The sequence below is a fragment of the Sulfitobacter undariae genome, assembly GCF_014196805.1.
Taxonomy (GTDB): Bacteria; Pseudomonadota; Alphaproteobacteria; order Rhodobacterales; family Rhodobacteraceae; genus Sulfitobacter; species Sulfitobacter undariae.
The window spans coordinates 57,303-114,973 of the sequence record NZ_JACIEI010000008.1 but is presented as its reverse complement, the minus strand read 5'-3'; the positions used below and the strand labels follow the sequence as shown (position 1 = coordinate 114,973).

Below are 57,671 nucleotides of genomic sequence, written 5' to 3'. Positions count from 1 at the left end.
GCGAACCTGCTGGAACGCTGATCGAATACGCCACCGATGGCCCCGGCTTTGGGGTGGATGAACCGCTTGAGCACTTGGGAGAAACTCTGTTTGTCCCCCCGCAAGATAGGGTGCGCGCCCAAGACCTGAAATTGATCTTACCGCAATTCTCCCTACCGGGCGAAGAAAGGTTCCCTATGCGTGATCTCCCCTTCATCCACCGCTTTTACCATCCTAAAAATCCTGATGGCAGCACACTTGTTTTACTCCATGGAACTGGTGGCAACGAGGCCGATCTGATGCCATTGGCACACCGCATTAACCCGCATGCCACCCTTCTAGGGGTGCGAGGCCGATCAACCGAGGAAGGAATTAACCGATGGTTTCGCCGCATTGACACTGTGACTTATGATCAGGCAGATATCCGTTCTGAAGCTGAGGCATTTGTCGCATTTATGGGGATGGTCGTCACGGGTTATGGTCTTGATAAAGATATGATCAGCTTTCTCGGATATTCCAACGGCGCCAACCTGCTGGGGGCGATCATGCAATTGCATCCTCATGTGGTGAGGCGCGCAATCCTGTTACGTTCTGTTCAAGCGTTAGAGACCGCGCCTAAAGCTGATCTTGCGGGCACAAGTCTGTTAATGCTGAACGGTGAAATCGATCCTTTCGGGCGTATGGCGCCTGCGTTGGAAAAGGCTCTCCGAAACGGTGGGGCGAAGTTGGACAGTCGAACATTGCCGTCAGGACATGAGTTGACGCCTAACGACGCAAGCGAAGCGGCCAATTGGCTTTCAAGTCAAACATAAGTTCGAGCGGCGTCGCAGGGCGCTGTGCCTCATTGGGGTTGCCAACTGAGAAATCAATCAATTTATCATGCGCCATATTGGTCCTGATTTTTTCCATACTATCTGTTCTGTTTTCGAGATTTGGACAAAAAATCCCCAAATGGTTGGATCGGCGGAAGACCCCGCCGATCCGTTTTGTTAATCCAATGGCTTTAACCCAGCTTCAATCTGCGCACGTCGATCCTCTAGGAATGGCGGCAAGGCTAGGCTTTCGCCCAAGCTCTCCATCGGTTCATCGACAGCAAACCCCGGTCCGTCTGTGGCAATCTCGAACAGGTTGCCGCCCGGCTCACGGAAGTAGAGACTGCGGAAGTAATACCGCTCAACTTCGGCCGAGTTGGGAATGCGGAACCCGTCCAAACGTTGGAACCACGACCTGATAGAGACCAAATCCGGCGTGCGGAAGGCAACATGATGCACCGCACCTGCGCCCTGTCGGGCAACGGGTAAATCTGGCTGGATTGCAACGTGTAATTCTGCCGCTGCACCGCCTGTCCCCATTTCGAAAACATGCACATGCCCTACATCGTCAGGGCTAGCATAATCGCGCACTTGTCGCATGTTCAGCACGTCCGTCAACACCGTTTGCGTCGGTGCAAGTGTTGGCACCGAGATTGTGATCGGCCCTAGCCCTTTGATCTGATGTGCGGCAGGCACTGTGCTGCGTTCCCAAGGATGCATGATACCCCCGTCATCGGCCGTCAGCCGAAACCGCTGCCCTTCTGGGTCTTCAAAGTCGAGCGTCGCACGACCGTCTAGCGCGGCTATATCACCGTGTGTCAGGCCCTCATCCGCCAGACGGCCTGCCCAAAATTCCATGCTGTCTTCAGCAACACGCAGTCCAGTGCGACTGATCGAATGCGTGCCGCGGCGCTCTGGGGGTGTTGGCCAATCAAAGAATGTTAGATCAGTGCCGGGTGTTGCCAATCCATCTGCATAGAACAGATGATAGGCCGAGGTGTCATCCTGATTGACGGTTTTTTTGACCAGCCGCAGGCCTAACGTCTCCGTATAGAACCGCTTGTTCGTTGGCGCATCCGCTGTGATCGCAGTGAGGTGATGAATTCCTGTAAGGTCCATAATGGCCTCCTTTCTTTGCCTTACATATTGGCGGCTTTGCCGCTTCTTGCTAGCGGAACACAAACGAATGCCGTGTTCTGTCATTGCGAACAGCAAGACGCGTGTTAAGCTTGAGTCATGCGATACACATTAGACGAAATCGAAACTTTTCTTGCCGTTATGGAGCTTGGCACCATCACGTCGGCAGCGGCGCGGATGAATTTGTCTAAATCCGTCATCAGCAAGCGCATTTCCGATCTAGAGGCCACACTCGGCGCAGCGCTGTTTCGTCGTAATGCAGGCCGTATTACACCGACCGAGGCGGCTTTGCGGCTTGACGCGAGGTTGCGCCCTGCCCTCGCAGGGCTCACTTCCGCAGCAGAAAGTGCGGCTTGGGGCAGCACAGGCGAAGATACCCTGCGCGGAACACTGTCGATAGCAGCACCGATGAGCTTTGGAACGCTCTATTTATCACCAATCATCGCTGAATTTGCGGCTCAACACCCCGATCTTGATCTGCGTATTGATTATGATGACCGCGCCAGAGATTTGCAGCGTGAAGGTTTTGACATCGCCATTCGCATCGGCCATCTGCGCGACACGGCCCTGATGCAGCGCAAGCTCTGCGAAGACGAAGCAATCCCATGTGCCAGCCCCGCCTATCTAGCCAAATACGGACGCCCCTCCGATATCGCAGACCTGAGAAACCATCAGGTCATTGGCTATCATCACATGTCGAATGCACAGCTCTGGGAGTTTGAAAAACACGTTCCGCCAACATTGCACAGCCGTATAACGCTGAACAACGGCGAGGCCATGCGCGACATGGCTATCAATGGTGCAGGCCTCGCAATCTTGCCCGGCTTCATCGCCGCGCCTGCGATTGCCGCAGGCAATTTGGAACGCATTTTGCCCAAGTACAAAACCCGCAACCTACCAATCGTTGCGCTTTGGCCGCCCGCCAATCCGATGCCGCTAAAGATACGTCGCTTCGTTGACCACCTGTTGGTTAAGCTTGATAGCGGACAACCATGGAGCACCGAATAGAGACGTCACAGATGTGCATAAACTTTAAGAAAAGCGAACATTTACCGGCAGATCAAGCGACAACCTAATATTCACCTCATTTGCGATTTCCATCTAAATGCTATGTACAGCACATTTAAAAGACACGCGCCTCAGTGCCTTCAAGGCTTAAACAGATACCCATATAGCGCTTCTCGTGCAATTTTTTGAGCCAACTCATCAGCCCGTTTAGGCCCGTCTGGCCGATACCAGATACCAACCCAATTCACCGCCCCAAGTATCACAAGGCTGGCAAGCTTAGGATCAATATCAGGGCGGAATGACTGGTCCTTCATGCCTTCGATCAGCAAGTCACGTACGGCATAGTCCAACTTGTCCCGAATGGCCTGCACAACACGTTTATCGCCATACATGACCATCGGGCGTGTGTAGCTCCACAGGTATTGCATGTCACTTTGCGTCATCGTCATGATATAGGCTTCCAATACAGCACTCAAACGCTGCGCAGCGGTACCTGACGTATCTTTCGCTGCCTCAACAGCAGCGACAAGTCGGTCCATGCCGACCTCATAGCACTGTAGAAGCAAGTCGTTTTTGCTTGAAACGTAATTGTACAAGGCAGCCTTGGTCACACCAAGGTCCGTTGCGATTGCTTCTAGCGGAACATTTTCAAAACCATCTTGGCCGAACCGTTTGGCTGCGCAACGCACAATTTCACGACGCTTCATATCGCGTAATTGTTCTTTTGTTGGAAACCCAGTGAGTTCTTTCATCTTTTGAGTATCCCCAGTTGGTTACCGCAGGTCAATAGAGTGAGCACAAGTTAGTTGACACATTAAAATATTTATGAATAAACTTTGGGTACTTTAGTGACCCTCGGTTAGAAGCATATCCACAAGTTATTCAATCATGGGTCGCTAAGCGTGAGACGGGATGCAGGGGAGGGCTACCGATGATCAAAAAACTACTGATTGCAAATCGTGGTGAGATCGCGATTCGAGTGGCACGCACAGCCGCAGCTATGGGCATTCAAACCGTTGCAGTCCACACAGCGGATGACGCGACATCCCTTCACACCAAACATGCCGATGAGTTGCGCAAACTGCCGGGTGCTGGCGTGTCGGGTTATCTAGATGGCCAGGCGATGATCGCAATTGCGCAGGAAACCGGCTGTGATGCTGTCCACCCTGGCTATGGGTTTCTAAGTGAGCGCGCAGATTTTGCGCAGGCCTGTTCAGATGCGGGGATCACCTTTGTAGGGCCGACCGCCGAAACCCTGCGCATGCAGGGCGACAAAGTGTCAGCCCGCGCACTGGCAGAGACAGCAGGCGTTCCCGTCCTTCGCGGGTCAAAACCACTTACCTCAGTTGCTGATGTGTTGGCCTTTTTCGACGCACAGCAAGGCGCAGCGCTGATGATAAAGGCCGTCAATGGCGGCGGCGGGCGCGGTATGCGCATCGTGCGCAGTGCCGAGGATGCAGAAACAGCATTTGCGCAGGCGACTGCCGAAGCCCAATCCGCCTTTGGTGACGGCGCATTATATGCAGAGCGGTTTCTGGAATCCGTGCGGCATATCGAAGTGCAGATCATCGGCGATGGCACCCATGTGACCCACCTGTGGGAGCGTGACTGCTCTGTCCAGCGCCGCCACCAAAAAGTGATTGAACTGGCCCCTGCCCCCCATCTGAACGAAGACACCCGCACAGCATTGCTGGAGGCGTCCATCGCAATTGGACGGGCCTGCCAATATCGTGGCCTCGGAACTGTTGAATTTTTGGTTGAGGCCAATGGCGCCTTCCACTTTATCGAAACCAACCCACGCATTCAGGTTGAACATACAATCACCGAGGAAATCACCGGCCTTGATCTGGTCGAAATCCAACTGGCAATCGCTTCAGGCGCATCCCTTGCTGATGTGGGCCTGAGCGGCCCGCCGCCAGCGCCTATTGGATACAGCGTACAAACACGGATCAACACTGAACGGCTGGACCAAGACGGAACCTTCACGCCGACGGGTGGGCGATTGGGCAGTTATAACGCGCCAACTGGCCCCGGCGTGCGGATCGACGGTTACGCTTATCCAGGGTACAGCACCAACCCCAACTTTGATCCCATGCTGGCCAAATTGGTCATCCATGAAAAATCTGGCGATTTGGCCCGCTTGTTTGCCAAGGCAGAAAGAGCGCTTTCGGAATTCCAGATTGACGGCGTAGAAACGAACATCGGATTTTTGCGTAGCCTTTTAAAGTTCCCAGCCATTGCGGATTGGAGTGTCGACGTACGCACACTTGATACGCAAATGCATGATCTGGTGCTCACTCAGAACAGCGATGACCGCTTCTTTTCGAACGCTAAAGAAACCGCAGAAGGCGAAGTTGCGCTACCGCAAGGGACCGAAGCACTTCGTGCGCCGATGCAGGCGATGATTCAGAAAATCTATGTCTCGGTCGGAGATACGATTGCCAAGGGGCAGGAAATTGCGCTGATCGAAGCGATGAAAATGCAGCACACCCTTGTCGCCGAGGCAGGGGGTGTTGTTGTTGATCTGTTTGTGCTTGCGGGTGAAACTGTTGCGCCGGGTGCGCCTGTTCTAGCTTTCACGCCTGATGACACATTGGGTGAAGTCGAAACCCAAGATGTGACGCCAGCCCCAGACCACATTCGCCCCGATCTGGGCGCGCTTCAAAACCGCATCTCCCGAACGCTGGATGAATCTCGCCCCAAGGCGGTAACGCGTCGCCGTAGCCGTGATCAGCGTACAACGCGTGAAATCATTGACGCCCTATGCGTTGATGGAGATTTCCATGAATACGGCCAACTTGTTTTGGCAGGGCAGCGGCGTAAATTGGGTCTGGATGCCCTGATCGACATATCGCCCGCAGACGGGATCGTAACAGGCGTAGGGTCAATCAATGCCGGCCAATTCCCAGAAAAAACCTCTCAGGTCGCGCTCATGGCTTATGATTCCACGGTCATGGCAGGCACGCAGGGATACTTCGGCCATTTGAAAACCGACAGGATGCTGGAAGTCGCCCGTGATCAGGGGTTGGCGACTGTATTCTTCACGGAAGGCGGCGGTGGACGCCCCAACGATGATGATTTTGCGCTGACAGTGCAATCTGGCCTAAAAGTCACGACCTTTGCCGAGTATGCTCGGCTACAGGGTTGGGGCCCGAAAATCACGGTGAACTCTGGATATTGCTTTGCGGGTAACGCAGCCCTCTTTGGGGCGGGCGACATACGCATCGCCACGCGCAACAGCTGGATTGGCCTTGCTGGCCCAGCGATGATCGAAGCGGGTGGCATCGGCAGTTTCCACCCCAAAGAAATCGGCCCTGCCCCGATGCACGCGAAAAACGGCCTGTTGGATTATCTTGCAGAAGATGATGATGAAGCCATCAGCGCGACACGCAAAGTCTTGTCTTATTTCCAAGGAAATTCCCAAGACTGGCAAGCATCAGATCAACGACTGTTGCGTCACGTCATTCCAGAAAATCGCAAGAAAACCTATCTTGTTCGCCCTGTGATTGAAGGTCTGGCAGATATCGACAGTTTTATGGAACTCGGCGCGCAACATGCGCAGGGGATGATCACAGGGTTCATGCGTATTGAGGGCCGCCCTATGGGTGTGATCGCCAACAACCCCCAGCACCTTGGTGGGGCATTGGATGCCCAAGCATCAGCCAAAGGCGCAAGGTTCCTGACCCTGTGTAGCAGGTTCAAACTTCCAGTGCTTTCGCTGTGTGACACGCCTGGGTTCATGGTTGGTCCAGCAAGCGAGGAAGAAGGCTCGGTACGTGCAGCCTGCGACCTGATCGCAGCAGGGGCCACCCTGACAGCGCCGATGTTTTTTGTCTGTTTGCGAAAAGCATATGGCATCGGTGCACAAGCCATGGCCGCTGGCAGCCTAGGCGAACCCACCTTTGCCATAGCTTGGCCAACGGGCGAGTTCGGGCCAATGGGATTGGAAGGCGCTGTTCAGCTCGGGTACCGCAAAGAGCTTGAGGCCGAAACGGACCCAGACGCCAGAGAAGCGCTTTATAACCGTTTGGTTGACGAGCTTTATGTGCGCGGCGGTGCAATGAACGTTGCATCGACCCACGAGATTGATGCCGTGATTGATCCGGCAGAAACGCGGGGCTGGATTGCCAAGGGAATGCGAATGAACACCCACGGCTAAAAGAACCATCGACTGATGTTTGGGAGGATAAGGTCATGACACAAACGCAAGAGCTAGACGATCACGTAAGCGAATTGCGCCGCTTGCAAGCCGCCAGTTGGCCCGCAGGTGTGCCGCGCGAGATTACCTATCGCAAAGGCAAAGTCCCGCTGAGCCAATACATACGTGCCGAAGCAAAAGAACGGCCCGATGATGCAATGGTTCACTTTTACGGAAACACGCTAAGCTGGGCCGAGGTTGACGCCTTATCCGACAAATTTGCAGGCCTGCTCCAAAAGAGCGGGGTCAGTGCGGGGGACCGCGTGGGTGTCATGATGGGCAATTGCCCGCAATTCACGATCTGCTTTTGGGGCATCATGAAACTGGGTGCTATTTTGGTCCCCGTGAACCCGATGTTCAAAGCCATCGAACTCACCTATCAGCTCAACGACAGCGGTGCGGAAACACTGGTGTTTCAAGATGATTTGGCGGGGCTTGTTGCGCAAGTCTTGTCTGACAGCCCTGTCAAAACTCTCTTTGCGACAGGGGCTGCCGAAATGATTGGCAACACCAATGCAATCCCCCTCCCCGCTGGCATGGGCAGTGCGCCGAATGCGCCCAATATTGCACGGCTTCTTACCGAGATTGATAGCGCCGATGCCTTTCAAGGGCCTGATTGCATCGATCTGGATGCGGTGGCCGCCCTAAACTACACTGGCGGAACAACCGGAATGCCAAAGGGCTGCGTGCATACGCATGGCGACATGCTCTATACTGTTGCTGCCTATTGCGGGGCGGCGATGGGAGATATCGGGCCTGACGATGTTATTGTAAACTTCTTCCCTATGTTCTGGATCGCGGGCGAAGATTTGGGCCTGCTTGCCCCTGTATACACGGGGGCCTCCATTTGCATGCTGCACCGCTGGGACGCTATCGGCTGGATGGCCGCCGTCGCAGAGTACCGCGCCTCTGCGGTCACGCTATTGGTTGATAACGCAGTGGAAGTCATGCGCCACGAAGCGGTTGCCGAATATGACCTCTCCTCGCTTAACGGCACCTCGGTTTGCTCTTTTGTCAAAAAGCTGGGTTCAGGATTTAGGCAGGAATGGCGCGCCCTGACAGGCAGCACCATGGTCGAAGCGTCCTATGGCATGACAGAAACAAACACCTGTGACACCTTCACGTTGGGTATGCAGGGCGATGATTATGACTTGCAGCAGCAACCCGTGTTTGCAGGGCTTCCCGTGACGGGAACGGATATCATCATCCGTGATTTTGAAACGGGTGCTTTGAAGCCGCTGGGGAAATCTGGCGAAATTTGCGTGCGCTCGCCTTCGGTGCTCAAATCATACTGGAACAAACCAGATGAAACGGCCCACGCTATTCGCGCAGGCTGGCTGCATACGGGTGACATAGGGATGGTGAACGAACAAGGCTATGTTCACTATCTGGGGCGGCGCAAAGAAATGCTCAAGGTCAATGGCATGCCCGTATTTCCAGCTGAAATCGAAATGCTACTGGGCCGCCACCCTTCTGTTGTAGGTTCAGGGGTTATCGGCAGACAAGACGCCGCCAAAGGCGAAGTACCCGTGGCCTTTGTCCAACTGGCGCTGGATCAAGACCCACCTCTTGATGCAGAGACCTTGCGTGCATGGTGCCGCGATCAAATGGCCTCGTTTAAAGTACCCGAAATCAGGCTGGTGGACAGCCTTCCGATGACAGCGACCGGAAAGGTCAAGAAGGACGAATTGACTGCACTGCTTTAGCCACCCGCGTGGAGCGGCGCAGGTCAACTGGCCTGAACACACAGGGGAATTCCCCTAATCACACTATCGTATCTGGGAGGATCACATGAAGTTACTTAAGCTGACAACACTGGCCGCTATCACGGCGTTTACACTGGCACCCGCAGCACAGGCCGAGACTCTGCGTCACGCTATTGGCGCAGCAGGTGATGGCGGGCTGATGGATGGGACCAACGCATGGGCCGACTACATCAAAGAAAAAACAGACGGCGAGACAGATGTTAAAGTTTACGCTGGATCACTCCTGAACTTCACCGAAACCTTCACCGGCCTGCGCGATGGCATCGCAGATAGCGGATTTGTTGTTCCGGCCTATCACCGCGCCGAATTACCCTATGCGAACTTGCTGAGCGATATGGGCACAGCAGGTGTTGATCCTGTCGCTATGGCAGGCGCCGCAAATGAATTTATGCTCACCTGTGCCTCCTGCCTTGCTGAATTCAACGATGCTGGGCAAATCTTCCTCGGCAATACGGTCACCGGCCCTTACTATATGTACAGCCAGACACCAATCAAATCGCTGGCTGACTTTCAGGGCAAAAAAATCCGCGGCTTCGGACCTTTTGGCCGCTGGCTTGATGCGATGGGCGCCACCGCTGTCAGCCTTGGATCAACCGATATCTATGAAAGCATGAGCCAAGGCCATATTGATGGCAACGTCCACACGCTCGAAACACTAGACCTTTTGTCTACTGGTGAAGTTGCAGATTACGCGCTGAACCAGCCCGTTGCCGTTTTCATTGGTAATTCGATGTTCAACGTCAGCCAGATGACTTGGGGCACGCTCAGCGATAAAGCCAAACGCGCAATGATCGATGGCGCGGCCTTTGGTCATGCCATCGCGACAGTCGATAGCGTAAGACAAGCCAAGGACATCATCGCAGATTCCGCGCCGCATGGTGTTGAGATGCTGGAACCGGATGCCGATGTGAAAGAAAAGTCAGAAGCATTCCGTTCAAGCGATATGGAAAACGTCGTCACTTTGAACCGCGACACTTATAATATTTCCGACGCTCCCGAGCAGGCAGAACGTTTTCAGGCATTGGTCGCAAAATGGGAAGAACTGGTGAAAACCGTTGATGTAAGTGACCCGAAAGCCGTCGGAGAACTATATCTGCGTGAGGTTTTCTCCAAAATTGACCCTGCCTCTCTAGGTTAAGCTATTGCTGGTCCGCCTCTTTGATTACGGGCGGGCCACCGTTCATTCCAGCCCCATGAAGGTCAGTTAAATGTCTGCTCTAATTCGCCTGAATATACTGCTGAGCCGTCTTGCAGGCGGAGTTGCAGCCTTTGCCGTCATCGCAATGATGCTGATTGTTTCGATCGACGCATTCACCGGAAAGGCATTTGATATCCGCGTTCCGCTGGTTTCTGTCATTGTTGCCAATTACTTTATGGTCGCAATCGCTTTCCTGCCGCTTGCTTTAGCCGAAGCAGAAGACCGACATATTTCTGTGGATTTGATTTACGGGCGTCTGCCTGCATGGGGGCAAAGGATCACAGGCATTGTCATTCATCTATTATCCGCTGTCACCAGCGCAGGGCTGGCTTGGACGATGTGGGACGAAGCCATGCGACGGTTTAGCAGTGGATCCGTGACCGTGGAAAACGGCGTCTCTATGCCCATATGGCAAGGATACTTTTTGCTTCCGCTTGGTTTTGCCATGCTTTCATTCATCTACCTTCTGCGTGTCTTTTTAGGGCTTGCAGGGTCTGAGCAAGCGCAGGTGCAACTCATTTCTGATCCTATTGAAACCGCGTCGGAGGCGACACAATGACACCTGAAATCATTGGGCTTATCGGGCTTGGCATTCTGGTTGTGATGCTGCTGTTGCGCATGCCTGTGGGGCTCTCCCTTATTTTGGTCAGTTTCACAGGTATTTACGTTCTTTTAGGACCACGCCCTGCTTGGGGAATTTTGACCAGTGTGCCCTACCAATTTGCTGCCAAGTGGACACTCTCGTCAGTGCCCATGTTTCTCCTCATGGGGTATATTTGCTATCATGGTGGCATGACACGCGCCCTTTTCTCGGCAGCGCGGTCGTGGTTAGGCGCATTACCCGGAGGTCTGGCGATTGCATCGGTTTTCGGGGCGGGTGGTTTTGCTGCCGTGACGGGATCATCAGTGGCATGTGCCGCGGCAATGGGGCGGATCGCAGTCCCTGAAATGACACGAGCGGGATATGATCCGGGTCTGGCAACAGGCTCCATCGCCGCGGCAGGCACTCTTGGCGCACTCATCCCGCCCTCCATTTTGTTGATCCTTTTTGGGATATTCGCACAAGTCCCAATTGGTGATTTGTTCTTGGGCGGCGTTGGCGCAGGCGTGCTAACCGCCCTTGTTTATTCGCTGATGATTTACATTCGCGTGCGCATTAACCCGTCGCTGGCCCCAAGGCGCGAAGACCCCGCCAGTTGGGCAGAGCGTCTTTCGCACTTGCGCGGCATCTGGCCTGTTATCACACTCTTTATCGTTGTGATCGGCGGCATGTTTTCAAATCTGTTTACCGCAACAGAGGCAGGCGCAGTTGGTGCATTGGCGGCTTGCATCATTGCATGGATCAACGGCGGTCTGACATTGGCCAAGCTGCGGCAATCGGTAAACGAAACAATTGTGACAACTGCCGCACTTTTCTTAATTGCGATCGGTGCAAATTTACTCACACGGTTTTTGGCATTATCGGGTTCGGGCGAGTTAATCACCCAAACCATCCTTGCATTTGGGGCCTCAGAACTAGCGCTTATTTGTGGTATCGCCTTTGTGTACATCATCCTTGGCATGTTTCTTGATCCGATTGGCGCAATGCTTCTTACATTGCCCGTCCTTCTGCCCGTGGTGGGAGAGGCAGGGATTTCATTGGTCTGGTTTGGTGTCTTCGTGGCAAAATTCCTTGAAATTGGTATGATCACGCCACCTGTCGGGCTCAACGTCTTTGTCATAAAAGGTGTCGTGGACCGATCTATTTCCTTGGGCGTGATCTTCCGTGGGGTCATATGGTTTTTGGTGGCGGATGCTGTTGTTGTGACGCTTATGGTTGCTTTCCCACAAATTATCCTGTGGTTGCCAGGTTTGAACTAGGCTCGTGGCCCATGATATAGAGGGCAGAAAGGCAAACCACTGTGCCACGATTGGCCCCGCTGCCATGCCCGCCATGTCTATGAATACCATGTCCTCCACACGGTGGTATATATTGCTTAGGTGAAGCTTCTGGTTCTAGTTCCTCGGAACTTAAGGACCTATTTTCAATAGCTATTCATCACGGCTTGCGTTCACGCTATGGACAGGGGCGCAGTGCAGCTTTCTTTGCGGCATGCCAGAACCCAATCAATCTTGTAGAAAACGGCCAGACACGTCACGGTTTATTTGTTACCACACTATCCTGAGGGAGAATCTAAAATGATTACAATTCTGAAAACAGCAGCGACAGCGCTCGCCGTTACAGCAGCCATGACAACAGCGGTATCCGCAGAAACGCGGATCACTTACAAGTCGGCCAAAGCCGGCTCTTCTTATTACCAGATGGGCGTCGAGTTGGCCGAAGCCATGAAAACTGGCACCAATGGCGATGTCATTGTCACAATCGAGGAAAGCCAAGGTTCTGTGCAGAACGTCATGGAAGCCAAAGCACGTGGAGGCGATTACGTCTTTACCACACCTCCCGCATTGGTCGGTCTTGCACAGCAAGGCAAAGCCATGTTCGAGAACAAGGGCGATCCAGCATTCGACGAAATACGTGCGCTGTTCCCGATCCCGTCCCTGACCATGCATTTTGTTATGTCCGCCGACAGCGGCGTCACGGAACTGGCCCAACTTGAGGGTAAAACCATCCTGCTTGGCAAAGGATCATTCGGCGCCACAGAAGGTGAGAAGTATCTGAAATTGTTTGGCCTGACCGACAAAGTAAAGGTTGCTGATGCAGAAATTTCTAATGCGGTTGCGGCCCTAAAGAACGGCCAAATTGATGGTTTTGTCACAGCAGGTTCGTGGCCCGCGCCGAACGTGATCGAAGCGGCAGCCTCTACGTCGGTCAAAATTCTATCCCTAAGCGATGAACAAATTGCGCAAACCAAACGCACCAAGTTAACAATTCCTGCTGGCACTTATTCCGATCAGGATACTGACATCGTCACAACTTCACTTCCCGTTGTCGCGTATACAACCACCGCAATGGATGATGAAACGGCCTATCAGCTGACCAAGACATTCTGGGACAGCAAAGCAAAGCTGGGTGGTAACTCACCGTGGTGGAATGGTGTTGATCAGGCGTTGCTGCGCACAATCAAAGGTCAAATTCATCCCGGCGCTGTGCGCTATTACACCGAGGCTGGTATTGCTCTGAGCGACGACCAGAAATAATAGATACACGCTACGGCAGGCCGGATCATGTTACCGGCCTGCTTCCCTATCTTTGCACAGAGTACTTTAATGAACACATCCTTCTCGGCCCGTCTAACCTCTGCGTTCTGGCTGCTTCTGGCCACTGGTTTGGTGAGCTATCATATTGTGCTGATCTTTTCCGGGCTTGTACCCAATCTGGTCAGCCGCCCTGTGCATATGGCCTTCATCCTCCCCTTTGTTCTGGTGTTGGGGGCGACCAGCCGTGCAGGTCTGATCAGCGGTACAGTGCTGGCCCTGCTAGGCGTTGGAGCATCGCTTTGGATTGCGCTCAATCACGATATGCTGGGTGATCAATACGGGTTTCTTGAGGGAAATTTTCAAAAAGCGATTGCGTTCACTTTGCTGGGCGTCACACTAGAAACTGCCCGCCGCGCCATCGGCTGGCCCTTGCCGCTGGTTGCGGGAGCAGCGTTACTCTACGGGCTTTATGGTCAATATATTCCAGGCCAGTTCGGGCATTCTGGCACACCTCTCAACAGTTTTTTGGGTACACTCACCATTGCTGAAGGCGGCATTTGGGGCTCGCTCACGGGGGTGTCGGTCGGTGTGGTGGCAATCTTTGTGATCTTCGGAGCAGTCCTGAACGCGGGAGAAGCCGGACAGGGATTTATGAATGTCGCGGCGGCTGCTGCCGGTCGGCTCAAAGGCGGGGCCGCCAAAGTATCGGTTATATCTTCCGCACTTTTCGGCTCGATCTCAGGCTCGGCGTCAGCCAATGTCGCCTCTACGGGTGCGATCACCCTTCCCGCGATGACAAAGCTTGGATATCCCAAGCGCCTTTCAGCCGCGGTCGAGGCCGTAGCCTCCTCAGGCGGACAAATCATGCCGCCGCTGATGGGCGCAGGCGCCTTTGTAATGGTTGAGCTAACAGGCGTGCCCTACACATCGATCATGGCGGCCGCGATCCTGCCTGCGTTTCTCTATTTCCTTGCGGTTTGGGTTGGCATTAATGCTTATGCCCGCCGCTTTGACTTGAACGGGGTAGATGCTGCAGATCAACCCGCACGTCGCGATGTGATTATAACTTCGCTGTTCTTCCTTGTACCCTTCTGCGTCCTGCTTTGGGCTATGTTTGGCGCAAAGTTTACGCCTGAATACTCCGCCACATTAGCCATTTTAGCTGGCGCGCTATTGTTATTCATCAATGCTGATCTAAAAAGCGACCGTGCCCAAATCATCGACCGTTTCACCAGCGCTGTGTTGAACGCTGCCAAACAGGTGTCAATGATTGCAGCGATCATTCTATGTGCGTCCATCATCATCGGCGTGTTGTCGATCACGGGGTTAGGGGTCAAGATCACATCGCTGATCCTTGAGGGCTCTAACGGATTGCTTTGGCCCTCTCTGCTTCTGACTGCATTGGCCTGTCTGATCCTTGGTATGGAAGTACCAACGACCGCCGCCTATGTCATCTGTGTCTCGGTTGCAGGTCCTGCACTCATGCAACTGGGGCTGGAACCGTTACAGGCCCATCTGTTTGTGTTCTGGTTTGCCTTGTTATCCACAATCACGCCTCCGGTCTGTGGTGCGGTGTTTATTGCAGCGGGGATGGTCGGGGAAAACTGGCTCAAAGTCGCGATGACCGCCATGGCGCTGGGTGTTGGCTTGTATATCATTCCACTGGGTATGATCGCGAACCCCGATATCCTTCGATTGGCTGAGGCACCTGTTGCTGCATTCATTGCCATGCTGCGGCTTGCATTTGGGCTGACGCTTGTCTCGTACGGGCTAATTGGCGCGCGTACGATCATCCCCACGGTGTTAATGGTTGGCGCGGGACTGGCCGTCGTGTTTTCGGGTCTCATCGTCTGATATTGAAGTGCTCTGATAAAATGGGGCAGCCTGTGCAAGCGTCCACAGGCCCGTCATATTTCAACCACCCTTGATGTGATTCCGGCCACGTTGTCTTGTTTTTTAGCGCAACCGGGTCAAGATCATGCTTGTCAGACTCAAAGATTGGCGGCGCGTGGCAACATGTGATGACCGATGCCCCAAGGTATTCCTCTCGCCGTCGTTCTCGCTGCAACAGTGATATTCTGGTTATAAGCCCTGAGCCTAAGCATCTGGTGTGATTTGGGCAGGCAGTTTCAAAGTGGCCGTAAATCCACGTGAGCTGCCACGCATCGGTGATGTGATTTCTAGAACACAGCCGGTCTGATCACAGAGGGATTGAACAATCGACAACCCAAGACCAAATCCGTCATCTGAATTCGACTTGCGCACAAACCGCTTTGTTATCTCTGTAACTTCCTCGTCGGTCAGTGCCGCGCAGTCGTTGGATATTGAAACCTCACCAGCGGAGGACGCATTTATCATGATCCCGTCTGGACCATCGCAATACTTCAGCGCGTTTTCGAAAAGATTGCTCAGTATGATGCCAAAAGCGTCCGGGTCTATATTACTCTCGTAAATGCCAGTGGGGTCACGGACTTCAACCCTATGCGCTCTTGGCAGTCGTTTTCGCAACTCACCCAGCAGCAACTTGGTCACCTCATTTATATCTGACACTTCGGAACTTATGCCCAAACCAGATTGTGCGCGTGACAATTGCAGAAGCCGTTCCACCAACCGTGACAAACGCTTGAGGCCCTGTTCAATTGCCTCTGCGTTGCCTACGGCTTTGGGCACTTCCAACCTCGCTTTAAGGCGTTGGACATGTGCGAGGCAAATCGCAATTGGTGTCCTTAGCTCATGCGCGGCGACGGTTGCGAACTCTCGTTCAGCCACGATCGCTGTATTGAGCCGCACCATCAATTCATCCAACGTATCAAGGGCGGGCTCAATCTCGTGAAATGAATGGCTACGATCAATGGCTGTCAGATTATGCTCGCTTTTACCCGCAATATTCTCACTCAGGGTTTCGATAGACGCAACAGCAAGGCGTAACGACCTGACGGTTGTGATCCACATGATGACAACCAACGTAAGAAAGCCAAGCATGACACCTAACACGATTTCACCGATGGCCTCATCCCGCTCATGTAGAGGTTCACCCACGACGATCGCAGCGCCTGACGGATCATTCAACATCCTGAACCGATAGCCGTTTGCAAAGGTAAAGCCTTGCTCCATGCCAGATGGGAACAGCCCTTCAACAGCCAGTGGTGACCGCTCTAATACCCTTCCGTTTGCATCCAGTAGCCAAAACACTGTCCGATCTCTGGCGGCAAGTATTTCGTCTTCAAATGCTAATAGTTCAGATATGATGGGCAGTTGTTGCTGGCCATCGGTCGCCAACGTTTCCTGCATCATGCCAAGCAGCAAATATGCCCGATCGGTCAAACTATCGTCCAACACTTCATCATATTCATTTCTTACAGTCAAAAAGGCGAAGGTCCCGCCCAGAATGATGGCCACGATACTTGGCACAAGCATAGATTTCAAAAGTGTGCGAAGAAGGCTCTTGGGGTGCTGGCTCATGCTTCCAGCCGATACCCAAGGCCGCGATGCGTGATGATCAGTTCCTTGCCCAGCTTACCACGCAACCTACTCACATGGGCTTCGATTGCATTGCTCTCGATCTCATCCCCAAAAGCGTAGAGGGAAAGTTCCAGGGTTTCTTTTGGCACGATTTTGGATCGTCTTGTTATGAGGCACTCAAACACGCCCCATTCTTTTGCAGTTAATCTGATACTTTCGCCGCCCCGCGACACCGAGTGTGCATTCAAATCAACACTGATGTCGCCAATGGAAACGATCTGACTAGACCGCTCTGACGTCCGGCGACAAACTGTGTTGATCCGTGCAGTCAACTCATCCAGATCAAAAGGCTTGATAACATAATCATCAGCGCCTTCGTTCAATCCCTTTATCCGATCAGATATCTTGTCCCGCGCGGTAAGAATAATGATTGGGGTGTGCTGATTACGTGACCTGACCGATTTCAGCAGCGCCAACCCATCCCCATCCGGCAGCTGAAGATCAAGCAGGATGACATTGTATTCAATATCGCGCGCCGCACTGTCTCCGTCAGACAGTGTTGAAAACCAATCAACGACATTTTGATCAGCTTTCAAATGATCAATGACCGGCGCTGCCAAATCTGCTTCGTCCTCAATCAACAATATACGCATGATCTAATCCCTGAATTCGGCTTACTTGCGGCTCGCGATATAAGACACTGGCACAGTTATCAGATAAAGATAATTTAAAGCACCTCGAAGTACTCAAGCATAAGGCTGCCTAGATAGATACCATTTGCCAAAAGCAAGCACATCGTTGCGAGAGACCCCAAATCCTTGGCATCTCGTGCGAATTCTGCCCAGTTTGGCGCAAGGTGGTCGACGATACATTCAATCGCCGTGTTGAGTGCTTCGACAGCGACAAGCGCGAAGAACAAAACCAACAACCCGCTGAATTCCATCACGCTGGCGTCAATGGCAAATAGCAATGCCAAACAAATCACCAATGCCAGCAAGATATGCCGGAATGCTGTTTCCTGCCAAAGCCGCCTTACGCCCCCGATAGAGTATCCAGCCGCCGCAAAAACATGCCTGATGCCAGTAATGCGGGCAGGCTTCGGCCGTACGGTATTGTGTTCAGACATCATTGCAAACTCACTTGCTTTTGCCCTTTGCAAGAGGCAAAGAAATCGAGGTTTTCATTATATTCGTCCGTCTTAATATCCAGCATTCCCAAGAGTGAATGGAACAAGTTATCCTGACTTAATGCGGATGATGTTTTGCCAGACAGGCAGTCACTCATGATATTGAACTGATTTTCGAACTTGTCCGACATCCACAAAATCATGGGGACCTTTGTCTGTTCTTCAGGGGCCATAAAATAAGGCGTTCCATGAAGGTAGACACCCCCTTCGCCCAAGGACTCCCCATGATCTGACATGTAAAGAAGCGATGCGCTCAGATCGTCCTGACTTTGTAAAAAGCGGATCGTCTCGGCCAGAACTTTATCTGTGTATGCGATTGTATTATCGTAGGTATTCACAATCTCTTGCCGCGTACATTTTTTGAATTCAGATGTTCGGCAGGCAGGTTTGAATTTTTCAAGCTCTGGCGGGTATCGCAGATAATAGGCCGGTCCATGTGTGCCTATCTGGTGAAAGACTAGAACAGTATCTTTTGTGATCCCTTCGGCATAAGTTCTAAGATTTTCGAGAAATACGCCATCATCACATTCGCCAGCTCTGCAAAATTCCGAGTCTGGACCCACTGAAAAGGACCGTGTCGGAATGCGCGCCGCAAGCCCCTTGTCACCGGTATTGTTGTCCCACCACTCTACATTCACATCCGCGTTAGAGAGCACATCCAGAACATTCTGGTTCGCCAGCCCTTTCTCAAAAGTATAATCCGCCCTGCCAAATTTTGAGAACATGCAGGGCAACGACACCGCCGTCGCGGTGCCGCAGGATGATACGTTGTCAAAGTTAAGAATTGGAAGCTTGGACAGCTCAGGGTTTGTATCGACGGCGTAGCCGTTCAGGCTAAAGTTCTGCGCCCGTGCGGTTTCCCCGACAACCAGAATGGTCAGTGACGGTTTATCACGCTTATCATATGATGGCCCCTTCACTGCGTCTTGGCCGATTGGCTGCGCCACCACATTCAACGTTTTGCCAACCATACTTGCATATCGAACAGTCCCGACAAGGGGCGCGCCCGGTTGATAGCTGCCCATAAAGTCTCTTTTCGCTCTCACAACCGCCGAATAATCTTTGTAATTTGTGAACAGTAGACCAACGGTCAAAAGCACAGACAAAGCCGCGACGGCAACAGGCGCACCGAACATCACCAGCTTGCGCTGTTTTTTTATCTTGATACCCAACGCAACAACCAAAGATGGCACGATGCCGTAAATCAAAACATGTGAAAGGAAATCCAAGGTAATCAAGTGCTTGGATTCATTGACGGTTGTGACCATGACATTCTGGATCATATTCCGGTCAATAAATACACCAAGGTTATCCATGTAGTAGGATGAAACACTGCTCAGGATCAGGATGAAAATTGCAAACGGCTTTACCACCCAAGGCAGGGCAAAGGCGCTAAAAACGGCCAGCGTCAGAAAATACACTGCCCCGCCAATACCAACCAAGGCCAATGTTTGACCTCTGAAGACATCAGCTCCGGTTGACCAAAACGTCCGATTGTCCACCAACAGGACAAACAGTGTCGTTACAGCCATCAACACTACAGGTGACAAGACGATTTGGCGCCGCGTTAAGCGACGCCGTGTTGTAGAAATAAGTTGGGAAATCATTTTATAGCGCACTCATGTTACATGTGCGCCGAATAATCACCGTAAGCTTACGTGAACCTTACGGATTTAGAACCTCTACCAATTTTAACTGTCGTCCCAAAAATCAGTGTGCATGTCGTGCAGCTGCTGCGCTGCTGTGTCATCGATCCAATCTTGACGCTCATCTGGCGACCATTGCGCAAAGCTCGCGTGTTGCGCTGCCATTGCCTCTGCGCGTTTAAACGCTTGTTGATACTTCAACTGCTCGATCGGCGCGTTTGGCACAATGGCATAAACAAAGGTTCCGCCCATAACCGCAGCCAAGCTCTCCATCTGCTTCAACGAAATCGAGCCTTCTTTTTCGCTCCGCTCAGCCTGATAAACGGCATTGCGACTTACGCCTTTACGGCGCGCAACTTGTTCCGCCGACATCCCCAGCGCCAGCCGCATTGTTGCGATCCAGCCCTTTTCAGGCGGCGAGCAGTCAGCAAACTGCTCTGCGCTGCGATCAAGGATACGGGCAAGCCGTCTACGTTGAATGAAGTCCGGCATAGTCACCTTCAAGTCGTTTTTCTGACGAATTCTTCATAGAAGATAGCCGAAACACTGACCAAAATACAATAAATTTAAAACAAGATCACAAATTTGCATATTTATAGCTAACATTTTTGCTAATTAGTGCTATATATTGATGGAAGGAGACTACATGTTTGATCTATTTTTGACACCAAATGCACTCCCGTTTTTGATTGCTCTTTCAGTGGTCGCCGGGCTTTTTATTATTGAGATTATTAGCTTATTCCTAGGCGCGACCGTTCTCGGATTGGGCGGCGAGACGCCAGACATTGATGCCGATATGGATTTCGACCTGTCATCTGACATAGACATTGAGGGGCTAGATGCCGATCCAGTGGGAGACCTCTCGGCCGCGCCTTCAGGCATTTTGACGTGGATAGGGGCACGTGATGTACCCTTCTTGATTTGGTTTGTTTCGTTCTTAACAATGTTCGGCCTATTCGGCTTAGTCATTCAGTCGATCACAAACTCCATCTTTGGGACGCCACTATTTACAACCCTGGCTATCCTGATTGCCTTCGTGCCTGCCCTGGGCGTGACCCGCGTCATCGCCAATTGGGTCGCTCTGATTATGCCAAAGACAGAAACCAGCGCAATGCGCACGCGGTTTCTAGGTGGGCATCGCGGCACAATCACCCAAGGCACAGCATCACGCGGAAAACCCGCAGAAGCCAAAATAAAAGATCGTTATGGAAATTTTCACTATTTGCGCGTCGAACCCTTGGATGACGATGGTCTATTTCCGCAAGGCAGCAGCGTTACGCTAATCCGCAAACGAGGCGACAAGTTTTTCGTTATCTAATCGACATTTCACCAAATAAACACTCTCACACACGGCTCTATGGAGAACCTCATGGACTTAACAAGTATCATTACAATTTCCGCTATCATCGTTGGCCTCCTGATTTTTATCGGCCTGATTATGGCGCGGCTTTATAAACGTGCCACCCGCGAGACGAGCCTCGTCAAAACCGGATCGGGCGGTAAAAAGGTAATTATGGACGGCGGCACAATCGTTGTGCCCTTCCTACACGAAATCGCCAAGGTCAACATGAAGACGCTGCGACTTGAAGTGGCGCGTGTGAACGAACAATCGCTCATCACCAAGGACCGTATGCGCGTAGATGTCGGGGTTGAATTTTACGTTTCGGTAAACGCCACGGATGATGGCATTTCACGCGCAGCACAAACGCTGGGTGACCGTACATTCCATGTTGATCAACTGCGCGAGATGATTGAAGGCAAGCTGATCGACGGTTTGCGTGCCGTCGCCGCGCAAATGACCATGGATGAGCTGCATGAAAATCGCGCGAGTTTTGTTCAGGAAGTGCAGAACGCCATTTCCGAAGATCTGCTGAAGAACGGTCTAGAGCTTGAGGCCGTGTCACTGACCGCCTTGGACCAAACGCCATTTGAATCGCTGGACGAGAATAACGCGTTTAACGCAGTCGGCATGCAAAAGCTGGCAGCGGTGATCGCAACCTCGCGCAAACAGCGCGCCGAAATTACTGCAGAGGCGGATGTGGCCGTAGCCCGCTCCGAGATGGAAGCCGAGCGGCTGAAGTATCAGATCGACCGTGAGCAAAAAGAAGCATCCATCACGCAAATTCAAGAAATCCAAACTTTGCAAGCGCGTCAGGAAGCCGAGATTGCGCGCAATCAGGAGGCCTCGGATCAAGCAAAAGATCAGGCACGGATTGAACGCGAACGCGCTGTGCGGGCATCTGAAATTGATCGCGAACGTACCATCCGCGAGGCGGAGATTGGTAAAGAACGCGAGCTTGAAGTCGCCGATCAAGAACGCCAGATCATCGTCGCCAAAAAATCCGAAGAGGAAAGCCAAGCGCGTGCATCTGCCGACAACGCCCGTGCAGAGGCCGTGAAAGCTTCGGAAGCCATTGAAACTGCGCGTGCGGTCGCCAACGCTGAACGTCAGAAACGCATTACTCTCATCGAGGCCGAGAAAGACGCCGAGCGTCAGGCGACAGGTATTCGCCTTTCTGCCGCTGCGGAAAGAGACGCCGCAAGTGACCGGGCATCCGCCAAGCTTGAAGAAGCACAAGCAGACGCGAATGCCATGATCATACGCGCCGACGCTAAGAAAGCTGACCTATTGGCAACCGCTGAAGGCCAGACCGCGATTGCAAACTCGGAAAATGAATTGAGTGCTGAAATCATCGCAATGAAGGTTCGTTTGGCAACTCTAGAAGCCATGCCCGCGATCATCGCCGAGATGGTCAGACCTGCGGAAAAGATCGACTCGATCAAAATCCATCAAGTGACAGGCATGGGCCGCGGTAGTGGCGGCGGTGATGAAACCGCAGGAAATGGCGGCACCCCAGTCAATCAAGCGTTGGATTCCATTCTTGGGATGGCGCTTCAGATGCCTGCCATGCAAGCGCTCGGGAAAGAGCTTGGGATCAGTCTTGAGAACGGGCTGGCTGGAGTGGCCAATGATATTCTGGATATGCCCAAAGCAGATGAGGACATACCCGCCCCATCAGAAGAGAGTGACCCCGTCACCTGACAACATTAGGCGCCCGATCTTTCGCGGGCGCCTTTACCTGTCCACATGCGCCACAGACCAAACGCAGATATGCTCTCTAGTTGACGATGTTTTCCAGATAGCAGTCAGCGGTCACCGAGCTGGCGTGGTACAGCTTTCAGCGGGCTGAAATATGTCCACTACCCGCTGCAAGCAGCTCTTATGAAAAACAATCATTATACTGCTGCCGCAACTCACGCTTGAGCAGCTTGCCGCTGGCATTTTTCGGCAGTTGATCCGTGATGTCGATATGCTTGGGCGCTTTAAAGTGGCTCAGATGTTCCTGACAATAGGCATGGATGTCATCCACTGTAGCCGTTGTACCCGCCTTGAGCACCACAATTGCTGTCACCGCTTCGATCCATTTTGGATGCGGCACGCCGAACACGGCCACCTCTGCCACATCGGGATGACGGAAAATCGCCTCTTCCACTTCGCGGCTGGCCACGTTCTCACCGCCCGTTTTGATCATGTCTTTCTTGCGGTCGATAATATAAAGATATCCGTCCTCATCAAACCGCCCCAAATCGCCGCTGTGGAACCATCCGCCGCGAAATGCGTCTGCGGTTTTATCAGGGTTCTTATAATATTCTGTGATCAAATGCGGGCTGCGGTGCACCACCTCACCCACTTCCCCTACTGGCAACGGCTGATCATTGTCATCCACCACACGGGTTTCAACATTCAACGCAGGCCGCCCCGCCGAGCCGAGCTTGCGCATCTGGTCTTCGGGCCGCAGGATCGTCGCAATCGGGGCCATCTCTGTCTGACCATAGAAATTATACAAACGCATGTTGGGTAGGCGGCCTGCCAGTTCTTCAATCACGGCAGTGGGCATGATCGACGCGCCGTAATAGCCCGCATTCAAGCTGCTTAGATCACGTGTGTCAAAGTCGGGGTGCCGCAACAGCGCGATCCAGATTGTCGGTGGGCAAAACAGCTTGGTCACGCCATGCGCTTCAATCGCTTCCAGCATTTCCGCCGGATCAGCCTTGTCATGCAAGATTGAGGTCGCGCCGAGGTAAAGATCAGGACTGAGGAAGCAATCAAGCTGTGCGCAATGGAACAGAGGCAAACAATGCAGCGAAATCGCATCTGCCGTCATGTCGCCATCGACAATGCAACTGGTGTATTGCGCATAGAGCGCGTCTGATGTGAGCAAAGCCCCTTTTGGCCGCGATTCAGTGCCGCTTGTATACATCATTTGCACCGGATCATCAGCGGTCAGATCGGTCCAGACCGCTCCACCTTCTGCATGATCAAGGATCACGGATACCGGCTGCCAGCCCTCAGGCATGGAGCCGTCGCCGTGGGGGATGGAAAACCTCGGCATGTCGCGGTTGAGGATCGCCAAAGCCGCATCCCCAGTCGCACATAGCGCATCCTCGGCGATCAACATCGACGCGCCCGAGTGATCCAGAATATAGGCCGTATCTTCTGCGTTGAGCATGAAGTTCACTGGCGTTGTCACTGCACCCAACCGTGCCAGCGCAAACCGCAGCACCACAAAGGTCCGGTTGTTATGGCTCAGCAGTGCGATGCGGTCACCTTTGGTAACCCCCTGTGCCGCCAACCCGTTTGCAGCACGGTCCACCGCCGCGTCCAGTTCCGCGAAACTGTCACTTTCACCGCGAAACACCAATGCCGTCTTCGTTGGCATCCGCCCCGCAGACCGCCGCAGCAGGTCACCCAATTGTTGACTGCGGGCGCGACGTACATGAACGTTATGATCCATCCTAATATTCCCTTTGTAAAATCAACGGTCTAGCCCAGCAGTTCGGGCAACGTCAGCACAAGCGCCGGAAAGGCGCAAAGAATGGCGACCAGTATGAGGTCGGCCACGATAAACCACAGCACACCGCGGAAGATCGCGGAGGTTTTAACCAGATCGCCCACAACGCTTTTGATCACAAAAACATTCATCCCGATGGGCGGCGTGATCATTCCGATTTCCAACAGCTTGGTCAGTACAATACCGAACCAAAGCAGGCTCCACCCAGAGGCATCGACCACGGGCAGGATGATCGGCAGTGTTAGCAGCATCGCGCCAATCGGTTCCAGAAACATCCCGATCAGCAGGTAAACCAAGACGATACCAATCATCAGCAACACGGGGTTGCTTGATACAGACAATATCCCCGACGACAGGTAGTCCCCTGCCCCCGACAACGCCAGAAAACGCGTGAGCAGACTGGCCCCGATGGCAATAATCAACAACGCTGCCGTTGTGGTAAGTGTCTCGCGGGCGGCCAGAAAAAACCGATCAAAGGTCATTTCTCCGGTTACAATTGCCACAATACAGGCCAAAAATGCGCCCACAGCGCCAGCTTCGGTCGGGGTAAAAACACCGCCAAACAGGCCGCCAAAAATGCCGATCATGATCAACAGCAACGGCCACGTATCCTTTAATGCCAACACCTTATCGCGCATGGTGACATTGCCATCCCGTTCGGGCGCCAATGACGGGTTCAGCTTGACCCGTATCAGCACCACCAGAACATAGCCTACTGCGGTCAAAAGCCCGGCAGATACGCCACCCAAAAACAGGTCGGTTATCGAAACCTGCGCAATCACACCGTACAAGATCAGAATGATCGAGGGTGGGATCAGCGCGCCAATGGTGCCTGCAACAGCAACTGTACCTGTCGCCAATTCAGGGTGGTATTTGTGTTTCATCATCTCGGGGATCGCGATGCGGCCCATCGCCGCCGAACAGGCAATGGATGATCCAGATACCGCCGCAAAACCGGCAGAACCGAAGATGGACGCTATCGCCAAGCCCCCCGGCACACCCGACATCCAGACGCGTGCGGCGTTAAACATGCCCCGTGTCAGATTTGTATGATAACTGATGAACCCCAGAAACAAGAACATAGGGATCGAGGATAAAATCCAACTGCTGGTGAATTGATATGGGATCAATCCCATAGCCCCCCATGCGACCCGCGGCCCCATCAGCGTCCATAATCCGGTAAAAGAGACACCTATCAGTGCGATGCCAATCGGCACGCGCATAGAAATCAAGGCGATCAGCGCCGCGAGGCCCATAAGGCCAATTCCAACATCAGTCATTTATAAACTTTGCATTTTCATCAGTTTCATTCAGTCCACTGCGCTGGCCAGTGACAGTCACGATCACACGGTAGGCCGCGATCAACGCCATCAAGGCAGCGCCAACCGGAATGGCCCAATAGCTTTGCCAGACTTCGATCATCTGCGATCCTTGTTCCAATGTGGCACCAATTTTGGTTTTCTTCTCGGCGGCAGAATACCCCGCAACCATCAGCACACCGATGACACCGACCGTGAACAGGCTAGAGAATACGGAAAACCCGTTTTGCACCCGCTGGGGCATCATATCCGCCACAAACTCAACCGAAATATGCGCCTTCTTTTCCTCCGCCACGCCGATGGCAAGAAAGACAAGAATAATCATATAATAGTTGGCCACGACAACAATCGTGCCGGGCAACGGTGCGTTGAACAAATACCGTCCAGCAACATCAGCCGTCACATGAAGCATCATTGCAATAACACAAAGCGTCCCGATGAGGGATGATGCCTTGGCCAGCATTGATAGCAGCCTACCAATCTTAAACATGGGTTGTCCTCCTGAGGTCGTCCGCACAGGGCATTGAAACTACGTCAATGCCCTGTGCAATTATCGGGACGTAATCGCGATTACTGACCGTAGCTGGCGACGTCTATTTTGGAGTAAATCTCGTTCCAGTATATCTCGGCCAGCTTTTCACCACTGTCGACATCTTTGGTCAGGTCAGTCCACTTCGCCAACATCGTATTCAGTTGCTCGGCTGCTGCGGCACCTGTCTCCAGACCAAAGCGGTCTTTGTAGATGTTAGCGACCTCGTCGTTGTCCTTGGCGATAAAGTCACGGTTCAGTTGAACCAGATCCGCTGACGCATCGACATATTCAATCCCGAGGTCCGGCGCGCGTACTTTGCCTGCGCGGCCTTCTTCGATGTAGACCCACGTGATATCTGCGACCACTTTGGCACTGGCACGCAGTGTCGCAGTTTTTGCAGCCACGGACATATCACCCCATGTGTCTTTGTTGATTGTGAAAGGCACGTTAAACTGCGCACCGGGCAGACCTACATAGAGGTATTTAACAACGTCGATGAAACCAAAGTTCACAAAGTCTGCCGTGTTGCTGGCCGTACAATCAACAACCCCTTGATTAAGACCTTCAAGGGTTTCATTTACCGACATCGACACGGGAACCGCACCAACAGTTTCAGCCCAACGTGCCCAATAGGCACCCGCCGCACGAATGCGTTTGCCTTTCAGATCATCAACAGAATTCAACGGGACCATACATTGCAGCACATAAGATGTGGTCGAGCCTGACCCAAGATAAACTTGGTTCTGGGCGGCGACCTCGGTCTGGCAATCCCCGCAGTTCAACATGACATGCTCCGAGACCGCGCCCGCAAATGCAGTCGAGCTTAGCTCACCCGAAAATGCCTCCAACTCTACCAGTTCGGAGAATTCCGACAGCATGTTGAGGTTGGGGAATTCTGCAGGCGAATAGGCCGTCAGGTTCGCCGCTGTGTCCGCAATGCCGTCACGCACACCTGAGTTCACCTCAGCAAAGCTGAGCAGCGACAACGGGAAGACCTTCATTGTCACTTCGCCGTCGGAATACTCTTCAATCGCTTTGGCATATTCTTCCAGCTTTGCGGTGGGCGCAGAGTTGGGTGGCCAACCGCCAGCGAATGTCAGGCTCTGTGCATGAAGCGCCCCTGTGGTGGCCAACATGGACACACCGGCAAGCATTGTTTTGATCGAATTTCGCATTATTTTGTTTCCTCCCTAGAAACATGAATACATTCAACCGCCCTGCCGTACACGGACAGAGCGGTCGATCTTCCGATACACGCAGCAGCCGTCCTCCCCGACGCGCTGCGTGTTTTGCCGCAAATCCATGGTAGGCGTTTCTAACAAAACGCGGCTACCCCTCCCTGAAATCAACGGCATTGATTGCATACTTCTGTGAATTGCGCGGGTTTGCAAGGGCTGTCACAAAATCGATATGCGCATCCTTTCCTAACCCCCTCCCTTTTTACTGCGGTGATGTTGGCGTACGCCAATCAATGTTCATATAGAACACTCGAAACGCCATATGCTGTAAGCCTTGGGGCCGTGACATTGACAATACCCGATTGTTATAGTCAGATATAAAAAATTAACGCGCCCTAAAAATTTCTGAGCAAAAAGCCGAAGGAAACAAAATGTTAAATTGGCTTGGCCGCATAGAAACCGCGCCGCAGACAGTTGATCAGAATCGCAAATCAAGCCAAGGCGACATCGCATGAGCATCACACCCAAAGATAAAAAATCCAAACCAGCACCACGGATTTTGACAGTCAAATCCGCATATCACTTAACGCCGAACATGATCCGCGTAACCTTTCATGGCCCGGAAATTGCGAGCATCCCCGAAGGCTGCGAAGGGGCAAATTGCAAACTGTTCCTCCCCGAGGCCAACCAGACGCGTGCCGACTTTGAGCACCAGTTTGATGCGGGCCCACGTCCCACCGTGCGCACGTACACCGTACGCCACATCCGCCATGACACCCATGAAATGGACATCGACTTTGTTGATCATGGGGAGAGCGGCCCTGCTTCGGCTTGGGCGATCAACGCTAAACCTGGTGATTTCTGCGGCTTTGCTGGACCCGGGCAACTGAAAATCGCGGCGTTTGAAGCAGATTGGTATTTGCTCGTTGCGGATCTATCTGCCCTTCCCGTTGTCGCAGCCACTTTGGAGGCGATGCCGAAAGACGCCACAGGCGTTGCATTTTTTGAAGTGACCAATGCAGCAGATCGCCAAGAGATTGATGCGCCCGCAGGGATTGTCCAGCATTGGCTCGTTCATCCTGACCCACATACCGCCTCGTCCCAACTGACTGATGTAATCCAGCAAATGGAATGGCCGTCAGGGCAGGTTCAAACCTGCATTGCAGGCGAAAGCGGCGTCATCAAATCACTGCGCCAGTTTTTGCACGTGACCAAAGGTATCGACCGCTCCCAAACTTACCTGTCGGGGTATTGGAAACTGGGAATGATTGAAGACGAACATCAGCAGATGAAACGCGCCGAAGCTGCTGCTGCCTGATGATCCGCCATCTCTGGCGAGGTGTCTATACCTTGCCCCCCACCAGAGTGCCGCCTTTAGCAACGCATAGATAACCATGTCACTGTCTCCTACATGAATGTCAGGCAGGAGATAGTGACACAGAAGTATGCGCATTTCGCCTCATCCAATGGTTTCAGAAGCTGGCCCGAAAAATTCGTAATGAATACGGGCCTCGGGGACATTGGCCGCCTTTAATCCGTGGACCATTGCCTGCATAAAACCCACAGGACCGCAGATAAAATAATCCGCCGCGGATGGATCGCTGACCGTCACAATCCAATTTGGGTCAACCCGCCCGTTGAGGAATCCGTTAGTCACGTTGTCTTCGGTCGGAAACTCGTAGAACACATGGCTTTCATTTGCCCGCGCCCGTGAGGTTTCGCGCATCACATGATTTTGACTGTCGCGCGTCGCGTGAATGTCCACAATCCGCAGATCACTGTCGCCGAAACATTCCAACATCGAGATCATCGGAGTAATACCTACACCCGCTGACAAAAGCACAACCTCACGTTTTCCGGCTGGGTCGAGGAAGAACTCACCTGCGGGCGCGGCTACGTCAAATTCGGTGCCCACGTCAGTCATGTCGTGCAGCCAGTTCGAAATCTGCCCACCAGCTTCACGCTTAACTGTGATCCGGTAGTGTTCCCCATCAGGTGCTGAAGAGATCGAGTAGTTGCGCCGACATTCCTCATCCACCGACGGAAAGAACCGAAAGCTGAGATATTGACCAGGACGGTGCCGGAGTACAGGACCACCATCGGTGGGGCGCAAGATAAACGACATGACTTCGGGGGTCTCCAGCACCTTGGACATGATCTTAAACCGTCGCCAACCACGCCACCCGCCTTTTTGTGTCTCGGACACGGTGTAAATCGCTTCTTCGCGCTCAATCAGTGTGTTGGCAAGAAACCAATAGGCCTCCCCCCACGCCGCTAAAATCTCAGGCGTCACCGCCTCACCTAGCACCTCGGACACCGCGCCGAGCAAGGCGTCCGCTACATAGGGGTAGTGTTCAGGCAATATTTGCAGACCTGTATGTTTTTGCGCAATCCGTTCAAGCGCATCCGAAAGGAAGCCCGGTGTGCGGATATGGGTTGCATAGATGACTAATGCATTTGCCAACGCTTTATGCTGAGATGAATTGCCGTGTTGATGTGACATGTTGAACAGCGGCCGTATCTCTGGCGCGGCCAAAAGCCTGTCATACATACAGGGCACGATTTGGTTGATATGTGAGGCGACAACGGGCGCAGTCGCCTCGATGATGCAGAGAGATTCTTCGGTAAGTGGCTTGACCATTGTAATTTCCATTTAAGATGCCGATAAATCGTATCTATAACGTGCGCGCTTAAGGTGCTAGCAGAAAGCATCTTAAGTATCTGCGACATAGTGTCGTGGCATTCCATGGTGCAGACGCTGCGCACCCCAACCGAGAAAAGGAACAACGATGCGCCTGAACGATACAACAGACGTGGCCCTGCGCATCATGATTTACGGGGCATCAACAGGGAAAAACCTCTTTACCATCGATCAAATAGTTCAAGCTTATCACCTGCCGCGCAGCACGGTAATGAAAGTCGTCAACGCCTTGACACAAGGCCATTTCCTGACTGCGCAGCGGGGACGATCAGGCGGGCTTTACCTTGCACGGGCGGCAGCGGACATCAAAATAGGGGAAGTCGTGCGGCATATGGAGACTGATTTCAGCCTCGTAGAATGCATGCGCCCAACCAATAATTGCGCAATTGTCGATTGCTGCAAAGCGATCTCACCTCTGGCAGAAGCCAAAACCGCCTTCCTTGCCGTCCTTGATAGATACACTATCGCAGATATTGCGCTTACACCGATTGATTTCGGATTAGCCGTGTAATGTAGCTGTACTGCAACCTCGGAATGTTTGCCTACCCAATGTCGCCACTGCGTTTCAGTGTAAAACCGGTTTTGTCACCAGCTTGGAGCCGCCCCAGCCGATCAATATGCCGACCAAAAGCGGCCCCATTGCCGCCGGACCGATCAACAACAGCGCGATCAGCATGGCTGCAATCGGTTGGCCCATTCCTGCGGTTAACGCCGCTGCCATGCCCGGGACAAGGGCGACGGTTATGGGAATGTCCGGCATCACCCAAAGTGCCGCACCGCCTGCCGCCGCGCCAGCAAAGATCAATGGAAAGGCCGCTCCACCGCGCCAGCCCGCAGCAAGACAGACTGACAACGCGAGCATTTTCAACAATGCCAATGTGATCAACAAGCCCATGCCTGCCCCCGCCCCCCATTCTAGCATCGCTTCCAATTCATGATGGCCAGAAAACCGCAGGATCGGAAAAATGGCTGCCAAGGCAGCAAACAGGGCAGTGCCAATCAAAGTCTGAACAGCAACAGGCCCACAGCGGGCCAGCAATGCCCGCATCGGTGTATGGATCATTACAAAGGCCAAACCAACAGCAGTTCCCAATCCAGCAGGAAGCAACGCGCGCAGCATGTCGGTTCCATCTCTGGCAGCCTGATACACGGGTAAATGAATACGTATTGCCCCATCGGGTAAAAACCGACTGGCCACCAACATGAAGCCCAAAAGCCCCGCAAGTGCCGCGAGGAAAAGTTGCCATTTCGGTGCTTCTGGCTTCGTTTCTGTCATCATCGCAGCACCGGGGGGCGAGCCATAAATACCCGAAAGCGCGGCTACCGCGCCTACTTCAGAAATCATGCGACTATCTTCCTGATTTCGGGCGATCAGCAAGGTCACAAAAGCAGACATCTCAGCCACCACAGCCAAAATGCCGGCTTCGGGTCCAACCGCCCCACCAAAACCCACTGCAATAATGGCCATAGCGGCCAAAAGCACTGTATCGCGGTGTTTCGGCGCAGAAGGGTTGCGGATATCCTCAATCTGCTCAGACAGGCTTTCACCTTCATGCCAGTGACGCAGGACCGCGATGCACACGCCCCCCAACATAATCATGACAAAGATATACCAGCTGGCGTCAGGACCAGACCACACAACCGCAGAGACCAGCCCCATCAGCCAAAGGACAAGTGCGGCGACAACACCTGCGACAAAGCCATATCCAGCAGCAAGGGCAGTTGATCTCATTCCGATTATCCTTTGGTGTCGAGGTCATTATGCGTTAGAAATCTGCAAAATGAGTATTTATGTTAGGTGTGTTTATGAAGGGTTCAGCCGTTTGGATGGCAATAAGGCAGGTCGGTCTCGCGTTGCTGAACGCGACATTGATGTTGCTGTTGGCCGTACTTGTCGCGGCGTTTCTGCTTGTCGGACGCGTGCAAGACCTTGCACAGAATACCCGCATTGCCATTGATGATGTACTTGCTCCGCAGGCTCTGCGCCTAGAGCGTATTGCAACTGCGGTCGAAGGGATCGAACTGCGCGTCTCCGAAGGCACTTTGGAGCAACCTTTGCGTGAAGAGGTTGTAGGATTGCGCAGCGATATTGCGGAGGTCCAATCAGGGCTTCACGCCATCGCGCAGATCGGGCCGCAAGAATTGACCGCGCAAATGATCCGCATTCTGGGCGGTTGGTTAAGCGCCTATTCATCGGATCGTTGACCACGGATGAGGCGATCCGCAACAGATGTCGCTGTGGCCACAAATAGTCCGAGCCCACAAAAGATGTATCCAATGGTAAAAAGTTTACCCAAGGCCGTTTGTGGAGAGAAATCACCATAGCCAACCGTGGCTATGGTGATGACCGAAAAATAGACAGAGTCCAACAAACTCCAGCCTTCGACATACCAATAGAAAACCGAAGCAACGGCAATTAATGTGAGCGTCATTGCCATGAGGGCACGCACCCGTTCATCCCCAAAGGCAACGGCAAGCCCTTGCCACAAATGCCTGATGTTCCGCCCTATCCGACCTTTATGTTCCATCATGCCAGCGGTGCAACCTTGCGGCGTCTAAGGGATAGAACAACAAGTGCGGCGCCATTGGCCATCAGCTCCAAACCCAGTATCGCGCCAAGACTGCCCGCAAGGAAGCCCGGAAATCCGGTGAGAACCACAAGCCCCAGCAGAACTGAAACCCCGCCTGCCCCCAGAACCACAAGATGAAGGTCGTCACCGCGGATATGGCGCGCAGCCCAAAGTTTTGCCGCGCCTGAAATGATCAACAGTGCCGTGAGAGCATAGCGCAAGAAAGTGCCATCACCGAAGGGTCCGAACAATAGAACCAAGCCCATGAGCAAAGAAGCTGCCGCCGCGATGCCAGCTCCCGTTCTTGCCTTGAAACCCGCTGATTTCCAAGCGGACCAGCCTTGCAACGCCCCGACGAACAACAATGCCCACCCAGCGAGTGTGGTGGCCGCTATGGATGCCGAAAGCGGATTGAAAAGTGCCAGAAGCCCCCCGATCAGAGATATAATCCCGACACAAAGCCACAATGCCCAGTTTTTCATGAGATTCTCCTTATTAAGCAACAGTTTCGTTTTTCCGGCTGAGTGCCAACACAATCAGGGATACGCCATTAGAGATCAGCTCAATCGCCAGAAACACACCTAGAACGACAACAGCCGATTGCGGGAAATTGGCGAAAATCATCGCGCCCAAAATTATGGATATCGCACCTGAAACAATCATCGCGAGACGCAGTTGTGGAATTGCACTGCCCATGCCCAACAATAGGCGAAAGCCCCCTGTCACGAGCATCATAAGCCCAACGAAATACGTGAGTGAGATCATGCCTTGCAGCGGTTCACCCACCAGATTGCCCCCCATGATTATCAATAGAAGACCAATCACAAGCGCCAGAATTCGTCCGCCCCAGCCTTGATCCCCGAAAGCTAAAAAGAGTGTCAGTATGCCCACAATCATGAACATCCAGCCTGCCAGCACCACAGCGGTCAACGTGGCCGCAAACGGATTAGCGAGAGCGAACAGGCCCCCAAGCAATGAAACCACGCCAACAATCAGCCATAAAAACCAGTTTTTCATTGTCATATCCTTTAGTGTTATGGGCACAGCCCGCCTTAAATCAACCACTCGACCGGCAGTAATCCGATCACGACAATGGCGATTTGTTGAAACCAGGTCGCCCCCGGCTCTTCTTGATAGGTCACGACACTGCCGTCACTCATTGTCTCTAACCAAACCATCTTGTCTTCTGGTGTCAGTTCAGGCCGATAGCTGACTGAGGCCAGTGGTCCGTCAAATCCTGCACTAACCCTTTTTGCCAAAGTCGGGCTGTCGATCAGAAACCCCATCTCGCAATTCAGCGAAGCCGAACGCGGGTCAAAGTTGAATGACCCGATGAATATCCGGTCGTCATCAATTGCAAAGGTCTTGGCGTGCAGGCTCGCCCCTGAAAGACCAAGCGGCAGACCGGATCCATCCTTCACTGGTGTCATATTACCACGTAGTTTTAGTTCATACAGATCCACACCTGCCTCAAGCAATTCGCGTCGGTATTTTGTGTATCCCGCATGCACCATCAACACATCGGTTGTGTTCATCGCATTGGTCAGGATGCGTACCTCGACACCGGATTGTGCAAGTTTGCTAAAATATGCGTTACCCGGCTTACCCGGCACGAAATAGGCAGACACCAAATCCAGACGCTTTGTGGCATCACCCAAGATCGCTCCCAACCTCATAATCATGAGCTGATCTTTGGTAGCCACGCCTTGTCCTTTTACGGGATCGTCCGCAACGAGCTGAACGTCAGTCCATTCCATTTCGACAACACCCTGCGCGTAGCGGGCCGCGCTATTGTCCATTTCACTCAAGAATTCCTCAGCATCCGTGCTTGCCATAACCGTGGCAGTACGCGCCTCAAAAGCGGCAAGGTCGCCAGTGCCGCCGATGATGCTCTCAACCTCAAAAACCGACTCGCTGTTCCAGTAAGCGTCAAACATTGCAGCTGTTTCTGGCACAACCGCGCCGATCGCCAAGACATCCATATCCACATAGAATACGTCATCTCCAACTTGGAAATACTCGTCCCCGATATTACGCCCACCGACAATCGCCACAGCCCCGTCAGCGATCAGGGATTTGTTATGCATCCGCCGGTTCATACGGAAAAAATCAAACGCATACCCCGCCAATTTCGGCGCACGGACAGTAGACGGATTGAACAGCCTGATCTCGAAGTTTTCCTGCGCATTCAGCGCCGCCATAAAGTCATCCAAGCCCGGCACGCCGTTGTCATCGAGCAGTAATCGCACACGGACACCACGTTGTGCCGCATCTTTCAGGGCGTCCAACAGCAAGATACCAGACACATCATCATGCCAGATGTAATATTGCGCATCTATCGACTGCTCAGCAGCGGCAATTATCGCCAGCCTACTCGCAAGCGCATCATGCCCCTCGCTTAATGGAATTACCCCGGATTTATCAGGATGATCTGTCGCCCCAGCGGCCATCAACCGCCCCAGAGGCGTGGCCGGATCAACCGGTAGCGCCGCGCTCGCCTCACGCTGCGAGATGTCAGGCAGAGGGAAGGCCAACCGCGCTGCAAAAACGGCAATTGCCGCAACCGCTATAACGGTGAGAATAAATTTCATAAATCGTTTCATTTTCTCACCAACACTTTACTCAGAACAATACTACAGCTCGTCTTTGGCAGTTAGAATAGCTTACCCTCCCCGCTGCGACCAACGTTAACTTTTAAAATCTTCAACCACGATAGCCATGGAACGCGCTTTTGATCAAGACGAAGTGCCAGACGTTCCGTTTGTCCCCCCAGCGCACAAAAGCTGCGGGACACATTTCGCGGGCCTAGCTCAACTTGAGTGAACACGATTTTGAGCGCCTCCTCCTCAATATTGAGAAAACGCATTTCGTGCTGTCTCAGGCCATGATTGACCAGCCCCGTTTGGGTCAATGTAGACCAAAGTAGATTTAGCACTGAACCGCTGCTCTGTGCCGCACATAGCGTTGAATGACAGATCAAGGCTCGACCTGCCGATGCGGACCACAGCCAAACGGATAACAAGTGCGTCACCGTGTCGACTTGGATTTTGGAACGTCGTGGAAATCTGCGCAGTGGGTACGCCTGCAGTCTTAAGTAGCTCTTCAAAAGGCAAACCGATTTGCGTGAAGAACGCCTCAACGCAGTCGTTTATCATCTCGAAATAGCGGGGGTAAAAAACAATCCCCGCAGGATCACAGTGCTTGAACAGCACCTTCTGGTTAAAGTCAAAGCTCATACATACGCCTTGTAATTTGGGTACGCCCACAAAGCTGCACGTGCCAGCAGGGTCGAGACAGACCACCCTGCTGGATGTATTTTACTGGCCCACAGTTTCGCGAGCAATGATAACCCGCTGTACGTCTGATGCCCCTTCATAGATTCGCAGGGCACGGATTTCGCGATATAATTTTTCAACTGTCTCACCCGACTTAACCCCATCTCCGCCGTGTAGTTGTACAGCGCGGTCGATGACCTTTTGCGCCTGATCGGTGGAAAACAGCTTGGCCATTGCTGCCTCACGGGTCACACGAGGCGCACCGTTATCCTTGGCCCATGCTGCGCGATAAACCAGCAATGCACTTGCGTCTACATCCACTGCCATATCCGCGATATGGCCTTGGACCATTTGCAGATCGAACAATGCTGCCCCTTGAACATGGCGCGAGGTGACGCGAGTGATTGCTTCGTCAAGTGCGCGTCGGGAAAAGCCCAAAGCCGCCGCCGCAACGGTCGAGCGGAACACATCTAAAACCGACATCGCAATACGGAACCCCATACCGCTGTCGCCAATCATTGCGCTTGCAGGGATGCGGCAATCCTCAAAACGCAAAGTAGCCAGAGGATGCGGCGCGATGGTTTGAAGCCGCTTTGCCACCCTCAGGCCGGGCGTGTTTGCAGGCACAATGAAGGCCGACAACCCACGTGCGCCATCGCCATCACCCGTCCGCGCAAAGACGGTATAGACGTCGGCAATGCCACCATTACTGATCCACGTCTTTTCACCGTTCAGAACATAGCTATCGCCATCCCGCGTGGCGGTCATAGTTGAATTTGCAACATCAGAACCCGAACTAGGCTCGGTAAGTGCAAAAGCCGAAATCGCCTTGCCAGCGCGCACCAAGAGCAACCATTCGTCTTTTTGCTGATCTGTCCCAAACAAGGAAATTGCCCCCGTTCCAAGCCCCTGCATCGCAAAAGCAAAGTCAGCTAGACCGTCGTGGCGCGCCAGTGTTTCGCGGATCAAGCAAAGCGTGCGCACATCCAAGGGATCGGCGCCACCAGAGCCGACGGCGGCATGTTTCAGCCAGCCGCCCTCGCCCAATGCGCAGACCAACGCACGGCAGGCTGCATCTGTGTCACTGTGATCGATGTGGGCCAGCTCCCTTGTCGCCCACACATCTAAATCAGCAGCCAGCGTGCGGTGACGGTCTTCGAAAAACGGCCATGCGAGAAAGGAGGTGTCAGACATCAGTTACCCTCAAAGACTGGTTTTTCTTTGGCAACAAATGCGTTGTAGGCCCGCTCAAAATCGGCAGTCTGCATGCAAATGGCTTGCGCTTGCGCCTCCGCCTCAATCGCCTGCTCAATCGACATGGACCATTCTTGTGCCAACATGGTTTTTGTCATCATGTTACCAAAGTTAGGCCCGGCAGCGATGCGAGCCGCCAATGCTGTTGCTTCGCCCAACAGTTCGTCCGCCGCGACAACTTTGTTATGGAAACCCCACGCGTGCCCTTCGTCAGCCGACATAGAGCGGCCCGTATACAAAAGTTCAGCGGCGCGGCCCTGTCCTATAATACGTGGCAAGATCGCGCATGCGCCCATGTCACACCCCGCCAAACCAACCCGCGTAAACAAAAACGCAACTTTGGCTTCTGGTGTTGCCACACGTAAATCCGACGCCATTGCGATAATCGCGCCCGCCCCCACGCACACACCATCAATGGCAGCGATAACGGGCTTGCCACAATTCACAATGGCCTTCACCAGATCGCCGGTCATGCGTGTAAAGCTAAGCAGCTCTTTCATCGACATTCTCGTCAGCGGTCCAATGATATCATGCACGTCCCCGCCCGAGCTAAAGTTACCACCATTCGAAGCAAAAACCACGGCATGAACGTCATCCGCATAGTGCAGATCCCGAAACCAATCGCGCAACTCGGCATAGCTCTCGAAGCTAAGCGGGTTTTTCCGTTCGGGCCGATCAAGCGCGATGGTCGCGATACCGTCTGAAATTTCACATTTAAAGTGCTGAACGTCTGTACGCATAAATCTTCCTTTTGAATGCTTCGGCTTTGCTTGTGATGCAAAGCTCATGTCCGTTTTGGGTTGAGCTCAGGCAGGCACGTTGCAAATGCTAACACCTAGCAGTGCACTACCCCATTTTTAGCCGTCCACTTTGAGTAGATGTTAGAGCCGTGATCACTTTACTTTAAACTTAACACAATAATATTAATACTGGCTATTAGGCCGCTGCAACAAAATATGTGACATTTAACTATGTAAGCGTGTATTTATCACAATTAAATATTTAATATTAAAAGATATATTTAATTGCCAATTGCACAGATATCTTGCCTTCATGAACTCACCACCCCCTCGGCTTTTATCCATATTTGCCTTAAGTCGCATCCCATCATACCTAATCGAAGCCGCACATTTGGGTCACAACGCTACACGCCCAAGCCTTTGGCTACATCGAGCCCAGACCGGGCCATAGGCGAGTTATGACACCAAAATGATAATAGCCCTCCATTGCTCACCGACCCTGCAGCAGGATGCCAAACAAAGAAGCGCTAAGCGCCCCCCCCCCTGCCGGACCCTGATCAAATTTGAATGTCAGCAACCCGTTTAGATATAAAGCAGATTAGAGGGCGGTGAAGCCTGTCGAAATCATTTAAGCAATGACAATTTGACGCATGAGGTGTGAACTAACCAGCTTCAATACAACTTTTACTTTATACTTGAAATAAAATATCACCCTGATAGACTCATCGAAACATACGGAGCAAAGCGTGATATGAAAATTTCTGTTCTTGGCGGCGGCCCCGCAGGTCTCTACTTCGCCATCTCGATGAAGCTACGAGACAGCAGTCACGACATCACAATCTTTGAACGAAACCGTGCCGATGATACCTTCGGTTGGGGCGTTGTGCTTTCTGATGATACCATGTCCAGCCTCGGCGCAAATGACCCCGTTTCCGACCGCATGATCCGCGAAAACTTTGCCTATTGGGATGACGTCAAAGTTGTCCGCGGCGAAAAATCCATGACGTCGAGCGGCCATGGATTTGCGGGCATCGGACGTAAGGTACTGCTATTGTTGCTTCAGGAACGTGCGCAGCAGGTAGGTGTGACACTATCCTATGAAACTGAAATATCGGCTGAGAGAATTGAAAAGCTTCGTACAGAATGCGATCTTGTCGTTGCCGCCGATGGGCTGAATTCACAAACACGCAGATTGTATGCAGAGGCCTTCAAGCCCGAAATAGACGAGCGCCTCAATCACTTTGTCTGGCTGGGCACCCACCAAAAATTCGATGATGCATTTACTTTCATCTTTGAGCAAACCCAGCATGGCTGGATTTGGGCCCACGCCTATCAATTCGACAATGACACCGCGACCTTCATTGTAGAGTGTAGCCCGCAAGTGTTTGAAGCCTACGGTTTTGCCGAGCTGAGTCAGCCCGAAAGCATCGCCCTGTGCGAAAAAATCTTTGCAAAACATCTGGGCGGACATTCGTTGATGACCAATGCAAACCACATCAGAGGCTCTGCATGGATTCAGTTTCCACGTGTCACCTGTGAAAATTGGTACTTCAACAACGTTGTTCTGTTGGGCGACGCCTCTGCCACGGCCCACTTTTCCATAGGTTCCGGCTCTAAACTGGGCATGGAAAGTGCAATCATGCTGGCCGATCAGCTTTGCTCGGGCGCCCCTTTGGAAACAGCGCTTCACACCTATCAGGAAGAACGCAAGCTTCAGGTGCTGCGCATCACATCTGCCGCCCGAAATTCCACAGAGTGGTTCGAAGAATTGGGCCGCTATCTGAATTTGGACATGATGCAGTTTACCTATGCGCTGCTCACGCGATCCCAGCGCATTAGCCATGAAAACCTGCGCGAACGCGACCCAAAGTGGCTTGCCGCTGCCGAAACATGGTTTCAAGGTCAGGCTGGAAACGCGTCCTCGCGTGCGCCGATGTTTGCCCCATTCAAACTGCGCGACATGGAATTGTCAAACCGCGTCGTTGTCTCCCCCATGGCCCAGTACAAAGCCAAAGACGGGAACCCCACCGACTGGCATTTTGTGCATTATGCCGAACGGGCCAAAGGTGGCGCAGGTCTGGTCTTTACCGAAATGCTCTGCGTTTCTCCAGAAGGTCGCATTACGCCGGGTTGCCCCTGTATCGGAGCCAGCCAAGTGGCAGACTGGTCGCGCTTGGTGAATTTCACCCATACGGAAACCGACGCCAAAATCTGTGCCCAAATCGGTCACGCAGGCCGTAAGGGTTCAACGCGCCTCGCTTGGGATGGCATCGACCAACCCCTGCCCGAAGTGGATGCTTGGCCGCTTCTGTCTGCCTCGGCCATCCCATTGATGGACGGAAATGTTGTTCCCAAAGCCATGGACCGCGCAGACATGGATATGGTGACACAACAGTTTGTCGAGGCCGTACATGCCGCTGATTCCGCAGGCTTTGACATGATCGAAATGCATGGCGCCCATGGCTATCTTCTGGCCTCGTTCATTTCTCCGGTCACAAACAAGCGAAATGACGAATATGGCGGCTCCCTTGAAAACCGGATGCGCTATCCGTTGGAAGTATTCAACGCCATGCGCGCGGCTTGGCCCGAAAACAAACCCATGACAGTTCGTATTTCGGCACATGACTGGATGGGTATAGATGGCACAACACCTGATGACGCTGTTGCGATTTCTGCGCTGTTCAAAGAGGCGGGTGCGGATGCGATCAACGTTTCTTCTGGGCAAACAGACAAAGCCGAACAGCCCGTATATGGGCGTATGTTTCAGGTTCCTTTCGCTGACCGCGTGCGTCAAGAAGTCGGCCTGCCTACCTTGGTCGCTGGCAATATATACGAACCAGATCACATCAATTCTATTTTGATGGCGGGCCGTGCTGATCTGGTATTATTGGCGCGCCCACACTTGGCAGACCCTTATTGGACGCTACATGCCGCCGTTGAACTGGGCGACACCGAGCAAAGCTGGCCCGCCCCGTATGAAGGTGGTCGCCGTCAAGCTAACACAATTGCAGAACGCAAACGGAGCATGGGCATATGACCCTGTCAGGCAAAACGGCAGTTGTGACAGGTGGTGGCAGCGGCGTTGGCGCCGTGATCGCGGTTGAGCTAGCGCGCGCAGGGGCGCGGGTCATCATCTGCGGACGTCGCACCGCACCTTTGTACGAAACTGCGGCGCTACACGACAACATCAGCGCAGAAGTCTGCGACATTTGCGATGAAACAACCATTTCAGAACTGATGAGGAAGACTGCGCCCGACATCGTCATAGCAAATGCAGGCGCATCCCAAAGCGCGCCATTGATCAAAACTGAACTGAGTGATTTCCAGCGCATGGTAGATATCAACCTAACAGGCAGCTTTTTGACATTCCGTGAAGGTCTGCGTGCTATGCATGGCAAACCTTGGGGACGCGTGATCGCAATTGCCTCAACGGCGGGTCTAAAGGGCTATACCTATGTGGCCCCATATGCGGCGGCTAAACACGGAGTTATCGGATTGGTCAAATCCGCAGCCCTCGAATTCGCCCGCAAGGGGATAACAGTAAATGCAATCTGCCCCAGCTTCCTCGATACAGAAATGACAGAGCGCTCAATAGACAATATCGTCGAAAAGACCGGCATGAGCCCCGACGAAGCCCGCGCCTCGCTTACAGGTACAAACCCTATGCGCAGGTTGGTGCCCCCAGAAGACGTCGCAAAAGCAGTGATGTGGCTGTGCGGTGAAGGTTCGGACATGGTGACGGGACAGGCCATTTCCGTGTCGGGCGGCGAAATCTAAGCCGAAGGCGAGCTGTTTTTGACGTTGCCGCAGCATGGTCACTCAACAATAAAGAAAGCACAACATGAACTCCTCAAACCCTCTTGCCTTTCTTCAGCCAGAAGGCTGGGCACCCGCAATCGGATATGCCAACGGCGTTCTCGCAGACGGCCCTATAATCTTTACAGGTGGCCTTGTCGGATGGAACGCACAACAGGAATGGGAGCACGAAGACATGGTGTCTCAATTCCATCAAACCTTGCTCAATATTGTCGCGGTACTGGATGTTGCAGGCGCAAAACCCGAACACATCGTTCGGCTGACTTGGTACATCACAGATAAGGCAGAATACCACGCGAACCTTCGGGGGTTTGGCGCCGCCTACCGCGAAGTCATTGGCCGCCACTATCCGGCTATGGCGGTTGTGCAAGTTGCAGGCCTCATGGAGGATGCTGCCCGCATAGAGATAGAGGCAACTGCTGTGCTGCCACGGACATAGGAACCAAGCGGCTGGCCCAAACCTGAAAGACACCCAAGATGTCGTCACTGGATCTCGCACGACAAAATGCGTGAAACTTCCCGCTTTCCCTGTCGTCATAAATGTTGATACATGAAGTAATTCTGATTTTTTGTGGATACACCAATGGCAACTGAGGTCCAGGACGAGAACCTTGCAAGGCAGCGTTTGCGCCTGTGGCTGCAAATGCTGAAAGCAACCCGCAGCGTTGAAGCAAAGTTGCGCAATAAGCTGCGCGAAGAATACGACACGACGCTGCCTCGCTTTGACGTACTTGCTGTCCTGAACGCAAATCCAGATGGCATGAAGATGAGTGACCTGTCACAGCACCTAGTGGTGTCAAACGGAAACGTAACGGGCGTTGTTACACGACTGGTCGAAGATGGTTTGGTAAAACGTACCACCATCAAAGAAGACCGCCGCGCGTTTCTGGTACAAATTACCCCAGCAGGCAGTAAATTCGCCTCGGAAATCGCAACCGCCCATATGACGTGGGTAGATGAGATCATGTCGGAGGTGGCCGATACAGATGCGGCACGCGGCATTTCGATCATGCTGGATGTGCGCCTGAAAAAGTAATCTCAAAGCCTTCAGATCTAAATTCATTTAAAATGCAATCCAGATACTCTAAAGAGATAGCTGACATAAGACTTCCGTCCCCTTGGGTGCCCATATGTTCAACCGCCCTGCCCAAAACCTTTGGGTTGGGCAGAAACGGATTGGCGCGAAAATCATCCATGAGGCTTTGCGACAAGATAAATCGTATATCATTCTGGCTCCCGTACGGCCCAATTAAGGACTGAAGGCAAAGCCCCGTATTTTGAGACACTCGCCAGTACTTTCAATCATTGACGTCTGTATTCTTTACTCATTCGCCTCCTGCTCATCCAATTGGAGAAGGGCAAGGTATTTCGGCGCAACGTAATCTGTAAGCCAGACACCGTTTTCGGCCTGATAAAATGCAATTTCACCCGTTTCCTGCATAGCGCGTGCATCCACGGTCAGGATTATGGGGCTGCCATGTCGCGTGCCCACCCTCAGGGCGGTTTCACGATCCGCAGACAGGTGAACCTGTTGGCGGTTGCCAGCCAGCAATCCTTCCTGCCTGATACTGGGCAGGTTTTTGACCGCGGTGCCGTGGTACAAAACCGCTGGTGGTGTGCTTGGCGGGATGCCTAAATCAACCTCTACGGAATGGCCCTGTGCCGCCCTGATACGGCTGCCGTCATCGGTCAACGTGAAGCGCTTTTTGTCGCTTGTCTGCACGATAACCGCCAATTCTTCTGCTGTGATACCCAGTCCTTTTGCGGCCAGCGCATCGCGCAGCACATCTGCTGCGATCCAGCCGTTGGCATCCAGCGTCAGTCCCAGCTCTTCGGGCGCGTGGCGCAAAACCTTGGCCAACAGGCGGCTGACCTTTTGCAGGTTCTTTTTACTATTGTTTGTCATTTCTTTATCCTCGGATCATATCCTGCGCATATCGCAATTGAATTCTAGTGTTGGTCCATAATCGTCGGAGGACAACGTTTTGTGAGACTTCCCCCGAACGCAAGCGTCCGGTTCGGCGCGACTCGAACGCGCTTTTATCCAATGTAGTCCCACAGGTATTCCTCCTATGAATTTTTGGTCCCCGGCGACAAGGAGTGGTGAAACGATACGTGCTCTACCCCTGAGCTACCCTGCCAGAAGGCTGCAGGGGTGGGAATCGAACCCACGACCACGACATTAACAATGTAGTTCCACGCAGCATTCGCCGAGGGGTATTTTGGTTCCGGCGACAACGGTTTGGTGAAACAAATTGACTGAGCTACATCATGTGCATGATGGCGAGATTTGAACCCGCGACCTCCGATCCCGTTCGGATCAGTGCTCTACCTGTAGTTCCACCAGCATTCGCCGGTTTCTATCCTTTCTATTGTGCCAATCTTGCGACGGCCTCTTCTAATTTCAGGGGGCTGAAGCCTGTGGCATCAACCCCGACATTTCCGCGGCGCACACCCGATACAAAATTCGGACTATGCGTATGGCAATGCAGATGCACTGCACCTCTGAACCAGCCATCCCATTCCTCTATCGGGTAATGGAACAGCACGGCGCGGGTTTTATTGCATTTCACCCGCATGTAATCTCTGCCCCAGCCGTTGGGGTCGTGATTGCCCTGTAGGCGAATGATCCGCCCGTTAAGCCGTTTTAGATACTCTTCACCAGGACCGCCGCGAAAGGCAAAATCACCCAGATGATAGACCGTATCTTTGGCGCCCACGACCGCGTTCCAGTTGGCGATCAGCGCGCGATCCATCTCATCCACATCCGCAAACGGGCGGTTCGCCAGCTTGATAATGTTGGCATGCCCAAAGTGGGTGCAACCTGTTACAAATTCCGTCATTTATCCAATTCTCAAATTTAATCAGGTCAGGCGGACGAGGTTTTTTTGAGAGGGTTACATAATACAGATGTACTCCCACAAGCATTCCGCCTGACCCCATAGTTTAAACGTCTACTGCCGCGATCTGGCCGACCCAGTGGTCCGCACCCATCTCGCCTGCCGCGAAGGCTGCGATTTGGTCGAAGACCGTGTCAGAGAACCCGCCGATGTTCAGCACATCGTCACGTTCCTTGGCCTGTGTCGTCCCGTAAGGGGCGATGTCGATGCAAACCAGCTTGGCTCGTGGGTTACGCTTTTTCAGCTTTTCCCACGCCCGCATCATCGCCGTCCCCATTGTACCACCCTGAGCATGCGCCCAAGATTGGTTATCCGAAACCATGATCACCAGATCAGGGGCACGCCCCTTGGCCAGCAACCATTCCAGCGGCGCGGTGCAGTTTGTACCGCCGCCCCACTGCTCTGCCAAACGCGCCGCGTTGGTCAGGATCGTGTCGCGTGGCTCCAGCCGCATTTCGCGGACCTTTACCTCAAAGGGCAACACGGTGACAGAAGGGTTGCCCCGCAACAGAGCAGCCGAAACAAGCCCTGCCACATCGACAAACCGCGTCGCCGTCGTGGCGCCTTTGCGGAACCCCGTCACAGCACCGGACATCGAAGCCGATATATCTGGGCACACCACAACTTGCCCCGACAGGCGCGGCACATTGCGTACCGACAGCTCCATCGCGTCATGCATCGCGGCGCGGATGGGTTCCGGCATCTCTGGTGACAAGGCCTGATAGGCCGTCATCAACTGATATGGAAACACCCTCGCTTTGGCGATACGCGCCGGATCACGCAGAACTGCGGCCACATAGGCGCACATCTTTGCGTTGTCCAGTACGCCGTGGCGCAGGAATGTGTTCAGGTTCATCCGCGTCATATGCCACGATGCGTTTTCGGCGATCGTCGACCACTGCTTTGTGGTCAACGGTAGCTGCGTCAGCATCTGGAACGGCATGTCAGGCAATGTGCCCTTACCACTGTTCTTGAACGCAATGAAGTCCTGTACCTGCGTCGGCAACAGCGCCACATCACATGGCCGCCCGATGATCCACGCGAACAAAGTCGCACGCGCCGCTGTCTCGGGCTTGGGATGCACCATCTTGATGACATCGGCCAAAGACGGGTTACTACCGACATTTGCCTGCAGCAGCGCCCAATCCGAAGCCGTGTTCAACCAGTTTGCCACCATCCGCTTTGGCGCAGAGCCAAGCGATTTGCGCCCAGTCTGCCCCGACCGCATGATCTGCACAAAGGTGCGCAGCATCTTGCCGTTGTCCACGACACGCCCAAAGGCACGCTGGAACAACACCGGATCACGCCCCGCTAGAACCGCCAGCAAGAAGGCTGGCATATCCTTCATATGTCCATTTTCACGTACATAAACTGCTGTCTTGGCCAGCACCAAAGGGTCTACTTTATTGGCCAAATCCAACACGCGAGTTAGTTCCTGCATTGGGTCTTGATAGAAGGTGGCACCAAACGTACCTGTCATCGCGACCTGTGCCAAAGCATGGGTATCCAAATAGCTATAAGCAGTCGCCCCAGCAAAGTTGGTAGTATCGGGTACTGGCATGAACCGACCTTTGATCGATGCAAACAATGATTTATTCGCCATTTTCCCAGTCCTTCCGTGGTTGGCTTGCCGTGAGGCGTCTTGTTTCGTTGGTTTGTTTTCCTCCATTTTGGTTCAGGTGCGAAGAAAAATAATGAATTCCTCAAGCTACTGTAATCACTTGTTAATTACGGAATCTTCAAAATTGCTTACAAAAATACTATCTTGATTTATCGGATGTTATACAAAATAATACACCTATGAAAAAGAACATCGTCATAGGCTTCCTCGGAACGAATCTGGATTCAGGCAAACGGCGCCGCTGGCGCCCTTCCGTTCAGATCGCGCAGCATCCTGATTTCCCGATCGAGCGGCTGGAGCTCATCCATGCGAGCAACTGGACCCATCTGGCAGAGCGGGTCGCCAGAGAGGTCGAGCGGGGCAATCCAGACACTGAAGTCGTCCTGCACCAAATCGACATTGCGGACCCGTGGGATTTTGAAGAAATGTACGGCGCAATGTATGATTTCGCCCAAGGTTATGGCTTTGATGAAGAGCGAGAAGAATATCACGTCCACCTGACGACTGGCACACATGTCGCGCAAATCTGCTGGTTTCTACTCACCGAAGCGCGGCATATCCCAGGGAAGTTGATCCAGACCGGCCCGCCACGTGGTGAGGATGAAGGCACAGGAACGTTGCAGATCGTCGATTTGGATTTGTCCAAATACAATGCACTGCAACAGCGCTTTGATCTGGTTCACAAAGAATACAACACGCTGCTTAAAGGCGGAATAAACACACGCAACGCGGTGTTTAATGCGATGATTGACCGCATGGAGCTGGTCACTTCAAATTCGGATGCGCCGCTATTGTTGATGGGGCCGACGGGCACGGGGAAATCTGATCTTGCCACACGACTGTATGAGTTGAAGCTCCAGCGCCGCCGCATCAAAGGCCGTATGGTGCATGTGAACTGTTCGACCCTGAAAGGTGAGCGTGCGATGTCCACCCTGTTCGGACACCGCCGCCAAGCCATCCCCGGCGCAGGTGCTGATCGACGCGGCCTGCTACAAGAGGCCGATGGCGGCGTTCTGTTCCTAGACGAGATCGACGAGCTTGGACTGGATGAACAAGCAATGATTTTGCATGCCGTCGAAACCGGAAAGTATCTGCCGCTAGGGGCGGATTACGAAGTGACCAGCCGCTTTCATCTGATTGCAGGAGCAGGGCGAGCTTTGGCTGGATTAGTCGCGCAGGGGAAATTCCGTGCTGATCTTTTTGCGCGGCTCAACCTCTGGACCTTCACCCTGCCCGCCTTGCGCGACCGCCCCGAGGATATCGCCCCAAACATTGAATATGAATTGGCGCGGGTCGAAAAATTGATGGGCAACAGCGTCAGCTTTAACACGGATGCATTTACGGCTTACCAAAAGTTCGCCACCGATCCCGGCACACGTTGGCCCGGAAATTTTCGCGATCTAGGTGCGTCGATCCAACGGATGTGCACCCTCGCCCCACGCGGGCGCATCACACTCGCAGCCGTACAAGACGAATTGAAAACACTAGAATCCACATGGCACGACGCCAATGCCGATCCCGACATGCAGCTTTTGACCGCCCATCTGGGTGACTTAGCGCACCAAATCGATGAATTCGACCGCGTGCAACTGGCCGCTGTGATCCGCGTTTGCCAGACCACCCCCAGCCTCAGCGCCGCAGGCCGCCGCCTGTTCGCAGCTTCCCGAGCAAGTAAAACCAGCCGTAACGACGCTGACAGGTTGCGCAAGTACCTCGACAAATTTGGGCTGGACTGGAGCCAATGCCAAAGCTGACAGGAACACTTGCTGGGATCTGTCATAGCGGCAACCATACCCCGCCCATTAATCAGATGGCCAAATACTTAAGCCAATAAAGCATGTAGGGTATTTTTATCCACCTTAGAGCTATGGCGCTTATCAAGCGGAATTTTCGAAATGTGCCGTACATCTGTAATGCCAAAAGCTGCTGCGCGTTTACGCCATGTGCCAATGTGAGCAACGTTGCCCTCAACAACCAATACGGGCCCCTGACTACGCTCTACCATGGCAACCCGCCCTACGCCTTTCCACTTCCGCGCTGTGATCTCAATAGCGAAGGGAAATTGCACACCTTTGTCTGTCACCACCTGATCGCCGACGCGGCCAAGTAGCCAAAGCTGCCCTTGATCGTCGAGATGCCCTGCATCCCCTGTGCGATGCCAAATCATGTTGCCTTCATAGACCTTGGTTTCCACATCACGCGCGGGGTCAAGGTAACCAGTATTCACATGATCACCCGACACTTGAATTTCCATGTCAACAATCCGTAGGCGCACAGCATCCACAGGTCGTCCGACAAACAGGCCATGACCTTGCTCGACCTTGTTCGCATGTGCGATCGGCTCAGCCTCGGTCGAACCGTAAACAGTGGTAATTTTAAGATTTTGCGTGATGCGTTGCAGGTTTTGGACAACATCAGGGAACACGGGCCCACCGCCCGTGAAGATGTGACCGAGTGATCCAGTATCTTCGGCCGCGACCAGCTTTTCGCAAAGCGAGGGGGGCAATAAGGCACGGGTACAATTATTGGCAGTGATCCAAGCGACGAGCGATCCCGGGTCAAGGTCCGCCAGTTTGGACATTTTCCAGTTGGGCAGCACGGAGGTACGCCCTTCGGCCAAATTGATCAGAACAAATACGGGAAAGGTCACAAGGTCGATTTCATCGACTTCGCTGTGCAGCAAGGGTGCGACCGCCTTCCATTGCGCCATCAGAAACGCATGAGTACGCGGGATTGCCTTGGGCGCTCCTGTGGTGCCAGAGGTGAAAGAGATCAGAGCAACACTGTCAGGGTCTGTGACCGCGCATAAAGGGGGAGAATTGCGTCGTTGTTTTGGCGTCAGAAGTTTTGCACGCCAAAGGCGCGGAAGCAGCAGCTTGATCCAAACATAGGGGCCAGTTGCACAAAAGAACTTGGGCTGCGTGGTTTCGATTGCCGTCTTGAGGCCAGCCAGCCCCATTGCAGGTTCCGGCAAAACCACCGTCGCCCCCAAAGACCAAAGCGCTGCAAGTGATGCGTATAGTTCCACACCAATGCCCATCGCAATTAAAACGCGGTCCCCTGCGCGTACACCTTTGGCATGCCAGCCCACCGCATACGCATCGGCCAATTCCTGCACTTTAGAAAACCGGTAAGCTGAACCGTTACCATCGATAAGCGCGATCCTGTCGCGATAATCAACTGCGGCCTGTGCGAATGCGGCAGTAAGGGTCGTCACAAGTTGCGGCCCATCAACGCGTAACGGCGAAAAACATCTGCACCATTCAGCCCAGACCTGACGGCCGACAGGTTGTCGTCATGCATCAGCGCGTGAATAACTGTGTCGAACCCTAACGCTTTGGCGTTGACGTAGAACTGATAAGACAACCAGTGGCCTGCCCCTTTTTGTGAGGAAGCGTAGGTTTTGAGGATCACAGATTTAGGCGCAGGGCCTTCGGCATAATTTGGAATTCCGAACAAGAACCCCACCAAAGCACCCGTCCTATCGCGGGCAAAAAGGATTAGGTCTTGCTTTAGCAACGGCACAACAGGGCGATACATCGCGAGAAAATCCGCAAGGTCTATGTGTTTATAAAACGGGTTGTCTGCGAAAGCGGCGCAAGACAACTCATAGACTTGCGTGAAAAGTTTATCTGGATCTGTTCCATCCCATGCCTCAACGGTGAAAACCTCCGTGTCATCAGGCTTGGGGCCGGGCAATTCAGATAGAGGCGCTGAGGCAGAGAAATACGACGATACAACCTCAAAACCAGCAGCCTTAAACGCGGCTTCGTCGTGGTCGGCACTGCTTGGCTCCATCAAGAATGCCGCCCGTTCGCCGCGATCAGAAATAAGGCGGTAAGCGTGCCACGTATCGCCTTCCATCGGGCCAATCAACGCAGTCGCGCCTTCGGAATGGGCAAGAGTTGCTGCATCTTGCAAAAGCCGCGTGCCAGCCCCTGCCGACGCAAATTTGCATTTGCCGACGGTCGCTACCTTTGAATGTCCGTCCCATACAGGGCCATCAAACCAAATGGTCAGCTGCCCGTCGTCGGTCTTAAGTGTCTCAGTTGTCACGCGCCTATCACCTTTATACCATACCCAAGCCCCGGAACGATCACTGCAAGAAACGTAAGCTTTGCAGCACGGCGAGTATCAAACAACGACGGCCTGAATGACCCGATAACAACCATCATTCCGATTGTTATCGCGCCAGCAAATTTCATATCGCCCGGCCATTGTATCGAAGCCGGATTATAACGCATCAGGAAGCCATAAAGACCAAACAGCCCAACACCCACGACCAGTGTGGCCCCAACACGTACCCAGATTGAAAACGCGCCCAAAGAGACGGCAATTAAGCCCACACAAAGGCCTGCGGACATAAGGCCATAATACATCAGCGCATTCATCCCTGTGATCAGCCCTATGGCCAGCCACCCAAAGCTGGCAAGCGCAACAGCCGCCACAATATCAAGTGCGGGATAAGCCGCTTTGCACGGGCTAAGGCGATGCGCGAAGGCGTGAATGACAAACGCCAGCAAAGGCAAAATTGTATTCTGCGGTGCGGTAACGGTGATCAACAAGAAGGTCGCAATTGTATACACGCGGGCTGCGTGTCCAGTGATCCCCAATCGGGGGGCGACGCGCAAGAATACGACAAGCGCAACCAGAAACACCCCCATCAAAAGAACAAGGCTTTGCCAAGGGCTGTCCATATGGCTTTCAAGAAAGATCATCAGGCCCGTGGGTAGAAAGAAGTTGTCAAACCCACGCCAACTGTCTGCTTCGACAAGCGTGCCGAAGGCTGCAACCATCACCGCCAACAAAATGACGTTGGGGCGGGACACGTCAGACAAAAGCAGCAGACACACCATCGAAATCATCAATGTGATCATGAAGAACGCGGTAGAACCCTCAATCGACTTTTGCCCCTCTTCTACAGTGAAGAATTTACGCCCATAACGGCTTCCCGTTAGGGCGGCGGCGGCGTCGGCTAGGGTTAATGTTGCAATGGGCAAAACGTAGAGAATGGCGTTGCCCTCTGCCAACAGAAACACGGTGCCAACGGCAAGAGCCAAAAGAAGGTCGCCGTATGATTGACGCTCAACCCCGTGCAAGGTTTCACCAATCCCGCCTTTGGAAAAGGCAGGCAAACGCAGGATTGCCATGACGATCAGGGTCAACCCGACTAGCATGTAAACGGGCCAATTGTCTGTGAAAAGCCAAGGGAGCGTCAAAGCATAAAGCCCGGTGCCCATATGAACGAGTTTGCGTTGTACTTCAGGTGAGATATCCCGTGTTTTTGCAAGGCGTTTGACCACTGCCATCAAGCAAAGCAGGACTGCAACGGATGCAAATGCAATGGCGATTTGCAGCAGCTCGCTCACCCCTTAAATTCCTCAATCACAAAGTCGGAATAGAAAAATGCTTTGTCTTGGGCTTTCAGTTGGTCTTCTTTTCCGGTCAGGCCTGTCACCTTTGCGGCAAAGGCAGGCGGGACACGGCGGGGCGCCATCATGTTCCAGTAAACAAGACGGGCTTGGGGATTTGCAGCACTCAGGATTTGGCCGTACACTTTGGTGAAAACATCCGGCGACATATATTCAAAAATATCAGACAGATTGAACCCATCGGCCTTATCACCGTCATCAATGAATGCCTCCAGCGCGCCTTGGCGGATATCCAACCGATCAAGCCTATCGCGGATCGTTGCGTAGTGTTCTACACGCCAAGGCATTGGAACAGCTTCGCCATGTGTACCCTTCAAAATCCAATGTAGATAAGGATTTTGCGACGGGTCACACTCAACAGCCGCGTGTTTGATCCGCCGTGCGACATGTTGCGCTACCGAGCCTTCGACGTGTTCGAAAAACGCCTTATCCCGCCCCATGCGCCCCATCACAAAACGTGAAAAAAAGACGTTTAATAATAGCCGCCAGCGCCATGTATTAAAGCGTTTGTTAAGAAACTCTTGGCGTTCTGCTTTGGGCCTTGAGACGAATATTGCATCAAGGGTTTTCTTTGAATGAACCAGAGGGAGGAGTTTTGTGCGAAAAATGCGAAAATAGCGTTCAAATTTTCCAACACCCCCTGCACCATAGGCAATAACGTCGTCACGTCGTTCCTGCCAAAACGCTTGGGTTTCCGTGTCTAACCCTGCGATGGACCGGTCAAGCAATACACCCCGGCTTGTGCTGGGGCGAGACCCCATCAACTCTAGGAATTCGGGCTGTGAGAGCGCGCGGTACGCGCCGATGCGCAGGTGCAGGCAGGCAATTTGCGCAGGCGACAGATCAACGACGACAACCCGTTCGGGATCAAGGGTCAACATCGCCAAGGCATTATCCCCTGCCGAACAGATCGAGACCAGCGTTTTGCCGGAGTCTTGAGGGAGCGCAGCACATAAAATATCCGCATCCTCCCACAATTGCGCATAACGGATGTGGTCGAACTTTGCTTTCGTTGCAATTTCTGAGCTTTTATTCATGTTTTCTTGACCAGTCCCGTTGCGCCATTCACGTGCAATACATCCCCATCCTCAACCCACTGCGTGGCGCCCTTCAGGCCAACAACGCAGGGAATCCCCAACTCACGCGCCACAATGGCAGAGTGGGACAGCAGCGAGCCACGCTCTACTACAATGGCACTTGCGTTGGAAAATACCGCAATCCAGCCGGGATCCGTGTGGCGGGCGACAAGGATATCACCAGCGTCCAAGCTTTCTGTACGCGGATCACGGATAACACGGGCTTTGGCGGTGACTTGCCCTGCTGAACATCCTGTCGCCGTGCGCGTTTCGCCCGTTTGCATATCCTCAGTCTGGGAATGTGCGGTTGTAGAGGGAAGGATCGCGGGACCGCGCACTTCAATCCGTTCTGGCGGGTCGGCGCGGCTGGCAGACCCGGCGTCTTCGGATTGACGCAACGCGATCAGCCCGCGCACATTCGGCGATAGGCCAAACCCCTCAATCGCGCCCATGATCTCAGAAACGGTCAGGTGGAAAACATCACGGGGTTGATCGATAAGATCACGTGCCGCTAATTCCCGCCCCATCGCCAGGAAAACCTGACGGGCACGTCCGAACAGTCTTGTGCGTTCAAATCGCAGGTTTTCGCGGTCTCTTACACGGGCCTTGGCCCATGTCACAATCCATTTCGCCACGCGGGCCTTTACAGGCTTTCCGCTAAAAATCGCGGCCCAATCTGGTGTTGACGCAACTGCATGTTCCGCTGGCGGGCGCTGCGAACTGGCCGCTATTGCCGAAAGAAGCTGGGTCGCGTCTTGGGTCAGTGGAATAGATTCCAGTTTCAACTCTTCGGTGCAACGGTCCCCGAATTTGGCGAGATAACTGGCAAATTCATCTTTTAGCGCCGGGTGCGTCGCAAATTGCTCAGAGGGAATACCATGCTCAGCCGCGATCCGGCCCATTTTTGCAATGCGTTGCGCGGGTTCAGCGGACACGATATCGCCCTGCCCGATCATCACATCATTATGCAGCAATAGCCCTTCATCCCCTAGCCACCGTTTTAGCAGGTTCCGTGAGGCGCCAAATGCGATCATGCATAAAAAGTCATTGACCAAAGGCGCATCCCAACGGTCCAGCAAGGTGCTCTCAATGCGGCGATACTCCCGACTAAGCTGGGTCGGGTTGGCCGCTTCCAGATCAAGATCACTGTCCAGCGCCGCGTTCAGGCGGGTATAAAAATTGCTTCGGGTTCGTGGCAGGCGCAGCGCCTCGAAAATCAAACGCGCGGCAACAAAGACAAGCTTGGCGTATTCCGTGACCTTCGCAAACCCTTTGGCGGGCGGCGGGCCAATACTGTTGGTCACCTCAGTAGGCATGGGCGTATCTACACCCATCATGGTTTCCATATAGGAACGATTCAACGCAAAACCCGGAAGCAACGCAAGTGCACGATACCAGTTAACAAGGTTGTAATAGACACGCCCATCCACGCGCCCCAGCATGTTCCCAAAGACCGCGCCATTGTCGGAAATGGTTGCTTCTCTGACACCTAAAAGACGGACAAAGGACCGGTAAACGCGGTCATAAACGTGCACGGCAAAGCTGTAGGTCAAAGGAGACACAATGCCCGGATAGCTTTCAACGATGTTGGAATTATCAAATATCGTCAGCGTTGTGTCAGGCACTGCCAAAGGGCGCAGCGCAGTTGTGATTGGACGGGCCTGCAGAATATGCAACCCGTCTGCATCAATCGCCCATTCGATGTCTTGGGGGCTGCCGAATGCAGCTTCGGCCTTGCGCGCCATGTCGACAACGCTTTGAAGTTCTGCATCCGTTAAAATTGGATCACGCGGTGCCGTGATGGTATTGGTAGCAACCCAGCTTTGCCCATCAACTTCGCCACTGACCAACGCATCGCCAAGGCCCTCAACTGCCGAGATGATCACGCAATCGCGGCGTCCGCTGACGGGGTCGGCGCTAAAGGCAACGCCTGACACGCGCGCGTCGATCATTTGCTGGACCACAATAGCGGGAGCTGCGGCGTCACCCCCTGATTTGACCGCGCGGTACGTCGCCACTGTTTCACCAAAGCCTGACGCCCAAACCTTGGCCGCCGCGTCAACGACACCCGCAGCATTGATGTTCAGGAACGTGTCAAACTGACCTGCATGGCTATGCTCTTCACCGTCTTCCGCTTTGCCAGAGGAACGCACAGCATAAGGACCCGAGCCGATGAGTTTGAGCGATTTTGTGACTGATGTTTTCAGTCCCCGCTGCGGTTTACCGTCAGTGAATGCATCTGCTGGGATGACAAAGAAAGCAGGCGGGTTGAACCCTAACTGGGCAAGCCGTGCGAGGGATGCCCCTTTACCCCCAACTTGTGCTGGGTCGGTAATGCCGAATAAAATCATGGCAGCCCTCCTAGGGCAAGTGGGAGGAATCCGGCGGTGGCGTAGCAGCCAAAGACCCATAAGCCTGCGACCGTATCCATCTGCTTTTCGGTTTTTGGGGTTGGGTTAATGGCGTAGCGACGGGCCGCGTAAATACAGAATAAAAACCCAAGGAGCCCGATCAGGATGAAAGCAAGTGGAAAGCCTGTGACGACGCCCACCCCGATCAATAATACCGCTGATACCCCAACAAAACCAAGCCAGATAAAAGCTGCACGCTTTGCCCCCCAAAGTTTGGAATAGGTATCGACCCCGATCCGCTCATTCTCGGGTGACCAAAGTTTACGGCCTATTTCAAGCACACAGCCGTTGGAAAATGACAAGGCAATGAAAATCCACAGTGCAGGCGTGGCTGATCCATGGGGAAGCCATTCAATACCTGTCAGCAGTAAATCGATCAACGGCATGATTGCCATGTGAGACAGCAGGTAGAAGACAGGGCGGGCCTTTAACCAAGCAGGAACACCGAATTCGAATGTCATTGCTGTAAGCCAAGCCCATGTGAGCGCGAGCAACCAGATAAGGCCTGCGCCATGGATCTGGGCGAGGAGGATACCCAAGGGGATCGTCACAGCGCCAAGAGAGACAATCAGGCGAAGCGTCACCAACCCTCGTGGGATCGCACGCTCTGGGCGGTATTTTGCGTCGTCTTCACCGTCCTTCACTTCATCCGCGACACGCATTTGGAAAAACAAAATGAAAACAAGAAAAAAGCCGACAAGGTAGGCCGATAGCGCCGGAAGAGGACGCCCAGACAGCACCGCAGAAAGCGTGATGGAAGCTGCGGAAAAGCAGGCCAGTAGCGGCACGGTTTTCGCCAGTGGGAAACGTTCGGCTTGGTAAATCCACAGACGTTGCAATAGGGTCATCTCAGCCGTGCCAGACTTTGGTGCGCACGGGTAAAATCCCCCGCAGCGATGGCCGCGACAATCGAGATTTCGCCACATAGACAAAGGGCTGCTGTGACCTCGGCCAAAGCGGCCCCGTTACCTGTACCTTTCAAACCCAGAATATTGAGACCCGCACTCTGGCTGGCAAGCCCTGTGCCGCCACCGACCGTGCCAACAAGAATGTTCGGCATGGTTACGGAACAGAACAAATCGTCGCCCCGCGCTTCCATTCGGGTAAAACCAATCGCGCTTTCGGCGACGCAAGCTGCATCTTGGCCTGTGGCGATGTATAGGGCTGCAAGGCCGTTGGCATAATGGGCCTGCGCGCCCATTTGGCCCGACAGCTTGGCCCCCAAATCTGCAATGCGCCCATAGGCAAGCATCTCTTGGGTTGTCGTCCCCAGCGTTTTTTCGATGATCGCAGCAGGCAGAATAACAGAAGCGCTCACTTTGCGGCCCCGCCCTGTCATCAAGCCAAGCGCAGAGGCTTTTTTGTCACCCGAGAAATTACCTTCGATGTACCAGCGATCGATGGGTACGGTGCAATCCGCAACGATTTTTTCGCACAGCGCATGGGTTGCAATCGTGACCATGTTTTGCCCCGACGCATCCCCTGTCGTGTAGCGGCAGATCAAAAACACAACATTGTTGTCGATGACGGGTTCTACAGAAGACAGTTTGCCGTGCTGCGTGGTGCTCTCGGCAGCGCTGCGCAGCGCTTTGATATTTGTAACAACCCATTCGACAAATAGCCCTGCGCTCAGGATATTATCAAAAGTAAAGGCGGGTGTGCGGATCACACCTTCGTACAAGACGGCAGTGCTAATTCCACCTGCCTTGGTTGCTGCATATGCCCCACGCCCATAAGAGGCAACAAGCGCCGCTTCGGTTGTGGCAAGGGGGATATGGTAATCGCGGGCGGCATTTATGCCATTCACGCGCAGTGGCCCAATAACCCCTACGGGCACTTTGACCGTCCCGATATAGTTTTCAATATTGCCGGAATAGCTTTTGGCCGCCGCAAGGCTGGCCGTATCCGCAATCAAATCGCGATCAATATGCGAGGCTGGTCCAATAAGGCGTTCCCAATAGCGCAAAACACTTTTCTCGGTGGCATCTCGCACAGGGCGCAAGGTGCGAAAAGGAGCATCGCAGGCTGCCATCTGCTCACGTAATTTTTCAGGGGTAAACTTCTCACGCAGCCGTTTTAACAACACTTGAACATGGGCGGGAATGGTCACAAACGAGCTCCGATTAACTACATGTTCATCAATAGGCACGGCATATGGCGAAGTCACGGTTTTTCGGGCTGCGGCGCAAACCAGACCTGCTTGAGCCATCAACAGACCGGATAGCCGGATCAACCCTTTCGAACAGACCGACCCAAGGAAAAAACAACAAGGCAACAAATACGTTAAACAACGTGTGAAAGTTATGTGTTTAAGCTCGGTATCTGGTGGATCGGGTCGAGAATGAATCTTTCTGGCTCTGGTGTCCAGATTTTGCAGATGTATTCGCAGGGCATAAAGCCGCTGAGGGTCCTCAACCGTCGCCCGCTTGCGCGACCTTTTAACAAGTCATGCAAGCGAGTGGA

Annotated in this window: 50 protein-coding genes and 1 pseudogene (1 of these 51 only partly in view); 20 read left to right on the top strand and 31 right to left on the bottom strand. The window is 53.3% G+C overall.

The features are described 5' to 3' along the window. Window positions 1–791, top strand: partial view of a VOC family protein gene (locus GGR95_RS12315; RefSeq protein ID WP_184566248.1) — the 3' portion only. 736 nt of this gene lie to the left of the window's left edge; 791 of the gene's 1,527 nt are visible here — the last part of the coding sequence; the start codon falls outside the window, past its left edge; it ends in the stop codon at window positions 789–791. A 177-nt stretch (window positions 792–968) separates the two neighbouring features. On the opposite strand, the gene GGR95_RS12310 is transcribed toward GGR95_RS12315, so the two are convergent. After that, window positions 969–1,910, bottom strand: a complete 942-nt coding sequence (locus GGR95_RS12310) for a ring-cleaving dioxygenase (RefSeq protein ID WP_184566246.1) — start codon at window positions 1,908–1,910, stop codon at window positions 969–971. Window positions 1,911–2,027: 117 nt separating this feature from the next. Here GGR95_RS12310 and GGR95_RS12305 point away from each other — a divergent pair, with 117 nt between their 5' ends. Beyond that, window positions 2,028–2,936, top strand: a complete 909-nt coding sequence (locus GGR95_RS12305; protein ID WP_184566244.1) for a LysR family transcriptional regulator — start codon at window positions 2,028–2,030, stop codon at window positions 2,934–2,936. A 140-nt stretch (window positions 2,937–3,076) separates the two neighbouring features. On the opposite strand, the gene GGR95_RS12300 is transcribed toward GGR95_RS12305, so the two are convergent. Beyond that, window positions 3,077–3,688, bottom strand: coding sequence for a TetR/AcrR family transcriptional regulator (locus tag GGR95_RS12300; RefSeq protein WP_184566242.1), 612 nt, complete (start codon window positions 3,686–3,688; stop codon window positions 3,077–3,079). Window positions 3,689–3,867: 179 nt separating this feature from the next. Here GGR95_RS12300 and GGR95_RS12295 point away from each other — a divergent pair, with 179 nt between their 5' ends. The 8 genes and pseudogenes from GGR95_RS12295 to GGR95_RS12260 form a co-directional block, all read left to right on the top strand. After that, entirely contained in the window at window positions 3,868–7,095 is a 3,228-nt protein-coding gene (locus GGR95_RS12295) for a carboxyl transferase domain-containing protein (RefSeq protein WP_184566241.1), read from the top strand. A 35-nt stretch (window positions 7,096–7,130) separates the two neighbouring features. After that, entirely contained in the window at window positions 7,131–8,840 is a 1,710-nt protein-coding gene (locus GGR95_RS12290; RefSeq protein WP_184566240.1) for an AMP-binding protein, read from the top strand. A gap of 85 nt (window positions 8,841–8,925) precedes the next feature. After that, entirely contained in the window at window positions 8,926–10,038 is a 1,113-nt protein-coding gene (locus GGR95_RS12285) for a C4-dicarboxylate TRAP transporter substrate-binding protein (protein ID WP_184566239.1), read from the top strand. A gap of 70 nt (window positions 10,039–10,108) precedes the next feature. Beyond that, window positions 10,109–10,657, top strand: a complete 549-nt coding sequence (locus GGR95_RS12280) for a TRAP transporter small permease (protein WP_184566238.1) — start codon at window positions 10,109–10,111, stop codon at window positions 10,655–10,657. Then, complete coding sequence (locus GGR95_RS12275) at window positions 10,654–11,958, top strand: TRAP transporter large permease (RefSeq protein WP_184566237.1); 1,305 nt, start codon at window positions 10,654–10,656, stop codon at window positions 11,956–11,958. Before GGR95_RS12280 ends, GGR95_RS12275 begins: the two co-directional genes overlap by 4 nt. A gap of 318 nt (window positions 11,959–12,276) precedes the next feature. Then, window positions 12,277–13,236 carry a TAXI family TRAP transporter solute-binding subunit gene (locus tag GGR95_RS12270; protein ID WP_184566236.1) on the top strand — a complete coding sequence of 320 codons (960 nt, stop codon included), beginning with the start codon at window positions 12,277–12,279 and terminating at the stop codon, window positions 13,234–13,236. 69 nt (window positions 13,237–13,305) lie between these two features. Then, window positions 13,306–15,090 (top strand): TRAP transporter permease, encoded by a 1,785-nt coding sequence (locus tag GGR95_RS12265; RefSeq protein WP_184566235.1) that lies wholly within the window; start codon window positions 13,306–13,308, stop codon window positions 15,088–15,090. 106 nt (window positions 15,091–15,196) lie between these two features. Beyond that, window positions 15,197–15,324 (top strand): annotated as a pseudogene (locus GGR95_RS12260) (IS5/IS1182 family transposase); the annotation flags it as partial. Window positions 15,325–15,333: 9 nt separating this feature from the next. Here the strand turns inward: GGR95_RS12260 and GGR95_RS12255 are convergent. From GGR95_RS12255 to GGR95_RS12235, 5 genes are all read right to left on the bottom strand, one after another. Further along, a complete protein-coding gene (locus GGR95_RS12255) occupies window positions 15,334–16,653 on the bottom strand; it encodes a sensor histidine kinase (RefSeq protein ID WP_246423367.1) in 1,320 nt (439 codons plus the stop codon). A 41-nt stretch (window positions 16,654–16,694) separates the two neighbouring features. Further along, window positions 16,695–17,351: a response regulator transcription factor gene (locus tag GGR95_RS12250; RefSeq protein WP_184566231.1), complete on the bottom strand. Its 657-nt coding sequence runs from the start codon at window positions 17,349–17,351 to the stop codon at window positions 16,695–16,697. A 74-nt stretch (window positions 17,352–17,425) separates the two neighbouring features. Continuing rightward, entirely contained in the window at window positions 17,426–17,827 is a 402-nt protein-coding gene (locus tag GGR95_RS12245) for a diacylglycerol kinase (RefSeq protein WP_246423366.1), read from the bottom strand. Then, window positions 17,824–19,491 carry a phosphoethanolamine transferase gene (locus tag GGR95_RS12240; RefSeq protein ID WP_184566229.1) on the bottom strand — a complete coding sequence of 556 codons (1,668 nt, stop codon included), beginning with the start codon at window positions 19,489–19,491 and terminating at the stop codon, window positions 17,824–17,826. The genes GGR95_RS12245 and GGR95_RS12240 overlap by 4 nt, the downstream gene beginning before the upstream one ends. Before the next feature lie 84 nt (window positions 19,492–19,575). Further along, window positions 19,576–20,022, bottom strand: a complete 447-nt coding sequence (locus tag GGR95_RS12235; RefSeq protein WP_184566227.1) for a helix-turn-helix domain-containing protein — start codon at window positions 20,020–20,022, stop codon at window positions 19,576–19,578. Between the two features lie 154 nt (window positions 20,023–20,176). Here GGR95_RS12235 and GGR95_RS12230 point away from each other — a divergent pair, with 154 nt between their 5' ends. Continuing rightward, a complete protein-coding gene (locus GGR95_RS12230) occupies window positions 20,177–20,848 on the top strand; it encodes a YqiJ family protein (protein WP_184566225.1) in 672 nt (223 codons plus the stop codon). A gap of 51 nt (window positions 20,849–20,899) precedes the next feature. Then, on the top strand, window positions 20,900–22,573 hold the full coding sequence (locus GGR95_RS12225; RefSeq protein WP_184566223.1) for a flotillin family protein: 1,674 nt from the start codon (window positions 20,900–20,902) through the stop codon (window positions 22,571–22,573). A gap of 178 nt (window positions 22,574–22,751) precedes the next feature. Here GGR95_RS12225 and GGR95_RS12220 read toward each other — a convergent pair whose 3' ends face one another. From GGR95_RS12220 to GGR95_RS12205, 4 genes are all read right to left on the bottom strand, one after another. Further along, window positions 22,752–24,326, bottom strand: a complete 1,575-nt coding sequence (locus GGR95_RS12220; protein ID WP_184566221.1) for an acyl-CoA synthetase — start codon at window positions 24,324–24,326, stop codon at window positions 22,752–22,754. 29 nt (window positions 24,327–24,355) lie between these two features. Further along, window positions 24,356–25,663 carry a TRAP transporter large permease gene (locus tag GGR95_RS12215; protein WP_184566219.1) on the bottom strand — a complete coding sequence of 436 codons (1,308 nt, stop codon included), beginning with the start codon at window positions 25,661–25,663 and terminating at the stop codon, window positions 24,356–24,358. Then, window positions 25,656–26,192 (bottom strand): TRAP transporter small permease, encoded by a 537-nt coding sequence (locus GGR95_RS12210; RefSeq protein ID WP_184566216.1) that lies wholly within the window; start codon window positions 26,190–26,192, stop codon window positions 25,656–25,658. Before GGR95_RS12210 ends, GGR95_RS12215 begins: the two co-directional genes overlap by 8 nt. 80 nt (window positions 26,193–26,272) lie before the next feature. Then, entirely contained in the window at window positions 26,273–27,409 is a 1,137-nt protein-coding gene (locus GGR95_RS12205) for a C4-dicarboxylate TRAP transporter substrate-binding protein (protein ID WP_184566214.1), read from the bottom strand. Window positions 27,410–27,923: 514 nt separating this feature from the next. On the opposite strand from GGR95_RS12205, the gene GGR95_RS12200 reads away from it, so the two are divergent. Next, the gene (locus tag GGR95_RS12200) at window positions 27,924–28,730 is read left to right on the top strand and encodes a siderophore-interacting protein (protein WP_184566212.1); all 807 of its coding nucleotides are present in this window, start codon (window positions 27,924–27,926) and stop codon (window positions 28,728–28,730) included. Between the two features lie 141 nt (window positions 28,731–28,871). Here GGR95_RS12200 and hmpA read toward each other — a convergent pair whose 3' ends face one another. Continuing rightward, entirely contained in the window at window positions 28,872–30,053 is a 1,182-nt protein-coding gene (hmpA, locus tag GGR95_RS12195) for an NO-inducible flavohemoprotein (RefSeq protein ID WP_184566210.1), read from the bottom strand. A 148-nt stretch (window positions 30,054–30,201) separates the two neighbouring features. On the opposite strand from hmpA, the gene GGR95_RS12190 reads away from it, so the two are divergent. Beyond that, window positions 30,202–30,624, top strand: coding sequence for an RrF2 family transcriptional regulator (locus tag GGR95_RS12190; RefSeq protein WP_184566208.1), 423 nt, complete (start codon window positions 30,202–30,204; stop codon window positions 30,622–30,624). 54 nt (window positions 30,625–30,678) lie between these two features. On the opposite strand, the gene GGR95_RS12185 is transcribed toward GGR95_RS12190, so the two are convergent. After that, window positions 30,679–31,845, bottom strand: a complete 1,167-nt coding sequence (locus GGR95_RS12185) for a chloride channel protein (RefSeq protein WP_184566206.1) — start codon at window positions 31,843–31,845, stop codon at window positions 30,679–30,681. A 74-nt stretch (window positions 31,846–31,919) separates the two neighbouring features. On the opposite strand from GGR95_RS12185, the gene GGR95_RS12180 reads away from it, so the two are divergent. Further along, on the top strand, window positions 31,920–32,318 hold the full coding sequence (locus GGR95_RS12180; RefSeq protein ID WP_184566204.1) for a hypothetical protein: 399 nt from the start codon (window positions 31,920–31,922) through the stop codon (window positions 32,316–32,318). Here GGR95_RS12180 and GGR95_RS19035 read toward each other — a convergent pair. The 7 genes from GGR95_RS19035 to GGR95_RS12145 form a co-directional block, all read right to left on the bottom strand. Then, on the bottom strand, window positions 32,300–32,641 hold the full coding sequence (locus tag GGR95_RS19035) for a potassium channel family protein (protein WP_184566202.1): 342 nt from the start codon (window positions 32,639–32,641) through the stop codon (window positions 32,300–32,302). The two genes, GGR95_RS12180 and GGR95_RS19035, sit on opposite strands and share 19 nt — an antisense overlap. Further along, window positions 32,641–33,165, bottom strand: coding sequence for an HdeD family acid-resistance protein (locus GGR95_RS12170; RefSeq protein ID WP_184566200.1), 525 nt, complete (start codon window positions 33,163–33,165; stop codon window positions 32,641–32,643). Before GGR95_RS12170 ends, GGR95_RS19035 begins: the two co-directional genes overlap by 1 nt. Before the next feature lie 13 nt (window positions 33,166–33,178). Then, window positions 33,179–33,700 carry an HdeD family acid-resistance protein gene (locus tag GGR95_RS12165; protein WP_184566198.1) on the bottom strand — a complete coding sequence of 174 codons (522 nt, stop codon included), beginning with the start codon at window positions 33,698–33,700 and terminating at the stop codon, window positions 33,179–33,181. Window positions 33,701–33,735: 35 nt separating this feature from the next. Next, window positions 33,736–35,274, bottom strand: a complete 1,539-nt coding sequence (locus GGR95_RS12160; protein WP_246423364.1) for a phospholipase D-like domain-containing protein — start codon at window positions 35,272–35,274, stop codon at window positions 33,736–33,738. Window positions 35,275–35,529: 255 nt separating this feature from the next. Continuing rightward, window positions 35,530–35,919 carry an acyl-CoA thioesterase gene (locus GGR95_RS12155; RefSeq protein ID WP_184566194.1) on the bottom strand — a complete coding sequence of 130 codons (390 nt, stop codon included), beginning with the start codon at window positions 35,917–35,919 and terminating at the stop codon, window positions 35,530–35,532. A gap of 81 nt (window positions 35,920–36,000) precedes the next feature. Then, a complete protein-coding gene (locus GGR95_RS12150; RefSeq protein ID WP_184566192.1) occupies window positions 36,001–37,152 on the bottom strand; it encodes an acyl-CoA dehydrogenase family protein in 1,152 nt (383 codons plus the stop codon). Continuing rightward, entirely contained in the window at window positions 37,152–38,000 is an 849-nt protein-coding gene (locus GGR95_RS12145) for an enoyl-CoA hydratase family protein (protein ID WP_184566190.1), read from the bottom strand. The genes GGR95_RS12150 and GGR95_RS12145 overlap by 1 nt, the downstream gene beginning before the upstream one ends. A gap of 703 nt (window positions 38,001–38,703) precedes the next feature. On the opposite strand from GGR95_RS12145, the gene GGR95_RS12140 reads away from it, so the two are divergent. The 4 genes from GGR95_RS12140 to GGR95_RS12125 all read left to right on the top strand — a co-directional run bounded on the left by GGR95_RS12140 (window position 38,704) and on the right by GGR95_RS12125 (window position 42,804). Then, window positions 38,704–40,989: a bifunctional salicylyl-CoA 5-hydroxylase/oxidoreductase gene (locus tag GGR95_RS12140; RefSeq protein WP_184566188.1), complete on the top strand. Its 2,286-nt coding sequence runs from the start codon at window positions 38,704–38,706 to the stop codon at window positions 40,987–40,989. Then, window positions 40,986–41,729: an SDR family NAD(P)-dependent oxidoreductase gene (locus tag GGR95_RS12135; RefSeq protein WP_184566186.1), complete on the top strand. Its 744-nt coding sequence runs from the start codon at window positions 40,986–40,988 to the stop codon at window positions 41,727–41,729. The genes GGR95_RS12140 and GGR95_RS12135 overlap by 4 nt, the downstream gene beginning before the upstream one ends. Window positions 41,730–41,793: 64 nt before the next feature. Continuing rightward, the gene (locus GGR95_RS12130; RefSeq protein ID WP_184566184.1) at window positions 41,794–42,207 is read left to right on the top strand and encodes a RidA family protein; all 414 of its coding nucleotides are present in this window, start codon (window positions 41,794–41,796) and stop codon (window positions 42,205–42,207) included. Window positions 42,208–42,351: 144 nt separating this feature from the next. Next, the gene (locus GGR95_RS12125; protein WP_184566182.1) at window positions 42,352–42,804 is read left to right on the top strand and encodes a MarR family winged helix-turn-helix transcriptional regulator; all 453 of its coding nucleotides are present in this window, start codon (window positions 42,352–42,354) and stop codon (window positions 42,802–42,804) included. Here GGR95_RS12125 and GGR95_RS12120 read toward each other — a convergent pair. From GGR95_RS12120 to GGR95_RS12105, 4 genes are all read right to left on the bottom strand, one after another. Further along, window positions 42,776–42,964, bottom strand: a complete 189-nt coding sequence (locus GGR95_RS12120) for a hypothetical protein (protein ID WP_184566288.1) — start codon at window positions 42,962–42,964, stop codon at window positions 42,776–42,778. The two genes, GGR95_RS12125 and GGR95_RS12120, sit on opposite strands and share 29 nt — an antisense overlap. 125 nt (window positions 42,965–43,089) lie before the next feature. After that, on the bottom strand, window positions 43,090–43,674 hold the full coding sequence (locus GGR95_RS12115) for an RNA 2'-phosphotransferase (protein WP_184566180.1): 585 nt from the start codon (window positions 43,672–43,674) through the stop codon (window positions 43,090–43,092). A 463-nt stretch (window positions 43,675–44,137) separates the two neighbouring features. Next, window positions 44,138–44,611 (bottom strand): metallophosphoesterase, encoded by a 474-nt coding sequence (locus tag GGR95_RS12110; protein ID WP_184566178.1) that lies wholly within the window; start codon window positions 44,609–44,611, stop codon window positions 44,138–44,140. A gap of 103 nt (window positions 44,612–44,714) precedes the next feature. Beyond that, window positions 44,715–46,271 (bottom strand): vWA domain-containing protein, encoded by a 1,557-nt coding sequence (locus GGR95_RS12105; RefSeq protein ID WP_184566176.1) that lies wholly within the window; start codon window positions 46,269–46,271, stop codon window positions 44,715–44,717. A 197-nt stretch (window positions 46,272–46,468) separates the two neighbouring features. Between GGR95_RS12105 and rtcR the strand changes: the two genes are divergently transcribed. Then, complete coding sequence (gene rtcR, locus GGR95_RS12100; RefSeq protein ID WP_184566174.1) at window positions 46,469–48,043, top strand: RNA repair transcriptional activator RtcR; 1,575 nt, start codon at window positions 46,469–46,471, stop codon at window positions 48,041–48,043. Window positions 48,044–48,111: 68 nt separating this feature from the next. Here the strand turns inward: rtcR and GGR95_RS12095 are convergent, their stop codons facing one another. From GGR95_RS12095 to GGR95_RS12065, 7 genes are read right to left on the bottom strand one after another with little or no spacing between them, the layout of a single operon-like run. Then, a complete protein-coding gene (locus GGR95_RS12095; RefSeq protein ID WP_184566172.1) occupies window positions 48,112–49,506 on the bottom strand; it encodes an AMP-binding protein in 1,395 nt (464 codons plus the stop codon). Next, window positions 49,503–50,345 carry a hypothetical protein gene (locus GGR95_RS12090; protein ID WP_184566170.1) on the bottom strand — a complete coding sequence of 281 codons (843 nt, stop codon included), beginning with the start codon at window positions 50,343–50,345 and terminating at the stop codon, window positions 49,503–49,505. Before GGR95_RS12090 ends, GGR95_RS12095 begins: the two co-directional genes overlap by 4 nt. After that, window positions 50,342–51,658, bottom strand: coding sequence for a hypothetical protein (locus tag GGR95_RS12085; RefSeq protein ID WP_184566168.1), 1,317 nt, complete (start codon window positions 51,656–51,658; stop codon window positions 50,342–50,344). The genes GGR95_RS12090 and GGR95_RS12085 overlap by 4 nt, the downstream gene beginning before the upstream one ends. Then, complete coding sequence (locus GGR95_RS12080) at window positions 51,655–52,758, bottom strand: BtaA family protein (protein ID WP_184566166.1); 1,104 nt, start codon at window positions 52,756–52,758, stop codon at window positions 51,655–51,657. The genes GGR95_RS12085 and GGR95_RS12080 overlap by 4 nt, the downstream gene beginning before the upstream one ends. Further along, window positions 52,755–55,148 carry a PEP/pyruvate-binding domain-containing protein gene (locus GGR95_RS12075; RefSeq protein ID WP_184566164.1) on the bottom strand — a complete coding sequence of 798 codons (2,394 nt, stop codon included), beginning with the start codon at window positions 55,146–55,148 and terminating at the stop codon, window positions 52,755–52,757. Before GGR95_RS12075 ends, GGR95_RS12080 begins: the two co-directional genes overlap by 4 nt. Further along, window positions 55,145–56,056, bottom strand: a complete 912-nt coding sequence (locus GGR95_RS12070; protein ID WP_184566162.1) for a UbiA family prenyltransferase — start codon at window positions 56,054–56,056, stop codon at window positions 55,145–55,147. Before GGR95_RS12070 ends, GGR95_RS12075 begins: the two co-directional genes overlap by 4 nt. Further along, window positions 56,053–57,318: a hydroxymethylglutaryl-CoA reductase gene (locus GGR95_RS12065; protein ID WP_184566160.1), complete on the bottom strand. Its 1,266-nt coding sequence runs from the start codon at window positions 57,316–57,318 to the stop codon at window positions 56,053–56,055. Before GGR95_RS12065 ends, GGR95_RS12070 begins: the two co-directional genes overlap by 4 nt. Window positions 57,319–57,671: the final 353 nt, after the last annotated feature.

What these genes read in the sequence shown, in the direction of transcription:
- GGR95_RS12130 (WP_184566184.1), top strand. Translation starts at nt 41,794, where the DNA reads ATGAACTCCTCAAACCCTCTTGCCTTTCTTCAGCCAGAAGGCTGGGCA.
- GGR95_RS12155 (WP_184566194.1), bottom strand. Translation starts at nt 35,919, where the DNA reads ATGAGCTTTGACTTTAACCAGAAGGTGCTGTTCAAGCACTGTGATCCT.
- GGR95_RS12210 (WP_184566216.1), bottom strand. Translation starts at nt 26,192, where the DNA reads ATGTTTAAGATTGGTAGGCTGCTATCAATGCTGGCCAAGGCATCATCC.
- GGR95_RS12135 (WP_184566186.1), top strand. Translation starts at nt 40,986, where the DNA reads ATGACCCTGTCAGGCAAAACGGCAGTTGTGACAGGTGGTGGCAGCGGC.
- GGR95_RS12070 (WP_184566162.1), bottom strand. Translation starts at nt 56,056, where the DNA reads ATGACCCTATTGCAACGTCTGTGGATTTACCAAGCCGAACGTTTCCCA.
- GGR95_RS12150 (WP_184566192.1), bottom strand. Translation starts at nt 37,152, where the DNA reads ATGTCTGACACCTCCTTTCTCGCATGGCCGTTTTTCGAAGACCGTCAC.
- GGR95_RS12265 (WP_184566235.1), top strand. Translation starts at nt 13,306, where the DNA reads ATGAACACATCCTTCTCGGCCCGTCTAACCTCTGCGTTCTGGCTGCTT.
- GGR95_RS12140 (WP_184566188.1), top strand. Translation starts at nt 38,704, where the DNA reads ATGAAAATTTCTGTTCTTGGCGGCGGCCCCGCAGGTCTCTACTTCGCC.
- GGR95_RS12250 (WP_184566231.1), bottom strand. Translation starts at nt 17,351, where the DNA reads ATGCGTATATTGTTGATTGAGGACGAAGCAGATTTGGCAGCGCCGGTC.
- GGR95_RS12185 (WP_184566206.1), bottom strand. Translation starts at nt 31,845, where the DNA reads ATGAGATCAACTGCCCTTGCTGCTGGATATGGCTTTGTCGCAGGTGTT.
- GGR95_RS12295 (WP_184566241.1), top strand. Translation starts at nt 3,868, where the DNA reads ATGATCAAAAAACTACTGATTGCAAATCGTGGTGAGATCGCGATTCGA.
- GGR95_RS12205 (WP_184566214.1), bottom strand. Translation starts at nt 27,409, where the DNA reads ATGCGAAATTCGATCAAAACAATGCTTGCCGGTGTGTCCATGTTGGCC.
- GGR95_RS12290 (WP_184566240.1), top strand. Translation starts at nt 7,131, where the DNA reads ATGACACAAACGCAAGAGCTAGACGATCACGTAAGCGAATTGCGCCGC.
- GGR95_RS12105 (WP_184566176.1), bottom strand. Translation starts at nt 46,271, where the DNA reads ATGGCGAATAAATCATTGTTTGCATCGATCAAAGGTCGGTTCATGCCA.
- GGR95_RS12220 (WP_184566221.1), bottom strand. Translation starts at nt 24,326, where the DNA reads ATGGATCATAACGTTCATGTACGTCGCGCCCGCAGTCAACAATTGGGT.
- GGR95_RS12075 (WP_184566164.1), bottom strand. Translation starts at nt 55,148, where the DNA reads ATGATTTTATTCGGCATTACCGACCCAGCACAAGTTGGGGGTAAAGGG.
- hmpA (WP_184566210.1), bottom strand. Translation starts at nt 30,053, where the DNA reads ATGGTCAAGCCACTTACCGAAGAATCTCTCTGCATCATCGAGGCGACT.
- GGR95_RS12225 (WP_184566223.1), top strand. Translation starts at nt 20,900, where the DNA reads ATGGACTTAACAAGTATCATTACAATTTCCGCTATCATCGTTGGCCTC.
- rtcR (WP_184566174.1), top strand. Translation starts at nt 46,469, where the DNA reads ATGAAAAAGAACATCGTCATAGGCTTCCTCGGAACGAATCTGGATTCA.
- GGR95_RS12215 (WP_184566219.1), bottom strand. Translation starts at nt 25,663, where the DNA reads ATGACTGATGTTGGAATTGGCCTTATGGGCCTCGCGGCGCTGATCGCC.
- GGR95_RS12160 (WP_246423364.1), bottom strand. Translation starts at nt 35,274, where the DNA reads ATGAAATTTATTCTCACCGTTATAGCGGTTGCGGCAATTGCCGTTTTT.
- GGR95_RS12125 (WP_184566182.1), top strand. Translation starts at nt 42,352, where the DNA reads ATGGCAACTGAGGTCCAGGACGAGAACCTTGCAAGGCAGCGTTTGCGC.
- GGR95_RS19035 (WP_184566202.1), bottom strand. Translation starts at nt 32,641, where the DNA reads ATGGAACATAAAGGTCGGATAGGGCGGAACATCAGGCATTTGTGGCAA.
- GGR95_RS12285 (WP_184566239.1), top strand. Translation starts at nt 8,926, where the DNA reads ATGAAGTTACTTAAGCTGACAACACTGGCCGCTATCACGGCGTTTACA.
- GGR95_RS12280 (WP_184566238.1), top strand. Translation starts at nt 10,109, where the DNA reads ATGTCTGCTCTAATTCGCCTGAATATACTGCTGAGCCGTCTTGCAGGC.
- GGR95_RS12120 (WP_184566288.1), bottom strand. Translation starts at nt 42,964, where the DNA reads ATGGATGATTTTCGCGCCAATCCGTTTCTGCCCAACCCAAAGGTTTTG.
- GGR95_RS12305 (WP_184566244.1), top strand. Translation starts at nt 2,028, where the DNA reads ATGCGATACACATTAGACGAAATCGAAACTTTTCTTGCCGTTATGGAG.
- GGR95_RS12145 (WP_184566190.1), bottom strand. Translation starts at nt 38,000, where the DNA reads ATGAGCTTTGCATCACAAGCAAAGCCGAAGCATTCAAAAGGAAGATTT.
- GGR95_RS12190 (WP_184566208.1), top strand. Translation starts at nt 30,202, where the DNA reads ATGCGCCTGAACGATACAACAGACGTGGCCCTGCGCATCATGATTTAC.
- GGR95_RS12165 (WP_184566198.1), bottom strand. Translation starts at nt 33,700, where the DNA reads ATGAAAAACTGGTTTTTATGGCTGATTGTTGGCGTGGTTTCATTGCTT.
- GGR95_RS12255 (WP_246423367.1), bottom strand. Translation starts at nt 16,653, where the DNA reads ATGCTTGTGCCAAGTATCGTGGCCATCATTCTGGGCGGGACCTTCGCC.
- GGR95_RS12275 (WP_184566237.1), top strand. Translation starts at nt 10,654, where the DNA reads ATGACACCTGAAATCATTGGGCTTATCGGGCTTGGCATTCTGGTTGTG.
- GGR95_RS12245 (WP_246423366.1), bottom strand. Translation starts at nt 17,827, where the DNA reads ATGATGTCTGAACACAATACCGTACGGCCGAAGCCTGCCCGCATTACT.
- GGR95_RS12200 (WP_184566212.1), top strand. Translation starts at nt 27,924, where the DNA reads ATGAGCATCACACCCAAAGATAAAAAATCCAAACCAGCACCACGGATT.
- GGR95_RS12240 (WP_184566229.1), bottom strand. Translation starts at nt 19,491, where the DNA reads ATGATTTCCCAACTTATTTCTACAACACGGCGTCGCTTAACGCGGCGC.
- GGR95_RS12270 (WP_184566236.1), top strand. Translation starts at nt 12,277, where the DNA reads ATGATTACAATTCTGAAAACAGCAGCGACAGCGCTCGCCGTTACAGCA.
- GGR95_RS12230 (WP_184566225.1), top strand. Translation starts at nt 20,177, where the DNA reads ATGTTTGATCTATTTTTGACACCAAATGCACTCCCGTTTTTGATTGCT.
- GGR95_RS12300 (WP_184566242.1), bottom strand. Translation starts at nt 3,688, where the DNA reads ATGAAAGAACTCACTGGGTTTCCAACAAAAGAACAATTACGCGATATG.
- GGR95_RS12115 (WP_184566180.1), bottom strand. Translation starts at nt 43,674, where the DNA reads ATGACAAACAATAGTAAAAAGAACCTGCAAAAGGTCAGCCGCCTGTTG.
- GGR95_RS12080 (WP_184566166.1), bottom strand. Translation starts at nt 52,758, where the DNA reads ATGAATAAAAGCTCAGAAATTGCAACGAAAGCAAAGTTCGACCACATC.
- GGR95_RS12110 (WP_184566178.1), bottom strand. Translation starts at nt 44,611, where the DNA reads ATGACGGAATTTGTAACAGGTTGCACCCACTTTGGGCATGCCAACATT.
- GGR95_RS12170 (WP_184566200.1), bottom strand. Translation starts at nt 33,165, where the DNA reads ATGAAAAACTGGGCATTGTGGCTTTGTGTCGGGATTATATCTCTGATC.
- GGR95_RS12180 (WP_184566204.1), top strand. Translation starts at nt 31,920, where the DNA reads ATGAAGGGTTCAGCCGTTTGGATGGCAATAAGGCAGGTCGGTCTCGCG.
- GGR95_RS12235 (WP_184566227.1), bottom strand. Translation starts at nt 20,022, where the DNA reads ATGCCGGACTTCATTCAACGTAGACGGCTTGCCCGTATCCTTGATCGC.
- GGR95_RS12310 (WP_184566246.1), bottom strand. Translation starts at nt 1,910, where the DNA reads ATGGACCTTACAGGAATTCATCACCTCACTGCGATCACAGCGGATGCG.